Genomic DNA, 57,671 nt, shown 5'->3' with positions numbered 1-57,671 from the left:
TATCTGTTAAGAAGGGAACAAATAAAATGTTCATTCCTTCATCAGCCATTAATCTTGATAACTCTGGAAACTCTACGTCATAACAAATAACCACCCCTATTTTTCCACAATCAGTGTCAAATGTTTGTATGATATCTCCTCCAGTAATTCCCCAGTGAAAAACTTCGTTAGGTGTAATGTGAATTTTGCGATACATTTCATTAGTACCATCTCTTTTGCATAGAAATCCAACATTATATACATGCTCGTTTTCTATAAAGGGCATACTTCCCGTAATGATATTGATATTATACGAAATAGCAAATTCCTGGAATTTTAATTTAACAGCTTCGGTATGTTTCGCGAGTTCTCTAATCGCTTCTGGTTCTGACAAATGGTTAAAGTCGGCCATTAAAGGCGCTGTAAAAAACTCAGGAAATAAAGCAAAATCACTTCCGTAACCAGAAACGGTATCAATAAAAAATTCCGCTTGATCAAAAAGGGCATTTAGGTTAGCTAATGAACGCATTTGCCATTGAATTAAGCCTAATCTAACCACACTTTTTTTAGCGTTTATTAATTTAGGGCTATCATCATAATAGATGTTGTTCCATTCTAGTAGTACGGCATATTCTAAAGACTCTGTATCTCCTTCTAAATAATTTTTTAGGACCCGAATTTCATGGAAGTCATTGCTTAATTGGAAAGACAAAACGGGATCATAGACCTCTTTTTTCTTTACTTTTTCAATATATACTTTTGGGGTAATTTCATTTTTAAATTTTCCGTAATTCGGAATTCTTCCAGCAAAGATGATTGATTTTAAGTTCAGTTGCTCGCACAATTCTTTTCTTACATCATACAATCGTCTTCCTAATCGCAATCCACGATATTGCGGATTGATGAACACATCAATTCCGTATAAAACTTCACCTTCAGGGTTATGAGTAGAAAAAGTAAAATTGCCTGTTACTGCTTTATAGCTTCTGGTTTTAAAAGCAAAATCTTCGGTTACTAATAAAGATAATGCAGAACCTACAACAATTCCGTCTACAACAATAACCAATTGTCCTTCTGGAAATTTTTCTAATAAAAGTTCGATCTGATTTTCCATCCAAAATGACTCTGCCATTTCTGGGTACGATTCAATCATGGATTTTTTTAATTGTTTGTAATCCTCAATTTGTAGATTACGTAATTCTATCGATTTGATATTTGTAGGCATAAAAGGGTTTTATTTTAGGCTAATGTAGTCAAATTCATATCCAATTACAAACGGTTACAAATATTTACAACCGAAAGTAATTGAACACTAACCGAATAAGATTCAACGCTCATCGCATCTTTGCAGTGTCGAAAACAAATAACATTCGACAGAACTTTTAATCTAACAACAATATTTAAATTTTACACGCCATGAATGCATTAAGAAACAAAGTACAGTTGATCGGTCATTTAGGAAATGATCCAGAAATCAAAAATTTCGAAGGAGGAAAAAAATTAGCTAATTTTACCTTGGCTACTAATGAAAGTTATAAAAATGATAAAGGAGAAAAAGTGGAAGAAACGCAGTGGCATCGATTAGTTGCTTGGGGTAGTATTGCCGATATCATTGAGAAGTTTGTTACTAAAGGCAAAGAAATAGCAGTTGAAGGCAAACTTACACACAGAAGTTATGATGACAAAAACGGTGAAAAACGTTATGTTACAGAAGTGGTTGTGTCTGAAGTATTATTATTGGGAAAATAGAATACTTACCGCTTGATAGAATATAAAAATGCCCTCCATTACTAGAGGGCATTTTTTATTATTTTATGCCACGTTTTTGATTAAATCAAATAGCGGACAACGCTTGCAGCGTTTGTCTTCCCCTTTTTGGAATTTTTTACAGCACTTAGTTTTACAAGATGCTGCTTGCTTAATTTTTTTAAGTGCATCCTTCTTATCCTTTTTCTTCTCTTTACCCTTTTCTTTCTTACTCACCTTGTTTGAAATTCAATTGCTCAGCAAAGATATGTTATTTTTATGTATTCTAAATAAACTTTAACTATTTCGGATTGATTGCTATAGAACTGTTGACAGTTAGTTGTTGGATGTCCCTATCAAATAAATACAATCCGCCTTTATCATCACCTATTAAATTAATTTTATCTAAAATAGATTTAGCTTGAGCTTCTTCTTCTATTTGTTCTGCAACATACCATTGCAAAAAGTTATGCGTAGCATAGTCTTTTTCCATCAAAGAAATATGTACCAGCTCATTAATTGATTCCGATACATAAACTTCATGCTTATACAACTCTTCAAACATCTCTTGAAAGGTACTGTAGGTTGTTTTTGGCGCTTTTAATAAAGTTACTTGTGCGTGACCTCCTCTTTCATTGATAAACTTAACTAATTTAAGCATGTGTGCGCGTTCTTCATCAGATTGTGCATACATGAATTTAGAGATACCTTCTAGTCCGTGTGTTTCTGCCCAAGAGGCCATGGATAGATAAGTTTGTGATGATTCGGCTTCGATGCGCACTTGTTCATTAAGAGCTGATGCAATATTTTTTGATAACATAATTTACGGTTTATGGTAAAGTTACAAAAAAAGAGACAACTATTCGTTCATGATTTCTTGAAATAAATCTACAAACTGACCTAAATGCAGCCCATCAATTAACCCGTGATGCACATGTACTGACATAGCCATGGTTTTCATACCGTTGTCGTCGCTAATCATTTTACCAAAAGATATTTTAGGGCAACTATCTGGAAAGCTATAGCTTCTCGCATGAGATAAAGCTGTGAAATTTAACCAAGGTATTGCCGAAAAATGAATCAGGTTTTCATTTTCATCAAAACTGCGCGTAAACAGACCCTGTGTTTTTTGCACCCTATCAATTTCTGCAATTGTAGATTTTTCAAAAATGGAAAATTCCCTATTGTACGGGATAAATGAAAAACCAAAAGAGCCATCTTCTCTTCCAATTGTAGCTGAGCCATCAATCTGGTCATAAATGTAGACTTCATCATTTGAAATCCTATATCTAAAGGATTCTATTTTATTCACTGCAACTAATGTTTTATGCAAATAATAGACAAAAAATGAGCAATTTAATTCTTTGGCTTTGGCATAAGCCTGCGTGCAATCAATTTGAACAGTAGCTCCAAAAAAAGGTTCTTCAAATTTTCTAAAAAAATGAAAATGTTCTTTTCTTGGCCAATTCTCAAGGTCTAATAGTGTTTTCAAAAGTAATATTTTTGTTCAAAATTACCTCAATTCAATCATTTTACCAATTGATGTTAGGGTTAATTTTATAATAAAAAAAGCCCTAAAAGGAATTCCTTTTAGGGCTTTTAAAATATTTAGTTTCGAATTATTTTACTCTGAAAGTAACTCTTCTTACTAATTTTCTAGCAGCATCTGAATCTTTTTCAACTGAAGTATCTTCACCTGCAGCAACAACGTTTAATCTTGAAGCATCAACCTTAGCTTTGATTAAAGTGTTTTTCACATTGTTAGCTCTTGCATTAGATAATTTATCATTGTATGCAGATCTTCCAATTTCGTCAGCGTGACCAATAATGTCTACTGATGCAGTTGGGTTGTTTCTTAAGTATGTTAAGATAAAATCAGTACCTTCAGTAGAAACGTTAGTTGGAGTTGATTTATCAAAATCAAAGTATACAGCAACATAACCACCGTTGATTAAACTTTTGATTAATTCATTGTTATAAACTGTAGAATCATTGTTTTTACCGTAAGTTTTTAATAAATAACTTTCTAATTCATCTGGAACTCTGTTGTTATTTAAGTCGATTGCTCTACCTTTAGAATCTACCATTACACCAGATACAGTGTTAGGTTCAAGATCTAAATAATCAGCAACACCATCTTGATCAGTATCAATCAACATAGTTTCTAAGTTGTCAACTCTTTCAGTAAGAGCTAAAACATCTTTATCTACTAGAGTTACCCAGTCAGCATGTTTTGTGTTTTTACCTAAGTAAATAGATAAACCAACTGTACCATTGAAAAGAACTCCACCAAATCCAGGAGAACCAGCTTGAGCTAAACCATCAAAAGTACGATCTTGTTTAGCGTTTAAGATAGTTGTGAAATCACCTGTTAATGCAATTCTGTCAGATAATTTAATTTGACCAGTTACACCAGCAATAAAGTTACCCATTTTGTCAGTTCCTTCGCTATTATCAGATTCTCCAAAACCTAAACCGAAACCAGCATGACCTAATAAGCCAAGTGTATTAGTCCAAGTTTCAAAATTCATGATTCTACCTAAGTTAGCTACACCTTGTAAGTCTGCTCTGTAGTATTTTGAATCAAAGTTTCTTGAATCATCACCTTGAGTAAAGCTGTTGTAACCGAAATCAGCTTTTAAACCGAATTTGTTGTTAATCATGTAACGAACACCTAAGTCAGCAACATAAGGACTAACTACTGCAGTTCTTGTACCTGCAGACATTGGTCTCATTGGTTTATTAAATCCACCTGCTAATTCAACAGACCATTTGTTGTAATCTGTATTTGCTGTGCTCTTTTCAGCAGTTTCTGTTTGAGCACTCATTGTTGTGAATGCCGAAGCAAAAACAAACGTAAGTATTAATTTTTTCATTGTTTTCTGTTTTAATATTTAATGCGAAAATACAACATAATGTTTAATAAGAAATTTCTATATGTTAATTATATAAGAATTAATTATAATTCTATAAACAGTACAGTATCGTTGGTATTTTGCTATAATTTTAGTGTTTAAATTATTAATAATTCTTTTTTTCTACTTTTAATTAAGAATATTTAGAGTGATAATTATAATTAAGTAAATAATTACACAAAAAAATATCTTAAAAAATCTAAAAATTAGTCAAGTAAGTCTAAAACTGCATTAATTTTATCATAATTTTTAAAGTTTTGATGTGCTATTTTATGATCTATTTTTTCATGTTCCCAAGTAGTGTGAAACGGAATGTGTACTGCATGACCCCCAATTTCTAAAACAGGTAAAATATCCGACTTTAAGGAATTACCAATCATGAAAAATTCTTCAGGTTGTATCTCCAGACGTTTAATTAAATCCAAATAGTCCTTTTCTTTTTTATCAGACATTACTTCAATGTGATGAAAATATTTCCCTAGTCCTGAATTATGTAACTTTCTACGCTGATCTAGTAAATCTCCTTTAGTAGCGACTACTAATTTATATTTGCCGTGCAACGCTTCAAGGGTTTCTTCAACACCATCAAGTAATTCAATTGGTTTTTCAGTTAATTCCTTTCCGTACTGGATGATTTTTCCAATCACTTCTATGGGTATGGTATTGTTTGAAATGTTCATTGCTGCTTCTATCATCGAAAGAATGTACCCTTTAATACCGTAACCATAAGTCTTTAAATTGTCTATTTCGACCTTAAAAAGTTCCTGTGATATACTTTGTTTAGATAGGTAATCACTCATTAGTGAACAAAATTTCTCTTCGGTTTCAGCAAAATAGGTTTCATTTACAAACAAGGTGTCGTCAGCATCAAAGGCTATTACTTTAAAATTTGTCATGGTGATTTGTATTTTTTAGTAGTCTGTTTTTAGATTAGTTAGTTAATTTTTCCCTGAATATATTAGTAGTATAAAACGTAATTCTGATTCCAAGAAGCAAAATCACACCGCCTATAATCATATTAAATGTTATTTGTTCGTCCAGAAAAGCCCAGGCTAAAATGGAAGTTAATACAGTTTGTCCTAATAAACTTAAGGAAACTCTGGTAGGACGCATATGTTGAGTAGCATAGCTTATAGCCAGCCATGCCATTAATTGACAGACTACCGCTTGAATTAGTAAAACAAACCAGCCGCTATTAGAAAAACCGTTGAAGGGTTCATTCATTATTAAGCAAACTATTGCTAGATATAGCGAAGAGGCTAATAAACTAATCATCATAAATGAAAGTACATCTATATGAGTAAGGGCTTTTTTGCTAACTAGTAGATATATGGAGTAGAATATGCCTGATAATACAGCTAGGATAAAGGCGTTGTCAAAATCCAAATCTAGAAAAAACTGGAAGCCAACTAATAGTGCCATTCCAAATAGTGCTACGGTCGTACCAATCCAGAAATTAGTAGCCGGTTTTATTTTTAAAAACAAAAAGGAAATAATCCCAACCCATAACGGAGACAAATTAGTCAATAAAGAAGCCTGAGTAGCACTTGATTCTTGTATGGCAATGTTCCAAACAGCAACATCTGAGGCAAATAAAACGCCACAAAGTATGGCTAGCAAAAGGTATTTTCTTTGGGGTAATTTAAATTTTTTGGTGATGAGTAAGTAAGGCAAAAGCAATGAGAAGGCAATAGCCATTCTGTAAAAAGCCGAAATCAGTCCAGGTGTCAGCCTCAGCTTAACCAAAATGGGGAAAATCGAAATACAAAGTATTCCGAAAGCTATAGCTAATCTTGGTTTTGCATTGGTCATTTTTACTGGCTATTAAAAACACAAATTTCACTAATTCACACATATCGTTGGGTGAAATTAGTGAAATCAGTATTTATATAGGTTATTTTTTTTTAATTTATAGTGTCCCCATTTGCAACACCATCAGTATCTGGATTGACAAAAACCAGTTTCCCATCGGTATTAGTAGACATCAATATCATTCCTTGACTTTCTACGCCACGTAAAGCTCTTGGAGCCAAGTTTACTAAAACAGTTACTCGTTTTCCTACAATGTCTTCTGGTTTAAAACTCTCAGCAATTCCTGAAACAATCGTACGAACATCAATTCCGGTATCTACTTTCAAAACTAACAGTTTGTTCGCTTTTGGCATTTTCTCTGCTTCCAGAATTGTTCCAACACGCAAATCCATTTTGGCAAAATCATCAAACTGAATCGCTTCTTTTTGAGGTTCTGCTTTTTTGTTTTCGGCGATATTAGCGGTTTTGGTCGCTTCTAGTTTGTCAATTTGTTTCTGAATTTCCTCGTCTTCAATTTTGGCAAACAACAATTCCGCTTCTCCTATTTGGTGACCCGCTGGAATCAAATCTGATGTTTCTGAAATCGTACTCCAACTCAACGGACTTTCGATTTTCAATATTCTTGATAATTTTGTTGATGTAAATGGCAAGAACGGTTCGCAAAGTGAACTCAAAGCCGCAGCAATTTGAAGCGCTACATACATTTGTGTTTGTACGCGACCTTCATCAGTTTTTATCATTTTCCAAGGCTCTTCATCGGCCAAATATTTATTTCCTAAACGCGCTACGTTCATCAACTCTCCCAGAGCTTCTCTAAAACGGTAACGCTCTACAGAACTAGAAATCACAGCAGGATAAGCTTTCAATTCTGTCAAAGTTGCTTCGTCTACACCTGATAATGTATTCGGACTTGGAATAACTCCATTGTAGTATTTATTGGTCAAAACCACTACACGGTTAATGAAGTTTCCAAAAATGGCAACCAATTCATTATTATTTCTTGCTTGAAAATCTTTCCAAGTAAAGTCGTTGTCTTTTGTTTCTGGCGCATTCGATGTCAAAGCATAACGCAAAACATCTTGCTGATTTGGAAATTCTTCCAAATATTCGTGCAACCAAACTGCCCAATTTTTAGACGTTGATAATTTATTTCCTTCTAAGTTCAAAAACTCATTTGCAGGAACATTGTCTGGCAAAATATAGCTTCCTTCTGCTTTCAACATCGCGGGAAAAATGATACAGTGAAAAACAATATTGTCTTTCCCTATAAAGTGAACCAACTTAGTGTCTTGATCTTTCCAGTACGGTTCCCAATCTTTTCCTTCGCGCAAAGCCCATTCTTTCGTAGAAGAAATGTAGCCAATTGGCGCATCAAACCACACGTATAATTTTTTTCCTTCGGCACCTTCAACAGGAACATCAATTCCCCAGTCAAGGTCACGCGTAACTGCACGAGGCTCTAGCCCGCCATCAATCCAAGACTTAACTTGTCCGTAAACATTGGGTTTCCAGTCATTTTTATGTCCAACGAGAATCCATTCTTTCAAGAAATCTTCGTAACGATCCAAAGGTAAAAACCAGTGTTTTGTTGATTTCATGATTGGAGTTTCTCCGGTAATTGTCGATTTTGGGTTTATTAAATCCGTTGCGTTCAGTGTAGAACCACATTTTTCGCATTGGTCACCATATGCTTCTTCATTACCACATTTTGGGCAAGTTCCAGTAACAAAACGGTCTGCCAAGAATTGGTCTGCCTTCGCATCATACAATTGTTCGGTAACTTGTTCTATAAAGTCCCCTTTTTCATATAATGTAGTAAAAAATTCCGAAGCGGTATCATGATGAATTTTAGCCGAAGTTCTAGAGTAATTGTCAAAAGAAATTCCAAAATCCGAGAACGATTTACGAATAATTCCATCATATTTATCAATTACTTCCTGAGGAGTAATCCCTTCTTTCTTCGCTTTCATCGAAATCGCTACACCGTGCTCGTCGCTTCCACAAACAAACAAAACGTCTCTACCTTGCAATCTCAAGTAACGGGAATATATGTCTGATGGCACGTAAACACCCGCCAAATGGCCAATGTGAATAGGGCCGTTTGTATAAGGCAATGCCGCTGTAATCGTATATCTTTTTGGATTCTGTATCATGATTCAATTTTATTGGCTGCAAAAATAAGAAATAGAATTTTTATTTGAAGCTGTTTCCCGCTATTCGTTGCAATCTTATTGTTTTTAAAGGAAAAACAATAAGGATTTCCACTGCAAACGAAGTTCACTGAACTCCAATAAAATAGAATTAAGTGAAGTAATCGGGTCTAGGGAAGTAGGAGGGATAATAATGTTTTTTAAAAAACATCCTTGTAAAAATCGATACCTAAATTTATTTTTTCTGCATCATCTTTAACCTGACTAAGAGCATTTATGATTTTTAATTTCAAATTCTCGCAATAATCAACTTCGTTAATTATTGCTGTTATTATTTCTTGTAGTAGGCCTTTTTCTATTAAATTATCAGCAACTGTTACAGCAATATTTTCCATTTCTATGATAAATTTGTTGACAAATACATCCAAACCATTTACTTCTAAAAAGAATGCTCCTATTGCAATTGAAGTGCGTTTGTTGCCATCATTAAAAGCATGGAATTTATTAAACGAGAATATTAAGTGACTAAGTTTTTCTTCAAACGTAGGGTAGTAGTCGTCGTTTTGAATATGATGAAGAGGGCTATCAATATTTCCAAAATTTTTAATTCCAGGATGACCACCAGAAATTTCAATTATTTTGTCATGAATTTTTATCGCGTATTCTGAAGAAAAATAGATTAATTTCATTACTAACGTTCTTTTAGTCTTTTAAATACTTCTTTGTTTTCTTCTAATCTTTTTTCAAGCTCCATGCTTTTATTGCCTAAAAATTTATCAAAATCTTCTGTGCTGACTTCGTTTATATAGTCTTTTAATTTTTCATGTAATGCATCTCTAAAAACCAAATCACGACTAGCCATTAAGCTTCTTGCTTTTTCTTGTAAGGGGTTTACAAATGCCTCCATTATTTTTTCAAATTCAGAAAAAATCAAATGAGTTTCAGATAACGAGAGCTTTTTGTTTAAAGTTTCAGATTTGTTTTTTAAATAGTTAGCAAAGCCATTTTCATAAGCTGAAACTAAATCCAGAACTTCTGAATACATTGTGCCCCTGACACTTTCTTTTGAATTTAGGTTTAGTATCTTTCTATACTCTTTGGCATTTTCCTTAAAAATACTTTTATAAATTTTGTCTGTAAGTTGGCTATATTTAAATTTATTTTCAACAATATAAAAATCTAGTGAATTCGTAAATTCTTTACGGTAATTATGTTCTCTAATAGCACTGGGTAAAAATTCTTCTTCTCTTTGGTTTATGTATTTTGTTTTACCTCCTAATTTTTTATTTAAAACATCAATTACAATGTCTAATATTGAACTTCTTAATTTTTGAGCTTTATCTGAACCAGTTAGAAGCATACCAATATTTAAGAAAGTTTTGTATGTGAATACTGATAATTGGGGTGATTTTGATAAGCTATCTAGTTCACTTTCATTTAATTGAAGGATGTTCACGACATTCATGTCGTGAACATCCTTTTTGTCTTTGGCGTTTTTCACAAAATTAAATACTTTTTCTTTGTATGCTTTTAGCTTAGAACCTGTATATAATTCGTAACCACTAATTTCTAACTCTGCTTTATTATTCTCTAAGATACGATCAATAGTTCGTATATCTACATCAAAATACTGAGCAATTTGTTGCTTGGTAAAGCGATATTTACCATCAAACTTAATTCCATAAAAACCCAGTTCTTCATATATACCTTGGATAGCAATATTATTGTTTAAGATATTCTTTCTATCAAGACTAGAATTAGTTAAATCGTTACTCATTGTTTTTGTGTTTACTTGCAAAGATACTTTTTTATATTCTTCTGCCATAAGTTAATATGTAATACATTGTTTAGTTCATTCTACTAAAGCTGCATTTTAATTCGTTTTTTTATATTTGCAAACACAATCAATGAAGCTTCTATATTATGGCAAAAGGACCCGAAAAAAACACTAAAAATAAGGCTTTGCATACCAAATTGCTAAATCGAAAAAAAGCCAAGCTTCAGGAAGAGAAAAAAGAAAAAGCATTGCGTTTGAAAGCTTTGGTTACAAAAATGAATCAGAAAAAGAATAGTGATGAATCTGATATCAGATAAATCATATTGTATTTCATTTCTGTTTTATTTTACCCGAAATTTGCCCCACACTCCTTAAAAATTAAACAAATGGAATTTGGTAAAATAATTATTTCAGAAACGGCAGCAGCTAGCGAAAACCCAAAAGATGTAATCAATTCTAATATTTCGGTAATTAACTTAATGCGTGAGGAAAAAATTGATGATGATTTGATTCATGAGGATGGAATCATGAGTTATTATTTAGACTATTATAATGCACAGTGCACCGAAGGGAATTTTGCTCAATTTGTTTACAATTCCGGTTGGAATACTGAGCTAAACGAATTAATTGAAGAAGGTTTGGCGTTAATTGGTGCAGAGAAACACTTAGAATTCTTTCAACAACAAAGTAAGAAAGCCAAACTAATGAGCAGCGTAAAGCGCGATAAATTCCTAAAAGGGAAACTAGAAGGCGTAAACCCAACCAGAGATATCTTAAATGCACAGTCATTTGCAGCAATCGACGAAGATTTAGTGACTTTGAACGCTACTTTTTTAAAATCACACCCAGATACTGAGGTGCTTTCTGTTGATGATATGTTTGCAGTCTTGGAAGAGTTTGTTGGTCACGAGATTAAAAGAGCGTAAACTAAGTCAAAAGTCCAATGTCATAAAGTTTTTAAAGTCCTGACTTTATTTGTTTTTTTTGAAGTAATGTTGTCAATGTATATTAAACATTAGGGCATTTGAATCATATATTAGTATTGGACTTGATGACTTTCGACTTTCGACTAATTTTTTGTCCCAATAGTATCAAACATTTCCTTAAATTTGCTTCCATTATATAAAAGAAGATTAATAAAATCAAGCTATGTTACAAATTGCATTTATTAGAGAGAATCAAGAAAAAGTAATCAAGGCTTTGGCAAAAAGAAATATGGATGCCACTAGCGTTGTTGAAGAAGTTGTTCAATTAGATGAACGCCGTCGTGCTACACAAGTAGAGTTAGACAGCATTTTATCTGAATCTAATAAATTGTCCAAAGACATAGGCGAATTGATGAAAGCCGGAGAGAAAGCAAAAGCGGCTATCCTAAAAGAAAAAACAGTTTTATTAAAAGAGAAAAGCAAAGGGCTCGCTGAATCAGCTGATGCATTTGCTACTGAACTTTTAGAAAAATTATATACGTTACCTAACCTTCCTGCAGATATTGTTCCTGCTGGAAAAACACCAGAGGAAAATTTAAATGTATTTGAAGAAGGTGAAGTGCCAGTTTTGCACGAAGGAGCACAACCACACTGGGAATTGGTGAAAAAATACGACATTATCGATTTTGAATTAGGAGTAAAAATCACTGGTGCAGGTTTTCCTGTTTATAAAGGAAAAGGAGCAAGATTGCAACGTGCCTTGATCAATTATTTCCTAGACAAAAACACCGCTGCAGGTTATAATGAAGTGCAAGTTCCGCATATGGTAAACGAAGCTTCGGCTTATGGAACAGGACAATTGCCAGACAAAGAAGGACAAATGTACCATGACAAAACGGATGACTTGTATTTAATTCCTACTGCTGAGGTTCCTGTAACTAATTTGTTTCGCGATGTAATCTTGAGCGAAAATGAATTACCTGTTTTAACTACAGCTTACACACCGTGCTTCCGTAGAGAAGCTGGTTCTTATGGAGCACATGTACGCGGACTGAATCGATTGCACCAATTTGATAAAGTCGAAATTGTACGTGTAGAGCATCCAGACAACTCATACAAAGCTTTGGATGGAATGGTAGAACATATAAAAGACATCCTAAACGAATTGAAATTACCTTACAGAATATTGCGCCTTTGTGGTGGTGACATGGGATTCACATCTTCATTAACCTATGATTTTGAAGTGTTCTCTACCGCGCAAGATCGTTGGTTAGAAATCTCTTCTGTATCTAATTTTGAGACTTTCCAGGCAAATCGTTTGAAATTGCGTTTCAAAGACAAAGATGGAAAAAACCAATTGGCACACACCTTAAACGGAAGTGCATTGGCTTTGCCAAGAGTGCTTGCGGGAATTTTAGAAAATTACCAAACACCAGAAGGAATCGTTATACCAGAAGTATTGCGTCCATACTGTGGGTTTGATATTATAAATTAAGCGACCGCTTAATAACAGATAATGTAAACCATTAAGAGATTTGAGTGCAGCACTTGATTTCTTAATGGTGAGAGAAATAATTTACTAATTTGCGGAGACTACTGCATTGTATAGAAATAATGAAGTACGATTAAAAAACAATTAATGAAAAAACTTTTTCTACATATCACTTTGTTTTTTTCTTTGGTTTGTTTTTCCCAAAACGAGCAATTAGCTAATTATTATTATGAAAAAGGCGATTTTGAAAAAGCCAAAATCAGTTATGAAGAGCTACTATCAACTGTGCCTCAAAACATGCAGTATTTCTTGAGGACAGTAGAATGTTATCAGCAATTGCAACAATATGATCTTGTTGAAAAAGCCATTCAATCCCGACTTAATAAATACAAGCAATCTACCTTATTAGTGGAGTTAGGGTATAATTACCAATTGCAAAAAAATGACGCTAAGGCAACAGGATATTACGACCAGGCCATTGAGCAAATCAAGAAGAATACTCGGGATGTCTATGGTGTTGCTAACGCATTTGAAAAAAAAGTGTTGCTGGAGTATGCGTTGAAATCCTATGAAACAGCTACAGCAATAGAGCCAAACTACAACTTCAATTACCAAAAGGCCTTACTCTATGGACAATTAGGAAACACAGAAATGATGATTGCAACTTTTCTTGATGAAACCTATGCTACACCAGAAAACTCAAATTTAATAAAAGGACAGCTGGCCCGATTTATGGCTGATGAAGCGGATGCTACTTTTAGCGAAAGCGTTAGGAAAGCATTGATTGTTAGAGTGCAAAAAACACAAGATATCTTTTGGAATCGGTATCTGAGTTGGTATTACGTACAACAAAAAGAATTCGGAAAAGCATTTATTCAAGAAAAAGCCATTTACAAACGCAACTCGGAGTCGCTAGCTAATATTGTTGGACTAGCACAGCAAGCCATTGAAGAAGATGATCAAGAAACGGCTACTGATATTCTAGGTTTTATCATCGAAAACACATCAGATTTAGAGCTGCTGATACAGGCGGACACCTATCTTATCAAAATGCGAATCGATAAGGCTACAACTACTGATTATGCTGCAATCAACTCAGCCTTAGAAGCTTTGTTAACTAAATATGAAATAACTCCTTTTACCTTATCTTTGCAATTAGTTCAGGCACATTTTGTCGCTTTTAATCTCAAGAAACCAGAGCAGGCTAGAGCAATTGTCAACAAAGCATTAAGCTTACAGCTGAATGATTATGAGAAGGCTCAAACAAAGATGGAATTAGCTGATATTTTATTATTAGAGGAAAAATTCAATCAAGCCTTGCTTTATTATTCTCAAATAGAAATGGATTTAAAAAATGATGTAGTGGCTCATGAAGCTAGTTTAAAAGCAGCTAAAACTACCTACTTCAAAACTGATTTCCCGTGGGCATTGAAGCAGTTTAAAGAATTAAAATCGGCTAATACGCAGTTGATTGCTAATGATGCGTTAGAATATTTTTTGCTGATCAATGATAATACCGTCGAAGATTCAACACAAGTAGCATTGACAGCCTTTGCCAAAGGCGATTATCTGTTGTATCAAAATAGAAATGATGAAGCTATTACACAGTTTCAATCTGTTTTGCAACAGTTTAAGGATAATCAAATAATTGCGGTTACCTTATTAAGATTAGGAGGCATATATGAGAAAAAAGGACAATATGATTTGGCTTTAAGCCAATATCAAAATATAATAAGCAATCATGCTGACGGAATATATATTGATGAAGCCTTGTACTTTTCGGCAGAAATCTATAATAAAAAACTCAATAATCCCGAAAAGGCAAAAGCACTTTATGAAAAGATTATTTTTAATCATGAAGACAGTATTTATTTTGTGGAAGCAAGAAAAAGTTTTAGAAAGTTAAGAGGAGATAGTAATTTATAATAAAAGGTTCAATGCTGGTTTGTTTAAGCTGTTATGCAGATCAACAACGAATAATTAAACAAGAAGATATGATAATATATAACGTAACAAGCAACGTACACGAAAGTATTCACGACCAATGGATGATCTTCATGCAGCACAAGCATATTCCAGAAATTTTAGCTACTGGAAAATTTGTTTCGGCTAGACTAGTACGTGTTTTAATCGAAGAAGAAATGGGTGGAGTAACCTACTCAGTACAATATACAACAGATAGCAAGGAAACTTTAGAGAGATATTATCAAGAAGATGCGCCTCAATTCCGCGATGAGATTGAAAAGCTTTTTGGAGATAAAGTATTGGCTTTTAGAACTGAGTTACAAGTGATTTCTGAACACTAGAAATAGCATAAATAGTTTAAGGAATAAGTATTGAGTGGATAAACTGGGTACTGCAAGCTTTGAGCTTTAAACAAAAAAAATGGAAAAAGTAAAAGCCAAAAAACACCTCGGGCAACATTTCTTGAAGGACGAAAGCATTGCCAAAGCGATTGCTGATACCATCAATCTGGAAGGATACGAGGATGTATTAGAAATTGGACCCGGAATGGGAGTGCTTACAAAGTACTTGCTAGACAAGCCTATCAATACTTACGTCATCGAGATTGACACGGAGTCTGTTGCTTATTTAGATGAAAATTACCCTAAGCTAAAAGATAAAATTATTTCTAAAGATTTCTTGAGATACGATATCAATGAAGTTTTTCAAGGGAAACAGTTTGCAATCATTGGGAATTTCCCGTACAATATATCTACTCAAATCGTATTTAAAACATTAGAACTGAAACACCAAATTCCAGAGTTTGCTGGAATGTTTCAAAAAGAAGTGGCTGAACGTATTTGTGAGAAAAAAGGAAGTAAAGCCTACGGAATATTATCAGTTTTGGCGCAAGCCTTCTATGATGTAGAATATTTGTTCACTGTTGACGAAAACGTGTTTATCCCGCCACCAAAAGTGAAATCAGGAGTGATGCGCATGCGTAGAAAAGCGGATTACAGTTTGCCTTGCGGCGAAAAGTTATTTTTTACTGTAGTAAAAACTGCTTTTCAACAACGTCGTAAAACGCTACGCAATAGTTTAAAAACATTAAATTTATCTGATGAGTTAAGAGAAGATACCGTTTTTAACTTAAGACCAGAACAACTAAGCGTAGAAGAATTTATTGAACTGACAAAAAAAATAGAGGCCGATGGAATTTAAAATCAGTAAAGACTTAATACTCGAATTAGAGCAATACATTGTTAGCAAGGATGACGCCGGATTAGAGCGTTTACTTGGTGAGATGCACCATGCCGATATAGCCGAGATTCTGGATGAACTAGATTTTGACGAGGCAACTTATATCTTTAAGGTATTAGATTCAGAGAAAACATCTGAAATACTTCTTGAATTAGAAGATGATTTAAGGGAGAATATCCTTAAAAGGCTTTCTGCAAAAGAGATTGCAGAAGAGCTGGATGAATTGAATACGGATGATGCTGCAGATATCATCGCTGAACTTTCACAATCCAAAAAAGAAGAGGTAATCTCTGAGCTGGACGATTTAGAACACGCAAAGGATATTATTGACCTGTTGCGTTATGACGAAGATACGGCTGGTGGTTTAATGGGGAAAGAGCTGGTAAAAGTAAATGAAAACTGGAGCGTTCTTACCTGTGTTAAAGAAATGCGTGCTCAGGCCGAAAATGTTTCTCGCGTGCACTCCATTTATGTAGTGGACGATGAGAACAGATTGAAAGGAAGACTTTCGTTAAAAGATTTATTAACGACTTCTACCAAAACCCAAATCTCAGAAATTTACATTAACAAAGTAACTTTTGTCAATGTGGATGCCGAGGATGTTGAGGTAGCGCGTATCATGCAAAAATATGACCTAGAGGCGATACCTGTTGTAGATGCGATGGGGAGACTAGTAGGACGTATCACCATTGATGATATTATTGATGTGATTAGAGAAGAAGCCGATAAAGATTACCAGTTAGCGGCGGGTATCTCGCAAGACGTCGAGGCAGATGATAGTATCATCGAACTTACAAAAGCACGTCTTCCATGGTTAGTTCTAGCACTTCTAGGAGGATTTATTACCGTTAGAGTACTAGGTTTATTTGAAGGTGCCATGGCCGAACACGGAAATCTATTCTTTTTTACTCCACTAATTGCCGCAATGGCTGGAAATGTTGGAGTACAATCATCTGCGATTATCGTACAAGGTTTGGCTAATAATACCTTGAGCGGATCGTTATTTAGACGATTGATTAAAGAGATTTCGCTTAGTTTATTAAACGGAGGAATCTTAGCGTCTATCTTATTTTTAGGAAGTTACTTTCTGCTTGATGAACCACCTATCATCGGATTTGTAATATGCGCAGCCTTAATGTCAGTAATTATTATTGCCTCATTAATAGGAACCTTTGTACCCTTGTTACTTGATAAATTTGGCGTAGACCCCGCATTAGCTACCGGGCCATTTATTACGACAAGTAATGATATTTGCGGAATCCTAATCTATTTCTCTATTGCGAGAATGATTCTGGGCTTTTAAAATGAAAACAACAATTGAACTATAACAACCAACTAACAACTACTAAAAATGAATATTCACATTATAGGAGGCGGAAATTTAGGCGCTTCTGTTGCGATAGGAATTGCAAAATTCTCAAGCAACCATAAAATAACGGTTACCCGCAGAAATATTAGTAAAATTCAGCATCTAGAATCTTTAGGAATAACAGTTGCTACAGATAATACACATAATATACAACAGGCCGATGTTGTAATTTTGACCGTAAAACCATATCAGGTTGACTTGGTTTTGGCTGAGATTTTACCCGTTCTAAAAAGCAAAATAATTGCCTCGGCAGTTACCGGACTTTCAATTGAAAACTTACAAACTAAAATAGGTCAAGATAACCAAGCCATCCGTATCATGCCAAACATTGCGGCACAGTTTGGAGAATCAGCTACCTGTATTTCTTTTCACGATAACAATGCAGCTCAAGGTCAGCAATTAGTAACACTTTTTGCTGATTTAGGTACTGCTCCCGTAATTGACGAGAAACTGATGGATGCTGCAACCGTGCTAGCTGCCTCAGGAACTGCATTTGCTTTGCGTTACATTCGTGCGTCTATGCAAGCGGGTATTGAGATTGGTTTTGACTGGCAAACAGCTTTAGAAATTTCGGCACAAACCGTTAAAGGAGCTGCCAAAATGCTAATGGAAGAGCAAGTGCATCCGGAGCAATTAATTGACCGTGTAACTACACCACAAGGCTGTACGATTGCAGGATTGAGCGAAATGGAGTCTCATGGCTTTAGCTCATCAATAATTCGCGGGATCAAAGCAGCATTAAAAAAAATAAAAGGATAAATAGAATTTGGGCGTGTCGCTATTAAAAAAAGGGTCTTATAGCAGTACTGTTGATAAGACCCTTTTTTTAATAGCTTCGGGCTATACGCGCTACTTCGGTAGCCAGCTACTATCCCTCACGCAGCCTCGAGTAGAAAATTGCAAATTTGATGAAAAATCGAGTTAATCTTGACGCAACCAATAAAAGAATTTAGCATCTTATCTAAAACTACTTATTATGAAAAATATTATAGTATTAGGAGCCTTCTTGTTTACCTTCTTTAGTTGCTCAACCACCACAGAAACTACTGCAAAAACGCAATCTATTGTAGGTAATTGGGTTTTAGTTCAAATGAGCGGCGGTATCACTGGAAGAACTACCATTCCTGCAACTACAAACGAAATCCAAATCTCAAAATCAGAAATAAAATTTTATGAGAACGGGATTTTAATAGCAACAGAAGCGTACACAATTGAAACTAAAAAGTCGATCCTTGGCGGAGAGAAACCTATGGTGGTTTATAGTTCAGGAAATCCAAGTCAGACAATTGTTTTGGAAGGGGACAAACTGATTTTAAGTGATGAATGTTACGATTGCTATCAAAGAGAATATATTAAAAAATGATGAGGTCAGCCAGATTCAAGTAGTTTTTCTTAGTTAACAGGTTCTGATGCTGGTGGTATACTTGTTACAAAAAGACAAAGGGTATATTTTAGATTGTCAAATTCTAATTTGTAACTTTGGACAACACTAAATAAAACGAGTATGTTGCAGCCAGAAAATATTAAAATACTTCATATCGACAGTAATAATCCTATTCTGTGGGATCAATTGCAAGCACTAGGATTTACTAATCATGAAGATTTTACTTCAACTAAAGAGCAAATTGAAGCCAAAATTCAAGATTACCATGGTGTTGTAATTCGCAGTCGTTTTAAGATTGATAAACAATTCTTAGACAAGGCAATAAATTTACAGTTTATAGCTCGTGTAGGTGCTGGTCTAGAGAGTATAGAATGCGACTATGCTACAAGTAAGGACGTGACGCTAATTGCCGCCCCTGAAGGTAATCGAAATGCTGTTGCAGAGCATTCGCTAGGAATGATTCTTTCCCTTTTCAATAAATTAAATATAGCCGACAAAGAAATTCGTTCGGGACATTGGAATCGTGAGAGTAATCGTGGCCACGAATTGGACGGAAAAACCGTTGGCATCATCGGGTACGGAAACATGGGGAAATCATTTGCCAAAAAACTACGTGGTTTTGATGTGGAAGTACTGTGCTATGACATATTAGAAAATGTGGGCGATGTGAATGCAAAACAAGTATCGTTAGACGAATTTAAGCAAAAAGTTGATGTATTAAGTTTGCATATTCCGTGGACTCCGGAGACCAATAGAATGGTAGATGCCGCTTTTATCAATGGATTTGCGAAGCCATTTTGGATTATCAATACATCTAGAGGCAAAAACATTGTTACAGCTGACTTGGTTGCTGCGATGAAAGCTGGAAAAATAGTAGGTGCTGGGCTAGATGTTTTAGAATATGAAAAATTATCTTTTGAAACCCTTTTTCAAGAAGACAGTACTCCTGAAGCTTTTCAATATTTATTAGACGCACCAAATGTGATTTTGACTCCGCATGTTGCGGGTTGGACTTTTGAGAGCCACGAACGATTGGCACAGGTAATTGTCGATAAAATAAAAGACAAATATTTTGGTGCTACAAGTACTACCGTCGAAGAAAAGCGAGTTACTGGCATTGGCGGTTTTTTCTTTAAGTCTAAAAACTCAAAGGAACTAGTGGCTTGGTACGGCAAACATTTGGGATTAAAAACAGATGCTTATGGTGCTACATTTTGGTGGAAAGACAAAGAAGGAAACGATTGCTCTACCCAATGGTCTCCTTTTGCTGAAGATACCTCTTATTTTGCACCAAGCGAAAAAGAATTCATGCAAAATTTCAGAGTGCATAATTTAGAACAATTGTTAATCACTTTACAGGCTGAAGGAGTAACCGTAGTAGGGGAAATGGAGTCTTATGATTATGGAAAATTTGGATGGATTCTGGATCCAGAGGGAAATAAAATCGAACTTTGGCAGCCTATTGATGCTGCTTTTAAATAAATTTTATATATTTATTTGCTGATAACCAATCCTATAAAGATATAATCATGGAAAATTCAAAATACGAACATTGGAATAATCCACAACCAGTATATGAGAACAATAAAAAGTTAGCAGCAGGCCTATTAGCGATACTGCTGGCACCATTTGGAATTCATAAGTTTCTTTTAGGTTACACCAGTGAAGGTATTATATGGCTTGTTATTAGTTTGTGTACCTGTGGAACGGTGACAGCCATATTAGGACTCATAGAAGGAATTATCTATTTAACGAAATCAGATGAGGAATTTTATCAAACCTATCAAGTGAATAAAAAAGGATGGTTTTAAATATAAAAAAGTCTCGACATTGTCGAGACTTTTTAGTTTTATGAAAGAAGAAAGATTTAGTCTTCTTTTTCCGCTAGTTTGCGTTCTAATTCTGCTTGGAATTCCTCCATTACAGGTTTCATTGTGCTTTCAGGAATATCTGCAATTCTAATGTACATTAGTCCATCGACAGCATTATTGAATAATGGGTCTACATTAAAAGCAACCACTTTTGCATTTTGCTTAATGTATTTCTTGATCAATACGGGCAAGCGCAAAACACCAGGTTCTAATTCATCGATGATTTTGTCAAACTTATTCAAGTCGGCTTCTGTTTCATTAAATATGAAATCTTTGTCAGCATCTTTCAGTTTAACTTTATACGCTTTTTTTGGATGGATGTATTGAGCAATATAAGGGTCGTAATAGTTTGATTTCATAAACTCAATCATCAATGATTTTGAGAAATCAGAAAATTGATTGCTAATACTTACACCACCAAGCAAGTATTTATGCTCTGGGAAACGTAAAGTAGTATGAATAATACCTTTCCATAATAGGAATAATGGCATTGGTTTTTGCTGGTATTCTTTAATGATAAAGGCCCGTCCCATTTCGATAGAATTGTGCATCATATCATGTAATTCGGGCTCAAAACGGAAAAGTTCATTCAAGTAAAAACCTTCAATACCATGTTGAGGATAAATCTCAGAACCCAACCCCATACGATACGCACCAGCTATTTTTTTAGCATCTTCATCCCAAAGGAATAAATGGTGGTAATATTGGTCAAACTTATCTAAGTCAATGGATTCATTAGTTCCTTCCCCTACTTCTCTAAATGTTATTTCGCGCAAGCGTCCTATTTCATGCAATACATTAGGAATGTTTTTTGCTTCGGCAAAAAAGACTTCGTAGTTTTTACTTTGTAATAATCTGCAATCTGTATCGCGCAATGCATTTACTTCGGCAATCATTTTTTCGCCATTTGCAGGATTAGCAATTTCTTTAGGACTTTTTGGTAGCTTTAAATGCGGAGTAGTTAACAACTTACTTTCTTTCTCAAAAGGGTTGGCTAACATGTATGTTTTCCTTCTCAAGAATTCAGAGTAGGAGTCAAGGTCTTTGTGCTCGTTTTGCTCTGTAACAGAGATGGCTTTACCAATTCGAACTTTTATCACACGGTGTTTTTGGCTAAATACTTCAGAAGGAAGTTTAGCTGTGCGCAAGGTGCCACTAATTTTTGAAAGTAAATAAAACAGCCTGCTATTTTTGGCGTGAAAATAAATGGGAACAACAGGAACTTGTGCTTTTCGAATAACTTTGATAGCACCTTCTTCCCATGGTTTATCAACCATCAATTTCCCATCTTTATAGCTTGATACTTCTCCAGCAGGAAACATTCCTAATGGTTTACCATCGCTCAAATGGCGTAAAGTTTCTTTGATACCTACCACACTTGATTTAGCATCCTTATGGTTTTCAAAAGGATTTACCGGCATGATGTACTTTTTCAGGGGTTCAATACGGTGTAAGAGGAAATTAGCAATAATTTTAAAATTAGGTTCTCTTTCAAGCATTAATTTTAAAAGTAGTACGCCATCAATGCCTCCCAGTGGGTGATTTGAAATGGTGATGTAAGCACCATCCTTTGGTAAACGTTTTAAATCCTCTTCAGGAATTTCAAACTTAATTTGTAAATCGTCTATGATTCCATTAAGAAATTCAACGTCTTTTAAATGTTTATTTCTGTCGTAAAATTTATTGAGAGTAGATATTTTGAGTACTTTCATTAACAACCAACCGGAAAAGGTTCCGAAAACCCCATATTTTTCAGCATTTATTGCTTTTGCAACTTCTTTGGCGGTAACTAAACCCATTTATTTTTTATTTTTTGAGCGAAGAACAAAGATAGAAAAAAACTCTATTATCTGACCATTCTACCACTGGATTTTCGGGTATTTGTAGGAGATACTTTTTTATTTTTAGTACTTTTGAAAATCAAAATTGTAAAAAAATGAGAATTATCTCTTATAACGTGAACGGAATTCGTGCTGCGATTTCCAAAGGTTTCATAACATGGTTGCAACAAGCAGATCCCGATGTAATTTGTCTTCAGGAAATTAAGGCTTCTCCAGAGCAAATTCCGTTATTGGATTTTGAGTTGGCAGGATATCCTTATCACTATTGGTTTCCAGCAACTAAAAAAGGGTACAGCGGAGTTGCAATATTATCAAAAGTGAAACCAAATAATGTTGTTTTCGGTACGGGAATTGAGCACATGGATTTTGAAGGGAGAAACATTCGTGTCGATTTTGATGAGGTCTCTGTGATGAGTTTGTATTTGCCTTCTGGGACAAATAGAGAGCGATTAGATCATAAGTTTATGTTTATGGATGACTTTCAAAATTACATCACAGATTTAAAACAAGAGATTCCTAATTTAGTCATTTGCGGGGATTATAATATCTGTCATGAAGCCATTGATATTCATGATCCTATTAGAAATAAAAATGTATCTGGTTTCTTACCAGCTGAGCGTGCTTGGTTAGATGCATTTTTAAACAATGGATTTATTGACAGCTTCCGTTTTTTAAATAAAGAACCCGATAATTATACCTGGTGGACTATGCGAGTTCCTACGGCTAGAGCCAATAATAAAGGCTGGCGTATCGATTATTGTTTAGTGAGCGAACCTCTTAAAGAAAAAATAAAAAGAGCAGTTATTTTACCGGAAGCAAAACATTCTGATCATTGTCCCGTTTTAGTAGAAATAGCATAAGTTTAATTACAATTTAAAATTTAAATATGATAAAAAGAATTTCCTTAGGATTATTAGTGCTCACATTAGCAACTTCTTGTGTGTCTAAGAAAATATATACCGATTTAGAAAATAAGTTTACTGATTTAAAAAAAGAAAACAGAAGTCTGGCAGATGAGAATGCTGATCTTTTGTTAGCCAAAAATCAATTAGAGTTAGATCAAGATGCGCTGAAAAATGAAATGAATAAAGTAAAAGCAGAACGTGATAAGTCACTTGCTGATTATGCTGCTTTGAATACTAAAATGGCTGTGCTTCAAGATTCATACAAAGCATTAGAGAAAAATAGCAATGAAGCCTTGCAAGCCAATATGAGCAAAAATCGTGACTTGCTTGCTGAACTAGATGCTAAAGGAAAAGCCTTAGCTATTGAACAAGAACGATTGAGCAAGAGTGCGCAAAGATTACAAGAGTTAGAGTCTCTAATTGCTGCTAAGGAAGCAGCTATGAAAAAGTTAAAAGAAACGCTTTCTAATGCATTGAATAGTTTTGAAGGTAAAGGTTTAACAGTGGAACAAAAAAACGGAAAAGTGTATGTTTCTATGGAGAACAAATTGCTTTTCAATTCTGGAAGTTGGTCAGTAGGCCCAGAAGGAAAGAAAGCAGTTGTTGAAGTAGGGAAAGTATTAGGAGATAATCCTGATATCTCAGTACTAATTGAAGGCCATACTGACAATGATGGTTTTTCTAGTTCAGGTCCTATTGCTAATAACTGGGATTTATCTACTAAAAGAGCCACAGCTATTGTTGCTATTTTAAGTGAAAATGGCAAAATCAATAAGCAAAATCTTACTGCGGCAGGAAGAGGAGAGTTTTCTCCATTAGCTTCTAATGCAACTGCGGAAGGAAAAGCTAAAAATCGTAGAATCGAAATTATTTTAACACCGAGATTAGATGAAATAGCCGAAATGTTAAATGAGATCAACTAAACAGCTATTAATGAAACGTTAAAAAAGGTTCAAAGATTTTCTTTGAACCTTTTGTCTTATAAAACCTTTGTAACTTTGATCTTTGTAAAACAGAATCTTTAAAAAATGAAATATACTACTTTACCGAATACGGATATAAAAGTCAGCAAGATTTGTCTAGGGACAATGACTTTTGGACAACAAAATACAGAAGCTGAGGGACATGCCCAAATGGATTATGCTTTAGAAAATGGAGTTAACTTTTTTGATACTGCTGAGATGTATTCTATTCCAGCAAATGAAAAAACATACGGAAGTACAGAGAAGATTATAGGAACTTGGTTAAAAAAATCAGGAAATCGCGATAAAATTGTTTTGGCATCTAAAATTGCAGGTCCTAATCCAAATTTTACCTACATGCGTGAGAAAAATGACTTTTCTCCTGCAAGTATTAAATATGCACTAGAGCATAGTTTGCAACGTTTACAAACAGATTATCTTGATTTATACCAGTTGCACTGGCCTGAACGCAAAACAAATTATTTTGGACAACGCGGTTTTATACTACAAGATGATGAGTGGGAAGATAATATTCATGAAGTGCTGACTACCTTAGATGGTTTTATAAAAGAAGGGAAGATCAAACATGTAGGTTTGTCAAATGAGAATGCTTGGGGAATTATGCGTTTTCTAGAAGAAAATAAATACAACAACCTGCCCAGAATCAAAACAATACAAAACCCGTACTCGCTATTAAATCGTCTTTTTGAAACGGATTCTTCCGAAATCTGTGCTCGTGAAAATGTGGGACTGTTAGCGTATTCACCAATGGGATTTGGCGTTTTGTCTGGTAAGTTTTTAACTGGAGAAAGTCATCCAAATGCTCGCATTAACTTGTTTCCACAATATACGAGGTATAGCAGTGAACAATGTACAGAAGCAACGAAACTGTATCAGGAAATTGCGATTATGAATGGGTTGTCTTTAACAGAGTTGGCTTTAGCCTTTATTGAACAACAGCCTTTCTTAACAAGTACTATTATTGGCGCGACAACTATGGATCAATTAAAAGAAAATATTGATACCATTAGCGTAACATTGTCTGAGGATGTTTTAAAAGCAATTGATGGTGTGCAAGCAATAATTCCAAATCCTGCTCCCTAATCTTATGTAGTAGATTGAGAATATAAATCATTATAGAGCCCATAAAACAGTAGACTTGTTTGTGGGCTTTTTGGTTTCTGTAAGTTATGCACTTAAAATTCAAATTCGTCGGTAGCTGCTATGGAATCTAATTTAGTAGAATCTTGCACTTTAATTCTAAGATAGGAGCGTGCAGGACCAGAAATAGTTAAGGGATTAGCTTTGTATAAGGTATCGTCTACCGCTAGTAATCCTCTTCTAAGCATGATGTTTGTCAAGAAACGTTCTTGCTGAGTGGCAAATTCTTTTAATCTTCCCGAATCGTTAAATTGATACATGAATTTTTTAGGACTTGGAATAATTCTAGCGAGATACAAACACTCATTAAAGCTTAATTGTGAAGGCTCTTTTTGAAAATAAAACCGACTCGCTTCTTCTATACCGTATACATTTGGGCCCCATTCGATAATGTTAAAATAAACTTCCAGCATGCGTTCCTTGCTGACAATTCTATTATTTTCTAAGATGTAAACTAATAAAATTTCCTCTAATTTTCTAGAAACAGTTTTTTCTCGAGTTAAGAACACATTTTTAATTAACTGCATGCTAATGGTACTGGCACCGCGAGCAAATTTTTTAGTCTTTATGTTTTTTACGATCGATTGTTTGAAAGCTTCATTGATAAATCCATGATGAGAATAGAAAGATGGATCTTCGGTGGTCAAAACACATTTTTTAAGGTAAGGAGAAATGGCTCCCATAGGAGTATAATTAGGGTTGTTGTTCCCCACAAGAATTGGACGTTGCAATACATTTTTTATAATCGCTCTATAAATAAACTCCCCATTCAGTTTGTTTAAATTAGCCTCTCCATATTTGGTGATTTTTAAGTTATCTTTCTTAATATTACTATTAAATACGAGTTGGTCAGGTTTGTTTTTGTTGAATTTAAAATCAAGCTGATAATCAAATGTTCCTTCGGCAAGCATTCCTTGAAAATGTGTAAACAAACCATCCGGAAGAGAGTTGATGAAGTCTTGCGCTTTCATTTTTGGGATGTTTACTTTGAGCTGGTAAACAGTATCTGATGCGGTATTCAGTTCCAGATAAGGATGGAATTTAATGTTGTTAAACTGTGCAATTGAACTACTGTCGATGGCAATGAAATCTGATCCTAATAGTAAACGATAGTCAAAACGAGCTTTTTTAATTAGGACATCTTTGCTGGCTATTTTAGGATGATTGATTTTCAAATTAGCAATAGAGGTAAAACCATCTATGTGGAGTTTTCCGCCGCTGCGATCAATGTTCTCAATATTTAAGCGTATCGAATCAAAACTAGATATGAGGTTGTAACGTTCGTCAAAATAAGGCACTTTAATAGCGCCGGTATCTCGATTAAAGAAGTGTAGGTCAGCTTTTTTATTTCTAGGATCAGCAAAACCGTTAATTCTCCAGCGTTGTGCAAATGTATTTGTTTGAACATTAATAGCACTTTCCATCTGTGAATTAGCCAAAACCAATTGCTGGATATCAATGGTGGCTTTTTTACCATTATCATCCAGTTTAAACTTCAGGTTCTCAACCTTCATATCCGTGGGAATCAAGTTTAATGTTTTAGAAATGATGCGATAAGCAAAGGCTGCGTAATCTCTTTTTTCAGTAGACACTGTGGATGTGCTATCTTTTTTTAAAAAGGCTGCAAAGTTTTTTACATTCCCTTTCTGTACCAGTTGTACATATCCATTCTTTATTTTTAAGGTTCCTAACTGCACATTACCGGTAAATAATTTCCAAAAGTTGATGCTTGTTTGCATTTTTTGAATGCTAAAAAGGGTATCAGCATTTTTAGGAACTAATGTTATATGGGATAAGCTTATTGCGGTGAGACTTTCGAAATGTGCGTCTTTTACAGTGAATTTGCTATTGTATTTGTGATCTAGTTCAACAGTTGTGTTTTGAATTGCTTTTTTGAGTAGGGAGTCTCTAAAAATGAAAAAACCAATAAATGCCGTAATCAGTAGTAAGCATATTATAGAGAGGCTAATGATTAATTTTTTTTTCCAATTTTTCATTTACATAATGGTTTTTGAAGAAGTCGCTGCGGAAATTTATTTACTGGCAACAGCAACAAATTTAACTCAATAGTGCCAATTATATTTTAATAAGGGCACAATTTATCTTGCATTTTTGCAAATAAAAAACCACAATATTTAAATTGTGGTTTTTAAAAATATAAATTATAAATTCTTAATTAGTGATTGTAGAACTTTTTGACTTTCGCGACAATTTGGTTTGATGTCATACTATCTGCCGCTTCAACTGATTTTAGTTTACTGGAAAAAGCAGACTTCTCAGCGTTGATTTTATGCTGCAATTTAGTTTTTGTTTCTGCCGGACCAAAAATATAAAGCTCATCCGATTCATGCACATTTGAAATAATATCTTTTAAATAACTGTTGGTTTGATTTTTCTTTCTTTCGTCGAATGTTTTTTGGGAATCGATATGTTGATTTCCTAAAAAACTACCCTTATCTCCCTCTTTATCATGATAGACACGATTTTCTAAATCAGATTGAATTTCGGTTATTGATTCCTTTCCATCATTCAAAGTGACAATAATTGCTTTTTTTGAGTCGATCCAAATACCCGTTTGCTTCTTCATATCATTAATTTTTAAAATTTGTACTATAGAGAGTTATTGTATAAATTTACAAAAAATGTATTGAAAATCAGTGATTTATATTTTTTAAAATAGGTTTAACCAAATAACATGCTGGCTACATCTTCAATTTTAGCTACTAGTTGAATTTTAATTCCAGAATTTTTTATAGCAATTTTGTTGTATTTAGATACAAAGATGGTTGAGAAACCTAATTTTTCAGCTTCTTGTATGCGCTGATCTACGCGGTTCACAGGACGTATCTCTCCTGATAAGCCTACTTCGCCCGCAAAGCAAAAGTCCTTATTTACTGGGATATCTTCATTTGACGACAAGATGGCTGCAACTACAGCCAAATCTATCGCTGGATCATCAACGCTGATTCCTCCAGTTACATTTAAGAAGACATCTTTGGCGCCAAGCCTAAATCCGGCTCTTTTTTCAAGTACTGCTAAAATCATGTTTAACCGTTTAGCATTGTATCCCGTAGTACTGCGTTGCGGAGTTCCATAAACGGCAGTACTTACTAATGATTGTATTTCAATCATCAACGGTCGCATTCCTTCTAGGGTGGAAGCAATAGCAGTTCCTGATAATTCTTCATCCTTATGGGAAATTAATATTTCTGAAGGGTTAGAGACTTCTCTAAGGCCGCTTCCTAGCATTTCGTAGATGCCAATTTCGGCAGTTGAACCAAAACGATTTTTAAGGGAACGTAAAATACGGTAGACATGATTGCGATCGCCTTCAAATTGTAAAACAGTATCGACCATGTGTTCTAAAATTTTTGGACCAGCGATAGTACCGTCTTTTGTAATGTGTCCTATTAATATAACGGGAATATTAGTTTCCTTGGCAAATTTTATCAGCTCAGCAGTAGTTTCACGTATTTGTGAAATACTCCCAGCGGTAGATTCGATATAATCAGTATGCAAAGTTTGTATAGAGTCTATAATTACAATTTCAGGCTCTATAGCTTCAATTTGTTTGAAGATATTTTGGGTTTTGGTTTCTGTAAGAATGTAGCAATTGTCACTTGTAGGTGTAATTCTTTCGGCCCGCATTTTTATTTGTTTCTGACTTTCTTCACCAGAGACATACAGTGTTTTGTAGGGTAATTTTAAAGAGATTTGTAATAATAAGGTGCTTTTTCCAATACCCGGTTCCCCACCTAAAAGGGTTAGTGATCCAGGTACAATGCCACCTCCCAGTACACGATTTAATTCGGCATCTGTAGTATCCATTCGGACTTCCTGAGTAGAATCTATTTCGGTTATTTTTAATGGTTTTGGCGCTTTGTTAGAAGTGGTGTTTTCACTTTTCCATGCCACTTTTTCTTGCTTTTGAATAATCTCTTCTGCAATAGTATTCCATTCTTTGCAGGAATTGCATTGTCCTTGCCATTTCGCATATTGTGCTCCGCAACTTTGACAGAAAAAAGTGGTTTTTACTTTGGCCATAGGTAAGCTTACTAATTTATTAAATACTGAAAAAAAAAGACAATAGATGTAACAGCTATTGTCTTTTAGATTGTAATGTTAAAGTTACATTTATTTTTGAACTAATATTTATTACGTTAAAGAATTATCTTTTTCATTTGGAAAAATAATCCAAGGTTTGAACGTTTTTGCTTCTTCAAATTCTAATGAAGCATAAGCAATAATGATAATAATATCGTCTTTTTGAACTTTTCTGGCTGCTGGTCCGTTAAGGGTTATTTCACCAGAATTTCTTTCGCCTTTAATGGCGTATGTGTCAAAGCGTTCGCCATTGTTAATGTTTACAATGGAAACTTTTTCTCCTTCTATAATGTTTGAAGCTTCTAAAAGGCTTTCATCAATAGTAATACTGCCAATATAATTTAAGTCGGCTCCAGTAACTTTTACTCGATGAATTTTTGATTTTAATACTTGAATTTGCATGCTACAAAAGTAAATTAATTTAATGATATGGTGTCAATCAATCGGATATTATTAATAAAAACGGCAATAAATGCACGGTATTTCTTAGTTTCATTTTTGGTTTCACAAGGTAGTAAGGTGGCTTCTTCGGCAATTTGAAAATATTCTAGTTCGAATGCTGAGTTATTACTAAAAGCATTTTCAACCCATGTACTGACTGACTGAACGGTTTCGTTTTCAAATTTTTCTTTAGCGGTTAGTAATGTTTTATATATAAAAGCAGCTTCCTCCTTTTCAACGGAGGAGAGTCGTTCGTTTCTCGAGCTCATGGCAAGTCCATTAGCTTCTCTATATATAGCACAACCTTTTACATTTACAATAAGATTGTTTTTCTCAACCATTTTTTTAACAATTTGTAATTGTTGAAAGTCTTTTTCTCCAAAGTAGGCATTTGTGGGACTAACGATTTCAAATAGTCTTTTCACGATTGTTCCTACTCCATCAAAATGCCCTGGTCTGAATTTTCCTTCCATTTGATGTTCTAAACCATCAAAGTCAAATTTTTGCGAAAGCACATTGCCTTCATAAATATCATCAACCGTGGGTGCATAAATAATAATATTGTTGCTTAAACCTGCAATTTTCTCAACATCTTGTTCTAAAGTTCGAGGGTATTTTAGTAAGTCTTCAGGGTTGTTGAATTGTGTAGGATTAACAAAAATACTGACTACAGTATAGTCGTTTTCTACCAGGGATTGTTCCATTAATGAAAGGTGACCTTGATGTAAAGCACCCATAGTAGGAACAAAACCAATAGTGGAATCAGTAGTTTTAATAGAGGTCAAATAGGCTATTAAAGCTGCTTTTCCATTGAAAATATGCATGGTTGTTTTATTTAAATTATATGCAAACATAATATATTAGTTAATAACTGCATAAAATTTTGTAATTTTGCATGGTTTTTATTACCAATAAATTAAGCAAATTACAATATGAAAGATAAGAGGATATTATACGTATCATCTGAAGTGGTGCCTTATCTGGCTGAAAATGAGGTTTCTTTAATGTCTTATGATGTGCCAAAGATGGTAAACGATCAAGGCGGACAGATCAGAATTTTTATGCCGAGATATGGAAATATTAATGAGAGAAGACACCAATTACATGAAGTAATTAGGCTTTCAGGGATGAATTTGGTAGTGAATGATTTGGATATGCCTTTGATTATCAAAGTAGCGTCTATTCCTAAAGAACGCATTCAGGTTTACTTTATAGATAATGATGAATATTTTAAAAGGAAAGCCACATTTGCAGATGAAGATGGGGTAATGTATCCGGATAATGATGAGCGTGCTATATTCTTTGCAAAAGGAGTGGTAGAAACGGTGAAAAAACTAAACTGGGTGCCTGATATTATTCATGTTCATGGTTGGATGGCTGCTATGCTGCCTATCTATTTAAAGCACTACTATAAAAATGAAGCCTTGTTTTCAGATACAAAGATTGTAACCTCTGTATATAGTCAATCTTTTGAAGGTACTTTAGATGCTGAGATGATTAACAAAATTCAGCTTGATGGTGTTCCTTTGGATGCTATTGCTGATTTAAAAACACCTGATTATGAAAGCATAATTAAGGCAACAATTAATCATTCGGACGCAGTAATTATTGCTTCTGATAGCCTTTCTCCAAGTTTAACAAAATTTATAGAATCTTCAGGAAAACCTTTTTTACCTTTCGTGCCTAAAGATGCTTTCGCAGAAGCGTACAGCAATTTTTACAACAACGAAATTCTATAATTTAAAATTTTAAGCATCAATGTACAATACTTCTTTTTTTAAGAAAATTCTAATAGTTGCGACTGTTCTTTTTTTATATTCTTGTGATAAAGATTACAATTCCATAGGGGATGGATTAATTGGGGACAATCATTTTGATTTTGAGAAATATACCTCAAATGTTTTAGCCTATAATCAAAAAGTAGGACCTGTCCAGTCAAATGGACTTGCAGTGAATGCATTAGGAATTTATGACAATCCTGCTTTTGGAACAACAACAGCTAATTTTGCTACTCAAGTTACATTAGATGCTGTGAACCCTACCATTGGTAAGAATCCAGTTATTGAAAGTGTGGTATTGACAATACCTTATTTTAGTACGTTGAAATCTACGGATAGTAATGGAGATGGGACATATGAGTTAGATTCTATTTACGGTCCTGCCACTGGTAAGATCAAACTAAGTGTTTATGAGTCGGGTTATTTTATGAGAAATTTAGATCCTAATGGTGGATTTCAAGAAACTCAAAAATATTATACCAATCAAAATGCAGATTTTAATAGTGTCAAAATAGGAGCTCGATTAAATAATGCGTTAAGTGTTGCACAAAATGACGAATTTGTGTTTAGTCCTGCCGAGTATAAATCTACGGTTACTACTGATGGAAAGGATGTTGTAACAAGAGTTGCTCCAGGTATGCGACTTGATCTTAATGCAGCGTATTTTAAAACTAAAATTATTGATGCAGCTGCAACTGGGAACTTGGTTACTAATGATGTTTTTAAAAATTATTTTAGAGGATTATACTTTAAGGTCGAAAAATCTGGTAGTAATCCTTCTAACATGGCTTTGCTAGATTTTAAAAAAGGTAAAATAACTATTAAATATAAAGAAGACACCTCAGACAGTGATAATACACGTGTTGATAAATCTATTGTTCTAAGTTTGTCAGGCAATACAGTTAGTTTACTAGAAGATAGTAATCTGACTCCAGCATATACTAATGCTACAGCTGCTGCAAATATTGATAAGACGCTAGGTGATGAGAGACTTTATGTTAAAGGTGGCGAAGGTTCTATGGCTATTTTGGAAGTATTTACTGCTGATCAATTAAAAGCTATTAGAGAAAATGGATGGTTAATTAACGAAGCTAATCTAGTTTTCCATGTTGATGCAGCAGCATTAGGAAGTGCAGAAAAACCTAATCGTATTTACGTATATGACTTGAATAATAATCGACCTTTGATAGATTATTATAATGATGGGACTGCTGGAACAACTGACAAAGATAATAAGCTTGTTTTTAGTGGTATATTAAATAAAACAAAAACCGATGATAACACCTATAAAGTAAGAATAACAAATCACGTTAGAAGTTTGATTAAAAATGCTGACTCTACAAATGTTAAGTTAGGTGTTGTTATTACAGAAGATATAAATACCACAAATTCATATAAACTAAGAACGAGTAATAGTACTATATCTCAGTTGCCTCAAGCAGCTGTTATGAGTCCGTTGGGTACTGTTTTTTACGGAAGTAAAGCAACAGTAGCTGAGGATAAAAGATTGAAACTAGAGATTTATTATACAAAAGCTAATTAATTAATATATGTGTGGAATTGTTGGATATATAGGTTATAGAGAAGCTTATCCTATCGTTATAAAAGGGTTGAAAAGGCTTGAATACAGAGGATATGATAGTGCTGGTGTAATGGTGTACGATGGAGATGACATCAAGCTTTGTAAAACTAAGGGCAAGGTTGCTGATTTAGAAGAGAAAGCTTCTGGTGAAAGCGCGATGAAAGGTGCTATAGGTATAGGTCATACGCGTTGGGCAACGCATGGGGTGCCAAATGATGTGAATTCGCATCCACATCTTTCTAATTCTGGAGATTTAGTAATTATCCATAACGGAATTATTGAAAATTACGCACCGTTAAAAGAAGAATTGCAAAAAAGAGGATATGTTTTTCACTCTGATACTGACACTGAGGTTTTAGTTAATCTTATAGAAGAAGTTCAGAAAAATGAAGGAATAAAATTAGGAAAAGCTGTTCAAATCGCTTTGAATCAAGTTGTAGGAGCTTATGCTATTGCTGTATTTGATAAAAAAAATCCAGATGAAATAGTAGCTGCACGTTTAGGAAGTCCTTTAGCTATTGGTATTGGAGAAGGGGAATATTTTATTGCTTCTGATGCCTCACCGTTTATTGAATATACTTCTAATGCAGTGTATTTAGAAGATGGTGAAATGGCTAATATAAGTTTACGTAAAGCAATGAAAGTTAGGAAAATTAAAGATGACTCTTTAGTGGATCCCTACATTCAAGAATTACAAATGAATTTAGAACAGATTGAAAAAGGGGGTTATGATCACTTTATGTTAAAAGAGATTTATGAACAACCTAGTGTTATAAAAGACACTTATAGAGGACGACTACATGCTAATGAAGGAATTATTCAGATGGCAGGTGTTGAGGATAATCTAGAGAAATTTTTAAATGCAGATCGAATTATAATAGTTGCTTGTGGTACTTCTTGGCACGCAGGTTTAGTCGCTGAATATATTTTTGAGGAATTTGCTAGAATTTCTGTTGAAGTGGAGTATGCATCAGAATTTAGATATAGAAACCCAATTATTAACAGTAAAGATGTTGTTATTGCTATTTCTCAATCAGGAGAAACAGCAGATACCATGGCTGCGATTAAATTAGCTAAAGAAAGTGGTGCGTTTGTTTTTGGAGTTTGTAATGTCGTAGGGTCTTCTATATCGAGAGAAACTCATGCTGGAGCATATACACATGCCGGACCAGAGATTGGTGTAGCTTCAACGAAGGCTTTTACTACGCAAATAACCGTGTTAACTATGATTGCTTTGCGTTTGGCAAAAGCCAAAGGTACGTTGTCGCATTCTGATTTTCATATGTATTTGCAAGAGTTAGAGTTGATTCCAGAAAAGGTAAAAGAGGCGTTAGATACTAATGATACAGCAAAAGAAATAGCTGCTACTTTTAGTGAGGCACCTAACTGTTTGTATTTAGGAAGAGGTTACAATTTCCCTGTAGCTTTAGAAGGAGCTTTAAAATTAAAAGAAATATCATATATACATGCTGAAGGTTATCCTGCAGCAGAGATGAAACACGGCCCGATTGCTTTGATTGATGAGCACATGCCTGTTGTTGTAATTGCGCCTAAACAAGGTCATTACGATAAAATTGTGAGTAATATTCAGGAGATAAAATCCAGAAGTGGAAGAATTATTGCTGTGGTGACTAAAGGAGATACTGAAGTACGTAAATTAGCAGACTATGTTATTGAAATTCCAGAAACTTCGGATGCATTGTCACCGTTAATCACAACTATACCGTTGCAATTATTGTCTTACCATATTGCTGTTTTAAGAGGATGTAATGTAGATCAGCCTCGAAATTTAGCGAAGTCGGTTACGGTTGAATAACAATTAGTTACTTATATATTTTAAAAGCGAGATACATTATCTCGCTTTTTTTATACATTATAATGAAATTTATAATTTTTGTGATAAATTCAATTTTTAGTCTATTTTAGTATGTACGCATAGTAATTTGCAATAAATTAACACAAATGCACATTAATATATAAAAATCATATTGTTGTATTTATGTTAAAATGAACTAAATATGTTGGCATATATTTATTTATTTATCTTGTTTTTTAATAATATCAAAATTATTTGTACTTTGGCGATATAAATCATTAAAATATAACCAAATGAGAATTTATTTACTTTTGTTGTCATTGTTTTTTTGCAGCATATCCTTTGCTCAAAATTCAATTTCTGGTACGGTAGCAGATAGTGGTGGCCAACCTGTGATTGGTGCGAATGTTAAAATTATTGGCGATGTAGCTGGAAGTGTTACTGATGCCGATGGAAAATTTGTCTTGTCTTCGTCCAAAAAACCACCCTATGTTATCGAAATTTCAAGTGTAGGATTTGTTTCTAAAAAAGTAAATATTGTATCACTAAATCAAAAAGTATCTGTTACCCTAAGTGATGAAGACAATTTACTTAATGAAATTGTTGTGTCTGCTTCTCGAACTCCAGAAAGGGTTTTAGAATCTCCGGTTACTATTGAGAGAATGGGTATTGCGGATATTAAAAAAACAGCTTCTGCTACCTTTTATGATGGATTGGAAAATTTGAAAGAGGTTCAAATGAACACAAGTAGTTTGTCATTTAAATCGATAAATACTCGTGGTTTTGCAACTGTAGCCAATACACGATTCATGCAATTGGTGGATGGTATGGATAACTCGTCACCATTACTGAATTTCGTACTAGGGAACATGATCGGAGTGTCTGAAATAGACGTTCAAAGTGTAGAGTTATTGCCGGGAGCATCTTCCGCGTTATATGGTGCAAATGCCTTCAATGGAATATTGTTTATGAATAGTAAAAGTCCATTTACAAGTCAAGGTATTACAGCTTATGCAAAATATGGACAAACGAGCCAAAAAGCAGCTGGCTCTAATGACTTTGTAGACTACGGAATTAGAATGGCTCATGCTTTTAGTCCTAAATTAGCGGCAAAGGCAAATTTCACCTATATGCATGGTACTGATTGGTATGCCACTAATTATGATGATAAAACAGTTGTTGGCAGAGACAGGAACCATGTTAATTATGATGGTATCAATGTGTATGGTGATGAAGTTACAACTAATCTAAAAGGTGTTGGTCAGTCACTTGCGGCGCTAAATATTATACCAGCATCAGCAGTTAATTTATTGCCTAATTATAATGTAAGTAGAACTGGTTATAATGAAGTTGATTTAACAGATAATAAAGCAAGTAATACTAAAATTGACTTTTCACTCCATTACAAACCATTTGCGGATGATTTAGAAGTTATTTGGCAAAGTAAATTTGGTTGGGGAAATGCAGTTTATCAAGGTGCTAATAGGTATTATTTGAATGACTTTTTTATGCAACAACATAAGTTAGAAATAAAAGGGAAAAACTTTTTTGTAAGAGGGTATACTACTAACGAAGATGGTGGAAAGTCATATGATATGCTTTTTACAGGTATCAATATAAATAGAGTGTGGAAAGATGATAAAACTTGGTTTGGGCAATATGCAGGTGCATATGTGGGTGCTACACTAGCAGGTCAAACGCCGGAAAATGCGCATATAATTGCAAGGAGTACTGCGGATACTGGAAGATTAATTCCAGGAACTGCAGCTTTTAGATCTGCTTTTAATAAAGTAACAAATGAGGCTAGTGTATTAACGGGTTCAAAATTAGTGGATAATTCTAAAATTTATCATTCTGATGCTAATTACAATTTTAAAGATCTTATCGAATTTGCTGAAATTCAAATTGGAGGTTCTTATAGAGCGTATCAATTAAATTCGCATGGTAGAATTTATACTGATAAAGATGGGCCTATAAACTACGATGAATACGGAGCTTATACGCAAGTAACTAAGAAATTTATAGACGACCGTTTGAAATTCACAGGGTCAGTACGTTATGATAAAGCGCAAAATTTTGACGGTAATATTTCACCAAGAGTTTCGCTGGTGTATTCTGGAGGCGAAAGCAGAAGACATAATTTTAGAGGATCTTTTCAAACAGGTTTTAGAAATCCATCAACACAAGATCAATATATTGGTTTTAATGTAGGTAGTGCTTTATTGCTAGGATCAGCTCCAGATAATTTAACAAGATTCTCTGAGGTTAGAGGGAATGATATTGATGGAAGTGGTACTATTTCTGCTTTTGGTCAAGCTGTACTTGGTTCAAATACAGTTGTTTTAAATGGTTTAAATGCTTATAATAATTCTTATACAGCAACATCTGTAGGTCAGTTTAGTGCAACAGGTAATGCTAGTTTGTTAAGAAAAACAAATGTTGATTATGTAAAGCCAGAGCAAGTTAAGGCATTTGAATTAGGGTATCGTTCATTTATAAGAGACGTGTCAATAGATATTAACGGATATTATAATATTTACAATGACTTTATTGGTAACTTAAATGTGATCGCACCTTATTATGGAACAACTCAAGATGCTCCGAATCCTACGCCAAACCCGGCAGATCCAGGATTCCAGACATTAGCAGCATTGCAAGGTGGTGATTATAGGGTGTATCAGTTATATACTAATACTGATGTAGAGATTAAATCACTTGGTTTTGGTCTTGGTCTTTCAAAAAAAGTATATAGAGACTTTGAAGTAGGTGTTAACTATAATTATGCTGAATTTAAATTTGACCAAGAAAAGGATCCAAGTTTTGAAGCTGGTTTTAACACTCCTAAGCATAGAGTGAAAGCGTCATTTGGTAACGAGAAATTGTTTGAAAACTTTGGCTTTAATATAAGTGGAAGATGGAGCAGTGAATATTTATGGCAATCAACAATGGTTGACGGTATGATAGATGCGGCTACTGTAATTGATGCGCAAATTAATTACAATATTCCAAAACTAAAATCTACATTAAAACTAGGGGCTTCAAATATTGGAGGAAAAGAATATGCGCAAGTTTTAGGGGCAGGTTTAATAGGGCAGCAGTATTTTGCATCATGGACCATTAATCCTTAAGAAAGAGACAGTCATTAATAAATAAAACAAATAACAATGATAAAAAATTTAAAATGGTTGCTATTGGTTTCCTTGACCTTCGTAGCATGTAATAGTGATGATGAAGTAGTAGTTATTTCAAATTCATCAGATGGATTGCCATTAACGGCGGGATCCGCTGATTTTTCAAAATATGTTGCATTAGGAAACTCGTTAACAGCGGGTTATTCGGATAACGCTTTGTTTGTTGAAGGTCAAAAAGTATCTTATACCAATATTATGGCTGGACAGTTTGCAACCGTGGGTGGTGGAGATTTTAAAATTCCGTTCATGTCAGATAATATAGGTGGTTTTAAAATAAACGGTTCTGTAGCAGCTGGGGCAAGATTAGCTTCAACTGGAGGCGGAGCACCGGTTGCAGTATCGGGTACTCCTTCAACAGAGATTTTGACATCAATTGCTGCTGCGGGTCCTTATAATAATTGTGGGGTTCCAGGTGCTAAGAGTTTTCATTTATTGTCTTCAACTTATGGTAGTCCAGTTGGTATTGCTAATGGAACTGCTAATCCATACTATGTTCGATTTGCGCCTCAAAGTACTCCTACTTCGGTGGTAAAATACGCATCAGATCAAAAGCCAACATTCTTTTCACTTTGGATAGGCAATAATGATGTTTTGGGTTATGCAACAACGGGAGGAGATGGAACAAATCCTATTACACCTTCAGCGGGTGTAGCTGGTGTTGGTTTTGATGCCACATATGATGCCTTGGTTAATACCTTAACTTCAGGTGGGGCAAAAGGAGTTGTAGCAAATATTCCATATGTAAATACGGTTCCGTTCTTTACTTATATTGCGACAAATCCAGTACCTTTAAATGCTACACAGGTTGCACAACTGAATCCTTTGTTTGGAGCTCTAAATAGTATTTTAGCAGCAGCTTCACAGCCAGCTCGTTTCCAAACACTAACAGCAAGTTCGACAAATCCACTTTTAATAGCGGATGAAATGTTGGCTTATGACGCTACTACATTATTTACAAATGCATTGCAGGGAGCTCCGTTTAATTATCCACAAGCTACAGCGGCTTTTTTAGGAAATTTATACGGTAAAGCGCGTCATGCTACTAATACAGCAACAGCTAGAGATTATATATTATTATCAGCAGGTGGAACAATTGGGGCTACGCAACCAGGTTATCCCGCGACCAATAACACTATTGGAGTTACTTTCCCTATGGAGGATAAGGCAACTTTAACAGCAAGTGAAGTGGCTTTAGTTAAGACGGCAACAGATGCTTATAATGCAAAAATTAAAGCAGTAGCAACGGCTAAGGGGCTAGCTTTTGTAGATGCTAATGCTTTAATGTCTCAAGTTGCAACTGGTGGATTTTCAGCTAATGGTTTTACAGTATCGGGCGCATTTATTACAGGTGGAGGTTTTTCAACAGATGGTGTGCATCCTTCTCCTAGAGGTTATGCAATGCTTGCTAACAAATTTATTCAAGCCATTAATTTGCAATATGGTTCTAATATAAAAGGAGTCGATTTAGGAAATTATAGAATTTTATTCCCAAAGTCACTTTAAGTGTTATAACAAAGTTATATAAAACCATCCCAATTTTGGGATGGTTTTAAGTTTTTATCCAATTGATTTTCAGGTTTGACATTTGAAAAAGGGATAATTAGTCTGCAATTTATTTTTTATCTAAAAAATATTGATTTTTTATTTTAAAAAATTATCTTTGCACTCTGAAAAAAGCATCTAATCGATAAATTTCGATTGGTACTATTTCATAAACCTAAATAGCTATTTAATAAATACATAAGTAATGTCAAAAGTAATAGGAAAAGTTGCGCAAATCATTGGTCCAGTAGTTGATGTAGTTTTCAACGGTAAAGATGTTGAACTTCCAAAAATTTATGATTCACTAGAAATCACAAAAAAAGATGGTACTTTATTAGTACTTGAAGTGCAATCTCACATTGGTGAAAACACCGTTCGTACCATTTCGATGGACTCAACAGATGGTTTGAGTAGAGGTTATGAAGTAGTTGGAACAGGGAATCCTATCCAAATGCCTATTGGTCCTGACGTATATGGTCGTTTGTTTAACGTAATCGGTGATGCAATTGATGGTTTAGGAGAATTACCTAAAACAGGTGAAAATGGAATGTCAATTCACCGTCAAGCACCAAAATTTGAAGATTTATCAACTTCTTCTGAAGTTTTATTCACTGGTATTAAAGTAATTGATTTAATTGAGCCTTACTCAAAAGGGGGTAAAATTGGATTATTTGGTGGAGCAGGTGTTGGTAAAACAGTTTTAATTCAAGAGTTGATTAACAATATTGCAAAAGGTCACGGTGGACTTTCAGTATTCGCAGGAGTAGGGGAAAGAACACGTGAAGGAAATGACTTACTTCGTGAGATGTTAGAGTCAGGGATTATAAAATATGGTGAAGAATTCATGCACTCTATGGAAAATGGAGGATGGGATTTAACTAAAGTTGATATGCCAGGAATGAGAGAGTCTAAAGCTACTTTCGTTTTCGGACAAATGAATGAGCCACCAGGAGCTCGTGCTCGTGTGGCACTTTCTGGATTGTCTATTGCTGAATATTTCCGTGATGGAGCAGGAACTGATCAAGGTAAAGATGTATTATTCTTCGTGGATAATATCTTCCGTTTTACTCAAGCAGGTTCTGAGGTATCGGCTCTTTTAGGTCGTATGCCATCTGCAGTAGGATACCAACCAACATTAGCTACAGAAATGGGAGCGATGCAAGAACGTATCACATCTACTAACAAAGGATCAATTACATCTGTACAAGCGGTTTACGTACCTGCGGATGATTTAACTGACCCGGCACCAGCAACAACGTTTGCTCACCTTGATGCAACAACTGTATTGTCTCGTAAGATTGCTGAGCTAGGTATTTATCCAGCGGTTGACCCGTTAGATTCTACTTCTCGTATCTTAACACCACAAATTCTAGGTGATGAGCATTATGACTGTGCACAAAGAGTTAAAGAAATTCTTCAAAAATACAAGCAATTGCAAGATATTATTGCGATTCTAGGTATGGAAGAATTATCAGAAGAAGATAAATTAGCAGTTTCTAGAGCACGTCGTGTGCAACGTTTCTTATCTCAGCCTTTCCACGTAGCTGAACAGTTTACAGGATTAAAAGGTGTTTTAGTAGACATCAAAGATACCATCAAAGGATTTAATATGATTATTGACGGTGAATTAGATCACTTACCAGAATCAGCATTTAACCTTAAAGGTACTATCGAAGAAGCTATCGAAGCTGGAGAAAAAATGTTAGCAGAAGCTTAAAAAATAGTTTAAGGTTTAAAGTTTAAGGTTCACAAGCAACTTTAAACTTTAAGCTTTTAAACCTTTAACTACAAAAATATGTTATTAGAAATAGTATCACCAGAGGCCTCTTTATTTAAAGCAGAAGTTACTTCAGTAGCTGTACCAGGTGTTAATGGTAGCTTTCAAATTTTAAATAATCACGCGCCTATTGTTTCAATACTTGAAAAAGGAATCGTGAGTATTTCAGCTCCATCTTTCCAGTTAAGTAAAGAAGCATCAGCAATCTTTACAAAGATTAATGATCAAAATTATACGCTAGCGATCTCTTCTGGAACGTTAGAAATGAAAGACAATAAAGTGATTATTTTAGCAGACTAAAACTATTCACCAAATTATATATTAAAAGCCAGGCAATTTTGTTTGGCTTTTTTTTGTTTAGGAGCTATTCCAGCTATTCATTACAATCTTTTACTTTTTAAAGAAAAAAGTAAAAGGATTTTCATTACTATCTGGGCTAAAACATAATGGCTATTATTATATTAATTAATAACTTTGAAGATATGAAATTACCTGAAAATCTTCTTAAAAAGCTTCATATTCGCCACAGCGAAAATGCACTTAGAAAATTGCCTGATACAAATGATTTAATTGATTTTAGTTCGAACGATTATATAGGATTTTCTCAGTCAAAAGCAATTTTTAATCAAACGCATCAGTTCCTTATTGACAATCAGTTTTTTCAAAATGGTGCTACAGGTTCTCGGCTTATTTCAGGGAATCATCCTTTATATAAAATAACAGAAGATTACCTTGCTCAGTTTCATAACGGAGAAGCTGCTTTACTATTTAACTCGGGTTATGATGCTAATGTCGGTTTCTTTAGTAGTGTTCCACAAAAAGGTGATTTGATATTGTACGATGAACTTTGTCATGCTTCCATTAGAGATGGAATTAAACTTTCTAATGCAAAAGCATATAAGTTTGCCCACAATGATTTTGAAGAGCTTGAAGCGCTTATTATACGTCATAGCGTTGAGAATATCTATATCGTTACTGAAAGTGTTTTCTCTATGGATGGGGACACCCCCAATCTAGAAGAGTTAATTGCAGTTTCTAAAAAGCATAGTTGTTATTTAGTAGTTGATGAAGCCCATGCTCTTGGTGTTTATGGAGATAAAGGTGAAGGCTTAGTCCAGATGCTCAATTTACAAGATGCTGTTTTTGCCCGAATCATGACTTTTGGTAAAGGCTTAGGATGTCATGGTGCGGCTATATTAGGTTCAATTGATTTAAAACAGTATTTAGTCAATTTTGCTCGCAGCTTTATTTACACAACGGGAATGTCGCCGCATTCTGTAGCTACAATTTTGATAGCATATCAATCATTAGATGCTAGCACTGATAACTTAGTTCAATTGAGATCGAACATCGTTCATTTCAACCAACAAAAAATATTGCTGGGTTTAAAACCAATGTTCGTGCAATCTAAATCAGCGATACAGTCAGCAATAATTCCTGGAAATCAAAAAGTGAAAGCAATAGCTCAAAAATTTCAAGATAGTGGTTTTAATGTTAAAGCTATTTTATCGCCCACAGTTCCCGAAGGACAAGAGCGCTTACGATTTTGTCTACACAGCTACAATTCGAAGGAAGAAATTTCAGGAGTTTTGTCAATGTTGAGTACTTTTGTCTTTTCGCCCACAGATTATACTGATCTCAGGGATTAAAACAGATTTATAATGAGTGAGTTACTACATAAATAAATTACTGAAGACATAATAAGAATATATTTCGACATTTATAACCAATTAGGATATGGATTTTTGGAGAAGATTTATCAAAATGCGATGTTTTTTGAATTAAAGAAGCAAGGATACAATGTTAAAGCTCAAACTCCTATAAAAGTATATTTAAATGGACAATTACTAGGAGAGTATTATAAGGATTTATTAGTTGAAGATAAAGTCATAGTAGAACTGAAAGCTTGTGACCTCCTCATAAATCCGCATGTAGCGCATCTGATGAATTATTTAAAAGTAACTGAAATAGAAGTGGGTCTTTTATTGAATTTTGGAGAAAAGGCTGAATTTAAGCGTATAATATATACCAACGATAGAAAAAAGAATTTAAAAAATCAGTGATAATCTGATGAATCAGTATTATCCGTGGTCTAATAATTATGAAAATATTTGTAACAGGAATAGGAACTGATGTAGGTAAGACAATTGCTTCATCAATTATAACTGAATCTCTTCAGGCAGATTACTGGAAACCCATCCAAGCGGGAGATTTAGATAACTCTGATAGTCATAAAATAGAACGCTATATCAGTAATGATAAAACCGTTATTCACCCTAATACCTATAAATTAAACACACCAGCGAGCCCACACGTAGCTGCTGAAATCGACGGAATTACTATTGATGTCACTACAATTGTTGCGCCTGAAACCGAAAATCATTTGGTTATAGAAGGCGCAGGAGGTTTGTTTGTTCCTCTGAATAATCAGGATACAATTATTGATTTGATTCAGCCTGATTACAAAGTGATTGTTGTTTCTAGACATTATTTGGGAAGTATTAATCATACTTTATTAACAATCGAGGCGCTTCAAAATCGAAAAATTGAGAAAGCAGGAATTATTTTCAGCGGCGAAGAAAACAAAGCGACCGAATCAATTATTTTATCTAAATCAGCTATTAAATTTATCGGACGTATTGAACAAGAACCTTATTTTGATCAAAATGTAATCAAGGATTATGCTGACCAATTTAGAGAAAATTTGTTAAGTCTATAAACAATATGCATTTTGCTCTTCGCGTGTGGCGGGCTGTTTATCTCTGCGTATATTTGCGGAACAATTTATTTTATCATGACATTATCAGAAAGAGACCAACAATATCTTTGGCATCCCTATACTCAACATAAAACAGCTGCGCTTCCTATCGCCATTAAAAGAGGGGAAGGGGCTTTGCTCTGGGACGAGAACGATAAAGAATACATTGATGCCATTGCGTCCTGGTGGGTGAATCCTTATGGACATAGTAATAAGTTTATTGCCGATGCTATTTATAAGCAATTAACGACTTTAGAGCACGTTCTTTTTGGCGGTTTTACACATGAGCCAGCAATTGTTTTGAGTGAGAAATTAATCGAAATTTTACCAAGCAATCAGCAGAAAATATTTTTTTCTGACAACGGTTCCACTGCGGTAGAAGTTGCGATTAAAGTGGCCTTACAATTTTTCTTTAATAAAGGAGAAAAGCGCACCACAATTATTGCTTTCGAAAATGCCTTTCATGGCGATACTTTTGCAGCAATGGCTGCAAGCGGAATTTCATTTTATACACAAGCCTTTGAAGGGATGTTTATTGATGTGGTACGTATCCCTGCTCCCATTAAAGGGCATGAGCAAGAAAGTTATGATGCGTTGAAAACTCAAATTAAAAACAATAATTGTGCTGGTTTTATCTTTGAGCCTTTGGTGCAAGGTGCAGCTGGAATGGTAATGCACGAGCCAGAAGCCTTAGGTAAATTAATCGAAATTTGCAGAGAAAACCAAGTGCTAACTATCGCTGATGAAGTGATGACTGGTTTTGGTAAAACAGGTAAAAATTTTGCGATGGATTATGTAAATGTTTTGCCAGATATGATGTGCTTGTCAAAAGCGCTTACTGGTGGGACTATTCCAATGGCGATTACAACATTTACAAACGAAATCTTTGATGCTTTTTACGACGAAGATATAAACAAAGCCTTATTTCACGGACATACATTTACTGCTAATCCTACAGGTTGTGCCGCGGCATTAGCGAGTTTAGAATTATTAAATACTCCTGAAATGCAAGCCAACTTAGTTCGTGTAAATGAAAATCACTTGGCTTTTCAAGCCAAAATTAAAGAACACAATAAGGTAAAAACTACTCGAGTGCTAGGAACTATTTTTGCTCTAGAAATAAAGACTGAAGGTGCGGCAAGCTACTACGGAAGCTTAAGAAATAAACTATATGATTTCTTTATTGAAAATGGTGTGATATTAAGACCGGTAGGGAATATAGTTTACATTTTACCCCCATACATCATTACAGATAGTCAATTGCAAAAAATATATCAGGTAGTCGAAGATGCGCTTGAAATAGTTTAATTTTGTAGCTAATCCTGCTATACATTGCAATCTTTATACTCTCCTTAAAGACAGGAGAGTACAAAGGATTTTCATTACTATCAGGGCTAAAAAACAGGTGGCTTATTCGCAATAAACTACTGATTACAATACATTTAAAAACACACCTTGTCACAAATTATATCTATTACTGCACTTGCTTCTATATCTCCACTGGGAAATGATCCGCAACTTATTTGGGAGAATTACCTTAATGATCAACATTGCTTTGTTCAAAAAAATATTGATAAAGCGCCTACATTTGTAGCTCCGCTGGATGCACATTCAGTTTCAAAAATTGAATTGTTGAAACTTTCTGATCATAAATATAAATTTCTGGACAATTCAGTTCTGTACGCTATGGAAGCTGCACGTTCAGCAATGAAGCAAGCAGGTTGGGGTGCGAAAGATGTATTCGGAATTAATATTGGTTCTTCTCGTGGAGCCACTGATTTATTCGAAAAACACTATCAAGAATACTTAGCAACTGGTAAAGCGCAAACCTTAGCTTCGCCTACAACTACCTTGGGGAACATTTCTTCTTGGATCGCTCACGATTTACAAAGTTCTGGTCCTGAAATTTCACATTCTATCACTTGTTCTACGGCCTTGCACGCTGTTTTAAATGGAGTAGTATGGCTAAAATCTGGGATGGTTGATAAATTTATGGTCGGAGGAAGTGAGGCGCCCCTAACCAATTTTACCATTGCACAAATGCGCGCTTTAAAAATTTATTCAAGATCTGAAGAAGAATACCCCAACAGAGCGTTAGACTTGGATAAATCCCAGAATAGTATGATACTTGGTGAAGGTGCAGCAGTTTGTTGTTTAGAAAAGGGGAAAAAAGATAATGCTTTGGCTTTTATTGAAGGTATAGGCTATGCAACAGAAATATTAGAGCATAACATATCTATATCAGCAGAGGCTATTTGCTTTCAAAAATCAATGAAAATGGCATTAAAAGACACAAAATTATCTGATGTTGATGTCATTGTGATGCACGCCCCAGGAACTATCAAAGGAGATTTAACAGAGTACAAAGCAATCCAAAAAGTTTTTGGCGAGAGCATGCCTTTACTGACGACAAACAAATGGAAAATAGGACATACTTTTGGAGCTTCTGGCTTGTTAAGTTTAGAGTTGGCCATCCTCATGATGCAGCACAATAAATTTATAGGAGTTCCTTTTGCGAAAGCACAAAAACAAGAAAGACCTATAAAAAAAGTTTTGGTGAATGCAGTTGGTTTTGGTGGTAATGCAGTGAGTGTATTGTTGAGTTTATAATAATAGGCTTGTTTACTATTTCCTATTTCTTAAATATAAATCTGCCATCTGTGTTAGAAGGCAGAAAGAGTATCTATTTTATTTGAAAAGATTCCCACTATCCGCGTTCCATTTAATGATGACAATTAAATCTAGTCCATTCCTCTAGTAACCTCTAATTCTTTTACTTTCTCGTATACCAAATTACTTTCAAAACCTTTCCGTAGCAAGTTATCGCAAAATTTTTTCCTTTTTTTTAAGTTGTTGGATTCTTTAATATGGATCCATGTTCGTTCGGCTAGATTTTCAAAAGTTTCAATGTATTCTTCAGGAGTAATTTCTTTTAGGGCTGTATTAATAAGACGCTGATTAATTTTTCTGAACTTTAGTTCATTCGTTATTCTAATATTTCCCCAATGTTTGATTCGGTGCTTTCCTCTAGCAAAACTACAGGCAAAACGTTCTTCATTCAGGAAATTTTCTGTAATAAGATGAGCAATAATATGATTAATTTCATCAGCATCCATTTGCATGCTTTTTAATTTTGATTCTACTTCTTCATGACAACGTTCCTGATACGCACAATAGTGTTCTATTTTTTTTGTTGCGTCTTTTACTGAATATATATTATTCATTAGCTTTTGTTTTTGGTTTAAATTCAATAATTACAATTGCAAATGTTTTCATTTTAAAAATAAGAGATTACATATGATTAAGTTAATAATCAATTAAAGTGATAATTGGTTAAAAATGAGGCGATTAATCGGATATATATATTGTTTTTGGACGGATATAATGACTTTTTAACGTTTTATTTTTATGTTAAGGTTTAATCGTTTTATCTTTATATAACCTCAACTGCTTTGAAAATTAATTTCATAACCTACATGTTTTATATTATTAATTCAATATAAAAAGTGATGGTAAAATTACTACTTAAATCAAAAATTATTGTCATCTCACTGTTGTTTTCTATTATTTGTGAAAAAACAAAAGCGCAATGTTCGATCCTTTCTTCAGTCAATGCAAGTGCTTTAGTTTGCGGAAGCATTCCGCTTACCAGTTGTAATGGACAGCTAATTATAGGGGATGGTGTAAATGGAGTAGTGCTAAATATGAACACTGCACTGGATCTTACTTGTTTAGGCACAGTGCAGCTTATTATTAAAAACAATGCTTCAATCAATTTTTCTGCAGGAAATAATCGTTTATATCTAGCCACTGGTTCATCTCTCTTTTTTGAAGGTAATGGAAAGTTAAACGGAGCTGGTTGTAATGCATCTGAACGCATTTTTATTGGGACTAACTTGTTAGCAAGCTGCGATGGTAACGGGGGAGCTTCTGTCAGTTTTTCAGACATTATAAGTCTGGGAGGCACGGGGTATGCAGTTTCAAATACTCCAGTTTGTATTGGTAATTCTATTGTTCTTTCTGCGGTTCCTCCGCCTAAAGGGGGGGCTTATACTTTTTCTTGGTCAGGTCCAGGACTTACCCCAACTCCTTTCACTAGTAATCCTTTATACACTTTGACCGCATCGGCAGCAAACGCTGGTTATTATCAAGTAGCAATGAAATCTCCTATAGTGGCTAATCCAATGGTTGCGCAAACCTTAGTGAGTGTTAATACAGGAGTTACTACCATCGCGCCAACGGTAATAGTAGAGCAGCCTAGTTGCACTGCTAACACAGGTAAAATTAGTATAACAAACCCTATGGGAATTGGAATGACCTACAGCATAGATGGTGTTTCATATACAAATACAACTGGAATTTTTAATTCGCTACCGGTAGGGAACTATTCAGTAACTGCAAAGAATTCTTCAGGATGCATATCTCCGTCGGTAAATGTGAACTTGGCTGTACCTACAACGGTTTGGGATGGAGTTTCATGGTCAAATGGACTTCCTACTGATCAGAAAGATATTATATTTAATGGAGATTCTCCATTAACTTTGGATGTAGAGGGATGTTCCTGTCAAGTGAATTCTGGAGCGGTTACGGTAAGTACGGGACGTACTATGACAATTACCAACGGAGTAACCGTATCTGGTGGTTCTCTTACTTTTGAAGATAAAGCGAGCTTAGTACAAGTAAATGATGCTGCTTTAAACGTGGGGAGTATTATATATAAAAGGGTAACTCCAGCTGTATCTAACACAGATTATACTTATTGGTCTTGTCCAGTTACTGGTGTTACATTAGGAGCGCTGTCTCCAAATACACTTTCTGGAAAGATGTACTCCTTCAACGCTTTCGCCAGTTCACCGGACTGGCAGCAAGAATCTTCAGCAACAATAATGGCAGTTGGTAAAGGTTATATTGTAAGAGGACCAGAATATATTGCTCCATTGCCGCCATTTCCCGCACCATTCCTAGCCACATTTTCTGGTGTGCCTAACAATGGAAATTTATCAGTACCAATTGGGCCTACAGGAACTTCAAACTTAATAGGGAACCCATATCCTTCTGCATTAGATGCGGATACTTTTTTAACGTTTAACAATACTATTCTAGGCGGTACGATTTATTTTTGGACTCATAATACGCCAATCCAATTAGCAACAGATATTACTGATGGCAGTGCTGGTTCTGGATCCTACGCTTACACTTCAAATGACTACGCTTCATACAACTTGACTGGTGGAGTGGGTATTGGTACGGCAGCTAGTACTACTAGTTTAAATCCGAATCTTATTCCTTCTGGTAAAATAGGTTCAGGTCAATCTTTTTTTACAACAAGTATTTCTACTGGTAAACTAGTAACATTCAACAATTCTATGCGAGTAGGTGTGGGTCTAGTCACAGGGGATAACTCTCAGTTTTTTAAAAGTACTGTAAAGGCTAAGAAAGAAAAAGGAGCTGAAAAAAACAGAATTTGGTTGAACTTGTCCAATTCACAAGGAGCATTCAAGCAAACATTGATTGGTTATGTTTCAGGAGCGACTAATGATTTTGATAATGGATATGATGGTTTTACCTATAATGGAAATCCCTACTTAGATTTTTACAGCCTTAATAAAGATCAAAACTTAGTTATTCAAGGAAGAGCATTGCCTTTTATAGATTCAGATACAATCGCTTTAGGTTATCGATCTGCTATTTCTGGAGATTTTAAAATAAGTATTGATAAAGTGGATGGTTTTTTTAAAGGAAAATCTATATACTTAATGGACCATACAACAAATAGTATGCATGATCTGCAAGCGTCAGATTTCATTTTTAAAACGGAAAAAGGCACATATAATAATCGTTTCACTTTAAAGTACACCAAAAAAGATGGAGAAAAAGACGATGTAGATACTGCAGAAAACACCCTTGTAATTTCTTCTAAAAATAATGCAATTAAAATAAAATCATTAAGTAATGACATAGAAGAAGTGAAAATTTATGACTTGTTAGGTAGGCAAATTTATAAGAGCGGTAAGATAAATGACAAAGAATTTATTATTCAAGACGTCTTGTCTAATGGTATTCTTATTTTGCTCAAGGCCAATTTATCGGATGGGAAAATCATCACAAAAAAAGTAATCCATTAAATGTAAAATTTTAATACCTTTTAAAATTAACTCCTTCTCTATACGCTTATCGGAGGAATTGTTCTTAACATACCATTCCAAAAATTGTACGTGAAAGATTAAATTTTAACATTTTTTTATCTAAAAACACTACGAAATATGTGTTTTAACGATAAATTGTGCCGTTTGACCGACTTTGTTGATTTGTATGTTCTTTATAATCTATTTTCACGCGAGGATGAACTATTAAATAGAAATTAAAATCCTAAAATGATTTGCCACGGATCAAAAATTCACCTATGAAACAATTTTACTTTAAGAATATCTTTCTTTCAAAAACATATAATCTATTTCTTTTTCTTTTCTTTATTCTGTATGTAACGAATAGTATGGGTCAGACTACTCTAGTTCAATATAACTTTGATAATTCTTCTAATCCATTAGCTCCAAATATTAATAATACCGCTAGTGCTTCTACTTTTAGTCAAAATAGAGTTGGTAATAACATGTACTATAATTATAATGGTTGCGGAGGGAGTACTTCATCAACTTACGTTAGAAATGCCTGGAATGCTGATGACTATTATCGAATTGCAGTCAATACTACTGGATTTGCCAATTTGAGTTTTTCTTATTGTAATGGTGCACAAAATAGTAATATAAAAAATTTTGATATACGTTACAGCATAGATAATGGCACAACGATCACTCCTGTGTCAGGCTCCGCCTATGTTCCTAAAACGAGTGTAGAAATAAAAACTGTCGCATTACCTTCTGTCATTAATAATCAAGGAAACGTTTTTATTTATATTTATAAAACGGATAAAAGTGGTGCTGATGGAACATATTTATTAGTTGATAATATTACATTAGAAGGTTCAAAAATTCCAAGTATTTCGAGTTTTAGTCCTTCAAGTGGTTGTGCTAATTCAACTCCAGTAAAAATAACAGGGACAAATTTTATGGGAGCCACCGCAGTAACATTTGGTGGGACTCCTGCCGCTTCTTTCATTATAAATTCACCAACTCAAATTACAGCTACACCCGCGGCAGGAACAACAGGAACGATTAAAGTGACAACACCAGGTGGCACTGCAACAAGCACAAGTTCATTTACGGTAAGTCCATTAAGTACTGTCGGTGTAAGTATTGCCGCAAACCCTTCACTACCAGTTTGCAGTGGTACACCTGTAACCAATACAGCCACACCAACTAATGGTGGACCCTCACCTGCTTATCAATGGAAGCTAAACGGCACCAATGTGGGTACAAATAGCCCTACATATTCCTATACTCCCGTAAACGGAGATCAGCTATCTGTTGTTTTAACTTCTAATGATGCCTGTGCTTCTGGTTCACTCACACAACCAATTCTTAATTTTTCTTGGAATGACCCGACAAAGGCAATTACAGATTCTGATTATGGAATGGATGCACTTTCAGGTTCTGGCCAATATGTTACAGGAGCTGATGGAAAACTTAGTCTTGCGCCTATAACTTCACCTAAAACTGATATAAATTTAACTTTTGATGGAACAGCACCAGAATTTAATAGTGAAGGCATCGATTACAGTGTAAAATATGTAAGAAATGAAACTACAAGTGAATTATTTAGTCGGGGAAACTCACTGATTATCACAGGTGGTTCAAATTTTAGTGTTTCTTACCGCGTGAGTGACGGTGCTGGGTCTTTTACAACGGTTACTAGCGGAAATTTTCCAATTCCAAGTGATAATACTTTCCATAATTATCGTTTCAGGTATGACCCTTCAGATGGTTATGGTCGTTTATATGTTGATGGCGCACAGGTGTGGATTTCGCCCACTTCAACGTTGGGAAAACCAATGTACTGGACCAATGCCGGCAATATAGTTGTGGGAAGATTAACAGACGCATCGGGGAATCGTTCTCCCACTTTGAATAGTCTTTTAATGAATGCTGTATATATAAGGAGTGCTGCATCACAAATGACAATGATGGTTAGTCCAGTTATTTCTAATAATGGGATTAGTTCATCTCAAAATATCTGTGCATCTACGTCTCCATCACCTTTAATAGGATCAACACCAAGCGGGGGAAGTGGTAGTTATGTTTATTTATGGGAAAGTAGTATAACAAGTGAAACTTCAGGTTTTAGTACGGCTTCAGGAACTAGTAATTTGATTGGATATACAGCAGGAGCTTTAACTAAGACCACATGGTATAGAAGAACAGTAACTTCTGGTGGCTGTTTCAATACTTCAACTCCGATTAAAATTACGGTAAATGCATTGCCAACAGTTGTTGTCAATGGTCCTCTTGAAATTACTTGCATTAATGCTACTGCAGCTTTAAGTGGAGCTGGTTCTCAAGGTTCAGCTGTTACTTATTCTTGGTCAACCACTAACGGCGCTTTCTCTGGCGCAACGAATACTATTAATGCTACAGCAACTACTGCAGGTACTTATACCTTAACTGTAACCAACACGGCAACTGGATGTTCTGCGGCAAAAATAGTTTCTGTTACAAAAAACATCCCCATTAACAAATGGAGCGGAGGTAGTTGGAGCATTATTGGTGGTCCTTCTCTCGAACAAGATTTAGTATTTGAGGAAAATTTTAATTCTATAACTGATGATGCTGATGGAGTTGTAGAAGGCTGTTCTTGTCTCGTAAATGTAGGGAAAGCTGTTGAGTTTAAACTTGGACACAGTTTGATAATTAGAAATAATGTTAAGGTAAACGGTATATTAACCTTTGAAAATAATGCAAGTTTGGTTCAAATAAACGACACTCCAGCTATTCCAAACTCAGGTACTATAACTTATAAAAGGCAAACCACAATTATAGATAAATTTGATTATACTTATTGGTCTTCTCCTGTTAAAAATCAATTATTACTTAAAGTCTCTCCAAATACATTAGGTGATAAATTTTATTCTTTCAATGCCAATGGAAATAATTGGAATAATGAGGATGCTTATAATAACAAAATGGTTCCTGCAAAAGGATATATTATTAGAGGTCCTCAAAACTTTTATGCTCCCAATCCACCTACAGGAATTCATGAAGCTTCTTTTATTGGTGAACCAAATAATGGGGGAATTTCAATACCAGTTGGAAACGCAGGCACCTATAATTTGATTGGTAACCCGTACCCATCTGCAATTGATGCCGAGTTATTTATAAAGCAGAATAGTTCAGTGTTAAATGGAACCTTATATTTTTGGACGCACAAGACTCATATTGGTATAGGAGTATCAAATCCGGGAAGTGGTGTCTATGCATATTCATCTGATGATTATGCTCCTTTGAATTTAACTGGCGCCGTAAGTACAACTGTAGGAACCATCTTAAACGCTATAAATAATAGTAACCCAACCGCTACAATATCCGCAGGACAATCTTTCTTTGCTAGTAGTAAAGCAGCAGGTAATGCAGTTTTTAATAACAGTATGAGAGTAGGTGGTGGGTTACTGGGTATTAATAATTCACAGTTTTTTAAAACTAAGTCAAATGCTAAACTAGAAACTAAAATTGAAAAAAACAGAGTCTGGTTAAACTTAACGAATTCGGAAGGCGCCTTTAAGCAAACTTTAATAGGGTACATCACTGGAGCTACAAATGAATATGATAGTGCTTACGATGGAAAAAGCTTCAATGCGAATGCTTTCGTTAATTTTTACAGTTTGCAAGAAAATCTAAAATTAGCAATCCAAGGTAAAGCATTACCATTTGATGAAAATGATATCGTTCCACTAGGGTATAAAACAACAATTGCTGGCGAATTTAAAATTGCTATAGAACAAACAGATGGTTTACTTTCTAATAAGAAAATATTTTTGGAAGATAAATTGATGGGTAAAATTCAGGACCTTAGTGAGGGTGCATACCTTTTCACTACCGAAATTGGTACTTTTGATGATCGTTTTATCCTGAGCTACACTAATAAAACATTAGGCACTGATGATTATGAAGTTGTAGAAAACGGAGTGGTAATTACTTCCAAGCATAAAGAAATTAAAATTACCTCGTCTGAAAATGCTATTGCGAAGATATTTGTCTACGATTTATCAGGAAGGCAGATTTATTTAAATTCAAAAATTGATAAAAGAGAGTTTATTATTAATAATTTGAATTCAAGTGATCAAGTTTTAATCATTAAAGTTATATTGGACAACAAAAAAGTTATGACACAGAAAATTATATTCTAAATATCAAAGTAAATTTCCTATTTAAGACCCCATTATGCTTTTGCATAATGGGGTTTTTCTTTTTTTCATATGGACAATCATTTAATGCTAGGTTTCAATTTGGATATAAAGAAGCAATTATATGGGTATTTGGGGTCTGTTTATAATGCATTGTTAAGCAAGGAATTATTATTTGTATTTGTGTAAAAATCACTAAAAGTGGGTATTGTGGGCATAGAAAAATAGAAATACTTTTATCAGTGAAAGCCTACTATTGTCCAAGCAAGTAAGTGCTAGGGTATAGCGTGAGAAAGGCAAGATGTTTCGAATTAAAAGTGTAATTGTTTTAGTATGAATTTTATACCATTTCAATATGAATGCAAAACTTAGTTGTTATTTGATTTTGATGTGTTTGTTTTTTTCGGGCGCCATTATGGCTCAACAAGGAGTTTTAGATCCAACCTTTAATACTATTGACGACGGACTTCAAGGTGATGGTTTTGATGGCATCGTTAGAACCATAGCTTTACAATCTGATGGTGATCTCATTGTAGGTGGTGATTATCTTTTTTTTAATGGGATTTCGCTTCCTTATTTAAGTAGATTAAAGCCCGACGGTACTGTCGATTCTGCATTCAACATGGGTACGGGACCGAATGGTAAAGTTTACTGCTCATTACTACAGCCTGATGGTAAAATTATTGTTGGAGGATCTTTTACTTCTTTTAATGGTGCAGCAGCAGGAAGAATACTTAGGCTCAACAGTAATGGGTCTAGAGATGCCTCTTTTAATCCTGGCTTGGGTGTTGTTAATAATATTGTATACGCTGCGGCGCAGCAAGCTGATGGTAAGACAATTCTTGTAGGTAGCTTTACTAAATATAATACAACCAATACAAATAGGGTGGTGCGAATTTTACCTGATGGTACGCTTGATAGTAGTTTTTCAATTGGTACTGGGCCAAATGGTTTAGTAGGTGAGGTCAAAGTCCAAGCGGATGGTAAAATTATAGTGGCTGGATCATTCGATACTTTTAACGGAATTAGTTGTAATAAGATAGTTAGATTAAATTCTGATGGAACCATTGATTCCACTTTTAATATCGGTACTGGTTTTAATGATAATGTTACTGCTTTAGCAATACAGGCGGATGGTAAAATTCTAGCTGGTGGCGTATTTACAATGTATAAAGGGGTTACTGCGAACAGAATAATACGTCTTAATAATGATGGGTCTTTAGATTCTAGTTTTATTGTTGGAAGTGGCTTCTCGGATAATGGGATAAATGTAATCAAGGTAACTTCGGGCAGAAATATTATGATTGGAGGATCATTTAATCAAAAATATAATGGTACAGATGTAAACAGATTAGTATTGTTAGATCCTAATGGAGTATTAGTGCCCACTTTCGATATTGGATCCGGTCCTTCTAGTGCGGCAATTTATACTTTAGAAAATGCTGCTGATGGTTCTTGGTTTGTGGGTGGTTCTTTTTCGATTTTCGAATCACAAAACCAAGGTAGGTTAGCAAAAATTGATGCAGATGGCCTACTAGATACAGCTTATCTCACTCCGGGAGTTGGTTTTGATAATACTGTATTTAAGGTACTTCCATTACCAGATTCCAAGACCATGGCATTTGGAAGTTTTACGCGCTTTAATGGTGTTAACTCTCCAAGAATTGCTCGGCTGTTCGAAGACGGAACGCTAGATGCTGCATTTAATCGTTCAGGCAGTGGCGCTAACAATATTGTTAGAACGGCATTAATTCAAAAGGATAATAAAATAGTTATTGCGGGAAGTTTCACTACATATAATGGCGTCAATAGTAATAGAATTACTAGAATATTAGATGATGGTACTATTGATGCAGGATTTACCATTGGAATTGGCGCTAACAATCAAATTTATGCGCTAGGATTACAGCAAGATGGTAAAATAATTGTTGTGGGTAACTTTACTTTATATAATGGAAGTACAGCCAATAGGGTTCTTAGACTGTTGCAGACAGGTGCGTTAGATACTAGTTTTAATGTAGGGTCTGGTGCAGATGGTATAGTTGAAGCCATATTAATACAGCCTGATGGAAAAATAGTAGTTGGAGGGCGTTTCTCTAACTTTAATGGGAATAGTTGCAATAGAATAACACGATTAAATAGTGACGGGAGCGTCGATACTAGTTTTTCAGTTGGAGTTGGATTTGATAAAAATGTGTATGCTTTAGCTATGCAATCTGATAATAAATTAATTGTTGGGGGAATATTTTTAACTTATGGAAACGTTTCTGCCAAGAGAATTTTAAGATTAAATACAAATGGAACTCTTGATGCTACCTTTACCATGGGAACTGGGCTGAGCAATGGAGAAGTTCGCTCCCTTTTAGTCCAACCAGATAACCGAATCCTATTAGGAGGTACTTTCTCGGGTAATTATAATGGAAATCCTGTCAAGAGGATGGCACGTTTGTTAAATAATGGTCTTTATGACCCTACATTTTCTGTAACTTTAAATAGCACATTATACAGTAGTTGTTTTTCATCTACTAATAAAGTGGTGATTGGTGGCAATTTTAATTCAGTTTCGGGGGTCTCAAAACATCGTGTAGCTCGTATAAAGTTATGCAGCAATAGCTCCGTTTGGGACGGCTCTGTTTGGGATAATGGATTTCCTTCAGCAGATAAGACAATAGTTTTTAATAGTGATTTTTCAAATCTAAGAACATACGAGGCTTGCTCATGCGTAATAAATTCTGGTAAAACGGTTACTGTACCTGAGGATAATTCTTTGTCTTTATCTTTTGATTATTCGGGCACAGGTATTTTAGTTCTTGAGAATAATGCGTCGTTATTTCAATTAGATGACGAAATTATCAATACCGGAACTATTCAAATGAAGCGAAAAACTACTCCCA

46 protein-coding genes and 1 pseudogene (2 of these 47 running past the window's edge) are annotated in these 57,671 nt (G+C 34.7%); 30 read left to right on the top strand and 17 right to left on the bottom strand.

The window, feature by feature from the left end; all coding sequences use genetic code 11:
• On the bottom strand, positions 1-1,204 hold the 5' portion of the coding sequence (locus tag ACEN2K_RS00750; RefSeq protein WP_441757397.1) for a GNAT family N-acetyltransferase. Its footprint begins 320 nt before the window's first position; 1,204 of the gene's 1,524 nt are visible here — the first part of the coding sequence; its start codon is at positions 1,202-1,204; its stop codon lies beyond the left edge, outside the window.
• A 191-nt stretch (positions 1,205-1,395) separates the two neighbouring features.
• On the opposite strand from ACEN2K_RS00750, the gene ACEN2K_RS00745 reads away from it, so the two are divergent.
• Entirely contained in the window at positions 1,396-1,728 is a 333-nt protein-coding gene (locus ACEN2K_RS00745; protein ID WP_441757396.1) for a single-stranded DNA-binding protein, read from the top strand.
• A gap of 63 nt (positions 1,729-1,791) precedes the next feature.
• On the opposite strand, the gene ACEN2K_RS00740 is transcribed toward ACEN2K_RS00745, so the two are convergent.
• The 9 genes from ACEN2K_RS00740 to ACEN2K_RS00700 form a co-directional block, all read right to left on the bottom strand.
• Positions 1,792-1,962, bottom strand: coding sequence for a hypothetical protein (locus ACEN2K_RS00740; RefSeq protein WP_441757395.1), 171 nt, complete (start codon positions 1,960-1,962; stop codon positions 1,792-1,794).
• A gap of 64 nt (positions 1,963-2,026) precedes the next feature.
• Positions 2,027-2,545 carry a ferritin gene (locus ACEN2K_RS00735; protein WP_441757394.1) on the bottom strand — a complete coding sequence of 173 codons (519 nt, stop codon included), beginning with the start codon at positions 2,543-2,545 and terminating at the stop codon, positions 2,027-2,029.
• A gap of 39 nt (positions 2,546-2,584) precedes the next feature.
• Positions 2,585-3,217: a CatA-like O-acetyltransferase gene (locus tag ACEN2K_RS00730; protein WP_441757393.1), complete on the bottom strand. Its 633-nt coding sequence runs from the start codon at positions 3,215-3,217 to the stop codon at positions 2,585-2,587.
• 127 nt (positions 3,218-3,344) lie between these two features.
• The gene (locus ACEN2K_RS00725) at positions 3,345-4,601 is read right to left on the bottom strand and encodes an OmpA family protein (protein WP_441757392.1); all 1,257 of its coding nucleotides are present in this window, start codon (positions 4,599-4,601) and stop codon (positions 3,345-3,347) included.
• Between the two features lie 245 nt (positions 4,602-4,846).
• The gene (locus ACEN2K_RS00720; RefSeq protein WP_441757391.1) at positions 4,847-5,536 is read right to left on the bottom strand and encodes an HAD family hydrolase; all 690 of its coding nucleotides are present in this window, start codon (positions 5,534-5,536) and stop codon (positions 4,847-4,849) included.
• Positions 5,537-5,570: 34 nt separating this feature from the next.
• Positions 5,571-6,452, bottom strand: a complete 882-nt coding sequence (locus ACEN2K_RS00715) for a DMT family transporter (protein ID WP_441757390.1) — start codon at positions 6,450-6,452, stop codon at positions 5,571-5,573.
• 92 nt (positions 6,453-6,544) lie between these two features.
• Entirely contained in the window at positions 6,545-8,605 is a 2,061-nt protein-coding gene (metG, locus tag ACEN2K_RS00710; protein WP_441757389.1) for a methionine--tRNA ligase, read from the bottom strand.
• Between the two features lie 197 nt (positions 8,606-8,802).
• The gene (locus ACEN2K_RS00705) at positions 8,803-9,291 is read right to left on the bottom strand and encodes a type II toxin-antitoxin system death-on-curing family toxin (RefSeq protein WP_441757388.1); all 489 of its coding nucleotides are present in this window, start codon (positions 9,289-9,291) and stop codon (positions 8,803-8,805) included.
• Positions 9,292-9,293: 2 nt separating this feature from the next.
• Positions 9,294-10,427 carry a DNA-binding protein gene (locus ACEN2K_RS00700; protein WP_441757387.1) on the bottom strand — a complete coding sequence of 378 codons (1,134 nt, stop codon included), beginning with the start codon at positions 10,425-10,427 and terminating at the stop codon, positions 9,294-9,296.
• A 98-nt stretch (positions 10,428-10,525) separates the two neighbouring features.
• Here ACEN2K_RS00700 and ACEN2K_RS00695 point away from each other — a divergent pair, with 98 nt between their 5' ends.
• From ACEN2K_RS00695 to ACEN2K_RS00645, 11 genes and pseudogenes are all read left to right on the top strand, one after another.
• Complete coding sequence (locus tag ACEN2K_RS00695; RefSeq protein WP_441757386.1) at positions 10,526-10,696, top strand: hypothetical protein; 171 nt, start codon at positions 10,526-10,528, stop codon at positions 10,694-10,696.
• Positions 10,697-10,765: 69 nt separating this feature from the next.
• The gene (locus tag ACEN2K_RS00690) at positions 10,766-11,305 is read left to right on the top strand and encodes a DMP19 family protein (RefSeq protein WP_441757385.1); all 540 of its coding nucleotides are present in this window, start codon (positions 10,766-10,768) and stop codon (positions 11,303-11,305) included.
• Positions 11,306-11,528: 223 nt separating this feature from the next.
• Positions 11,529-12,800: a serine--tRNA ligase gene (serS, locus tag ACEN2K_RS00685; protein WP_441757384.1), complete on the top strand. Its 1,272-nt coding sequence runs from the start codon at positions 11,529-11,531 to the stop codon at positions 12,798-12,800.
• Positions 12,801-12,944: 144 nt separating this feature from the next.
• Positions 12,945-14,723 (top strand): tetratricopeptide repeat protein, encoded by a 1,779-nt coding sequence (locus tag ACEN2K_RS00680; RefSeq protein ID WP_441757383.1) that lies wholly within the window; start codon positions 12,945-12,947, stop codon positions 14,721-14,723.
• A 68-nt stretch (positions 14,724-14,791) separates the two neighbouring features.
• Positions 14,792-15,103: a DUF4286 family protein gene (locus ACEN2K_RS00675; protein ID WP_441757382.1), complete on the top strand. Its 312-nt coding sequence runs from the start codon at positions 14,792-14,794 to the stop codon at positions 15,101-15,103.
• Positions 15,104-15,182: 79 nt separating this feature from the next.
• Entirely contained in the window at positions 15,183-15,962 is a 780-nt protein-coding gene (gene rsmA, locus ACEN2K_RS00670; RefSeq protein WP_441757381.1) for a 16S rRNA (adenine(1518)-N(6)/adenine(1519)-N(6))-dimethyltransferase RsmA, read from the top strand.
• The gene (mgtE, locus tag ACEN2K_RS00665) at positions 15,952-17,304 is read left to right on the top strand and encodes a magnesium transporter (protein WP_441757380.1); all 1,353 of its coding nucleotides are present in this window, start codon (positions 15,952-15,954) and stop codon (positions 17,302-17,304) included. The genes rsmA and mgtE overlap by 11 nt, the downstream gene beginning before the upstream one ends.
• 48 nt (positions 17,305-17,352) lie before the next feature.
• Complete coding sequence (gene proC, locus ACEN2K_RS00660; RefSeq protein ID WP_441757379.1) at positions 17,353-18,129, top strand: pyrroline-5-carboxylate reductase; 777 nt, start codon at positions 17,353-17,355, stop codon at positions 18,127-18,129.
• Positions 18,130-18,346: 217 nt separating this feature from the next.
• Entirely contained in the window at positions 18,347-18,733 is a 387-nt protein-coding gene (locus ACEN2K_RS00655; RefSeq protein WP_441757378.1) for a hypothetical protein, read from the top strand.
• A gap of 141 nt (positions 18,734-18,874) precedes the next feature.
• Positions 18,875-19,825 (top strand): annotated as a pseudogene (locus ACEN2K_RS00650) (2-hydroxyacid dehydrogenase); the annotation flags it as partial.
• 458 nt (positions 19,826-20,283) lie between these two features.
• Positions 20,284-20,565 (top strand): TM2 domain-containing protein, encoded by a 282-nt coding sequence (locus ACEN2K_RS00645; RefSeq protein ID WP_441757377.1) that lies wholly within the window; start codon positions 20,284-20,286, stop codon positions 20,563-20,565.
• A 56-nt stretch (positions 20,566-20,621) separates the two neighbouring features.
• On the opposite strand, the gene ACEN2K_RS00640 is transcribed toward ACEN2K_RS00645, so the two are convergent.
• A complete protein-coding gene (locus ACEN2K_RS00640; protein ID WP_441757376.1) occupies positions 20,622-22,424 on the bottom strand; it encodes a GNAT family N-acyltransferase in 1,803 nt (600 codons plus the stop codon).
• Positions 22,425-22,561: 137 nt separating this feature from the next.
• Between ACEN2K_RS00640 and ACEN2K_RS00635 the strand changes: the two genes are divergently transcribed.
• The 3 genes from ACEN2K_RS00635 to ACEN2K_RS00625 all read left to right on the top strand — a co-directional run bounded on the left by ACEN2K_RS00635 (position 22,562) and on the right by ACEN2K_RS00625 (position 25,437).
• Entirely contained in the window at positions 22,562-23,326 is a 765-nt protein-coding gene (locus tag ACEN2K_RS00635; protein ID WP_441757375.1) for an exodeoxyribonuclease III, read from the top strand.
• 26 nt (positions 23,327-23,352) lie between these two features.
• Entirely contained in the window at positions 23,353-24,294 is a 942-nt protein-coding gene (locus tag ACEN2K_RS00630) for an OmpA family protein (RefSeq protein WP_441757374.1), read from the top strand.
• A 105-nt stretch (positions 24,295-24,399) separates the two neighbouring features.
• Positions 24,400-25,437 (top strand): aldo/keto reductase, encoded by a 1,038-nt coding sequence (locus ACEN2K_RS00625; RefSeq protein WP_441757373.1) that lies wholly within the window; start codon positions 24,400-24,402, stop codon positions 25,435-25,437.
• A gap of 92 nt (positions 25,438-25,529) precedes the next feature.
• Here ACEN2K_RS00625 and ACEN2K_RS00620 read toward each other — a convergent pair whose 3' ends face one another.
• The 5 genes from ACEN2K_RS00620 to panC all read right to left on the bottom strand — a co-directional run bounded on the left by ACEN2K_RS00620 (position 25,530) and on the right by panC (position 30,893).
• Positions 25,530-27,491, bottom strand: coding sequence for a transglycosylase domain-containing protein (locus ACEN2K_RS00620; protein ID WP_441757372.1), 1,962 nt, complete (start codon positions 27,489-27,491; stop codon positions 25,530-25,532).
• 179 nt (positions 27,492-27,670) lie between these two features.
• On the bottom strand, positions 27,671-28,081 hold the full coding sequence (locus tag ACEN2K_RS00615) for a hypothetical protein (RefSeq protein ID WP_441757371.1): 411 nt from the start codon (positions 28,079-28,081) through the stop codon (positions 27,671-27,673).
• Positions 28,082-28,176: 95 nt separating this feature from the next.
• Complete coding sequence (gene radA / locus ACEN2K_RS00610; RefSeq protein WP_441757370.1) at positions 28,177-29,538, bottom strand: DNA repair protein RadA; 1,362 nt, start codon at positions 29,536-29,538, stop codon at positions 28,177-28,179.
• A gap of 111 nt (positions 29,539-29,649) precedes the next feature.
• Positions 29,650-30,000, bottom strand: a complete 351-nt coding sequence (panD, locus tag ACEN2K_RS00605) for an aspartate 1-decarboxylase (protein WP_441757369.1) — start codon at positions 29,998-30,000, stop codon at positions 29,650-29,652.
• 14 nt (positions 30,001-30,014) lie between these two features.
• Positions 30,015-30,893 (bottom strand): pantoate--beta-alanine ligase, encoded by an 879-nt coding sequence (gene panC / locus ACEN2K_RS00600; RefSeq protein ID WP_441757368.1) that lies wholly within the window; start codon positions 30,891-30,893, stop codon positions 30,015-30,017.
• Positions 30,894-30,971: 78 nt separating this feature from the next.
• On the opposite strand from panC, the gene ACEN2K_RS00595 reads away from it, so the two are divergent.
• From ACEN2K_RS00595 to ACEN2K_RS00540, 12 genes are all read left to right on the top strand, one after another.
• Positions 30,972-31,778 (top strand): glycogen/starch synthase, encoded by an 807-nt coding sequence (locus ACEN2K_RS00595; RefSeq protein ID WP_441757367.1) that lies wholly within the window; start codon positions 30,972-30,974, stop codon positions 31,776-31,778.
• Positions 31,779-31,797: 19 nt separating this feature from the next.
• Positions 31,798-33,360, top strand: a complete 1,563-nt coding sequence (locus ACEN2K_RS00590; protein ID WP_441757366.1) for a DUF4270 domain-containing protein — start codon at positions 31,798-31,800, stop codon at positions 33,358-33,360.
• Between the two features lie 7 nt (positions 33,361-33,367).
• Positions 33,368-35,215 (top strand): glutamine--fructose-6-phosphate transaminase (isomerizing), encoded by a 1,848-nt coding sequence (gene glmS / locus ACEN2K_RS00585; protein WP_441757365.1) that lies wholly within the window; start codon positions 33,368-33,370, stop codon positions 35,213-35,215.
• A 293-nt stretch (positions 35,216-35,508) separates the two neighbouring features.
• Positions 35,509-38,343, top strand: a complete 2,835-nt coding sequence (locus ACEN2K_RS00580) for a TonB-dependent receptor domain-containing protein (protein ID WP_441757364.1) — start codon at positions 35,509-35,511, stop codon at positions 38,341-38,343.
• Between the two features lie 36 nt (positions 38,344-38,379).
• Entirely contained in the window at positions 38,380-39,909 is a 1,530-nt protein-coding gene (locus tag ACEN2K_RS00575; protein WP_441757363.1) for a G-D-S-L family lipolytic protein, read from the top strand.
• 244 nt (positions 39,910-40,153) lie between these two features.
• Positions 40,154-41,665: a F0F1 ATP synthase subunit beta gene (gene atpD, locus ACEN2K_RS00570; protein WP_441757362.1), complete on the top strand. Its 1,512-nt coding sequence runs from the start codon at positions 40,154-40,156 to the stop codon at positions 41,663-41,665.
• Between the two features lie 78 nt (positions 41,666-41,743).
• A complete protein-coding gene (locus ACEN2K_RS00565) occupies positions 41,744-42,025 on the top strand; it encodes a FoF1 ATP synthase subunit delta/epsilon (protein WP_441757361.1) in 282 nt (93 codons plus the stop codon).
• A gap of 182 nt (positions 42,026-42,207) precedes the next feature.
• Positions 42,208-43,374 (top strand): aminotransferase class I/II-fold pyridoxal phosphate-dependent enzyme, encoded by a 1,167-nt coding sequence (locus ACEN2K_RS00560; RefSeq protein WP_441757934.1) that lies wholly within the window; start codon positions 42,208-42,210, stop codon positions 43,372-43,374.
• Between the two features lie 36 nt (positions 43,375-43,410).
• A complete protein-coding gene (locus ACEN2K_RS00555) occupies positions 43,411-43,788 on the top strand; it encodes a GxxExxY protein (protein ID WP_441757933.1) in 378 nt (125 codons plus the stop codon).
• A 38-nt stretch (positions 43,789-43,826) separates the two neighbouring features.
• Positions 43,827-44,444: a dethiobiotin synthase gene (gene bioD, locus ACEN2K_RS00550; RefSeq protein ID WP_441757360.1), complete on the top strand. Its 618-nt coding sequence runs from the start codon at positions 43,827-43,829 to the stop codon at positions 44,442-44,444.
• A 75-nt stretch (positions 44,445-44,519) separates the two neighbouring features.
• Positions 44,520-45,791, top strand: coding sequence for an adenosylmethionine--8-amino-7-oxononanoate transaminase (gene bioA, locus ACEN2K_RS00545; protein WP_441757359.1), 1,272 nt, complete (start codon positions 44,520-44,522; stop codon positions 45,789-45,791).
• Between the two features lie 147 nt (positions 45,792-45,938).
• The gene (locus ACEN2K_RS00540; RefSeq protein ID WP_441757358.1) at positions 45,939-47,093 is read left to right on the top strand and encodes a beta-ketoacyl synthase N-terminal-like domain-containing protein; all 1,155 of its coding nucleotides are present in this window, start codon (positions 45,939-45,941) and stop codon (positions 47,091-47,093) included.
• Between the two features lie 131 nt (positions 47,094-47,224).
• Here the strand turns inward: ACEN2K_RS00540 and ACEN2K_RS00535 are convergent, their stop codons facing one another.
• Complete coding sequence (locus tag ACEN2K_RS00535; protein ID WP_441757357.1) at positions 47,225-47,707, bottom strand: regulatory protein RecX; 483 nt, start codon at positions 47,705-47,707, stop codon at positions 47,225-47,227.
• Between the two features lie 285 nt (positions 47,708-47,992).
• Here ACEN2K_RS00535 and ACEN2K_RS00530 point away from each other — a divergent pair, with 285 nt between their 5' ends.
• The 3 genes from ACEN2K_RS00530 to ACEN2K_RS00520 form a co-directional block, all read left to right on the top strand.
• Complete coding sequence (locus ACEN2K_RS00530) at positions 47,993-50,608, top strand: T9SS sorting signal type C domain-containing protein (protein ID WP_441757356.1); 2,616 nt, start codon at positions 47,993-47,995, stop codon at positions 50,606-50,608.
• Between the two features lie 278 nt (positions 50,609-50,886).
• Positions 50,887-54,780, top strand: coding sequence for a T9SS sorting signal type C domain-containing protein (locus tag ACEN2K_RS00525; RefSeq protein WP_441757355.1), 3,894 nt, complete (start codon positions 50,887-50,889; stop codon positions 54,778-54,780).
• Positions 54,781-55,132: 352 nt separating this feature from the next.
• Positions 55,133-57,671, top strand: the 5' portion of a protein-coding gene (locus ACEN2K_RS00520) for a T9SS sorting signal type C domain-containing protein (RefSeq protein ID WP_441757354.1). It continues 1,319 nt past the right edge of the window; the window shows 2,539 of its 3,858 coding nt (coding positions 1-2,539); the start codon lies at positions 55,133-55,135; its stop codon lies off the right edge, out of view.

Source organism: Flavobacterium sp. W21_SRS_FM3 (assembly GCF_052113625.1).
Lineage (GTDB): Bacteria > Bacteroidota > Bacteroidia > Flavobacteriales > Flavobacteriaceae > Flavobacterium.
The sequence above is the reverse complement of the archived record's forward strand: the minus strand, read 5'-3'. Positions and strand labels throughout refer to the sequence as shown.

What these genes read in the sequence shown, in the direction of transcription:
- ACEN2K_RS00745 (WP_441757396.1), top strand. Translation starts at nt 1,396, where the DNA reads ATGAATGCATTAAGAAACAAAGTACAGTTGATCGGTCATTTAGGAAAT.
- ACEN2K_RS00735 (WP_441757394.1), bottom strand. Translation starts at nt 2,545, where the DNA reads ATGTTATCAAAAAATATTGCATCAGCTCTTAATGAACAAGTGCGCATC.
- ACEN2K_RS00725 (WP_441757392.1), bottom strand. Translation starts at nt 4,601, where the DNA reads ATGAAAAAATTAATACTTACGTTTGTTTTTGCTTCGGCATTCACAACA.
- ACEN2K_RS00720 (WP_441757391.1), bottom strand. Translation starts at nt 5,536, where the DNA reads ATGACAAATTTTAAAGTAATAGCCTTTGATGCTGACGACACCTTGTTT.
- ACEN2K_RS00715 (WP_441757390.1), bottom strand. Translation starts at nt 6,452, where the DNA reads ATGACCAATGCAAAACCAAGATTAGCTATAGCTTTCGGAATACTTTGT.
- metG (WP_441757389.1), bottom strand. Translation starts at nt 8,605, where the DNA reads ATGATACAGAATCCAAAAAGATATACGATTACAGCGGCATTGCCTTAT.
- ACEN2K_RS00705 (WP_441757388.1), bottom strand. Translation starts at nt 9,291, where the DNA reads ATGAAATTAATCTATTTTTCTTCAGAATACGCGATAAAAATTCATGAC.
- ACEN2K_RS00700 (WP_441757387.1), bottom strand. Translation starts at nt 10,427, where the DNA reads ATGGCAGAAGAATATAAAAAAGTATCTTTGCAAGTAAACACAAAAACA.
- ACEN2K_RS00695 (WP_441757386.1), top strand. Translation starts at nt 10,526, where the DNA reads ATGGCAAAAGGACCCGAAAAAAACACTAAAAATAAGGCTTTGCATACC.
- ACEN2K_RS00690 (WP_441757385.1), top strand. Translation starts at nt 10,766, where the DNA reads ATGGAATTTGGTAAAATAATTATTTCAGAAACGGCAGCAGCTAGCGAA.
- serS (WP_441757384.1), top strand. Translation starts at nt 11,529, where the DNA reads ATGTTACAAATTGCATTTATTAGAGAGAATCAAGAAAAAGTAATCAAG.
- ACEN2K_RS00680 (WP_441757383.1), top strand. Translation starts at nt 12,945, where the DNA reads ATGAAAAAACTTTTTCTACATATCACTTTGTTTTTTTCTTTGGTTTGT.
- ACEN2K_RS00675 (WP_441757382.1), top strand. Translation starts at nt 14,792, where the DNA reads ATGATAATATATAACGTAACAAGCAACGTACACGAAAGTATTCACGAC.
- rsmA (WP_441757381.1), top strand. Translation starts at nt 15,183, where the DNA reads ATGGAAAAAGTAAAAGCCAAAAAACACCTCGGGCAACATTTCTTGAAG.
- mgtE (WP_441757380.1), top strand. Translation starts at nt 15,952, where the DNA reads ATGGAATTTAAAATCAGTAAAGACTTAATACTCGAATTAGAGCAATAC.
- proC (WP_441757379.1), top strand. Translation starts at nt 17,353, where the DNA reads ATGAATATTCACATTATAGGAGGCGGAAATTTAGGCGCTTCTGTTGCG.
- ACEN2K_RS00655 (WP_441757378.1), top strand. Translation starts at nt 18,347, where the DNA reads ATGAAAAATATTATAGTATTAGGAGCCTTCTTGTTTACCTTCTTTAGT.
- ACEN2K_RS00645 (WP_441757377.1), top strand. Translation starts at nt 20,284, where the DNA reads ATGGAAAATTCAAAATACGAACATTGGAATAATCCACAACCAGTATAT.
- ACEN2K_RS00640 (WP_441757376.1), bottom strand. Translation starts at nt 22,424, where the DNA reads ATGGGTTTAGTTACCGCCAAAGAAGTTGCAAAAGCAATAAATGCTGAA.
- ACEN2K_RS00635 (WP_441757375.1), top strand. Translation starts at nt 22,562, where the DNA reads ATGAGAATTATCTCTTATAACGTGAACGGAATTCGTGCTGCGATTTCC.
- ACEN2K_RS00630 (WP_441757374.1), top strand. Translation starts at nt 23,353, where the DNA reads ATGATAAAAAGAATTTCCTTAGGATTATTAGTGCTCACATTAGCAACT.
- ACEN2K_RS00625 (WP_441757373.1), top strand. Translation starts at nt 24,400, where the DNA reads ATGAAATATACTACTTTACCGAATACGGATATAAAAGTCAGCAAGATT.
- ACEN2K_RS00620 (WP_441757372.1), bottom strand. Translation starts at nt 27,491, where the DNA reads ATGAAAAATTGGAAAAAAAAATTAATCATTAGCCTCTCTATAATATGC.
- ACEN2K_RS00615 (WP_441757371.1), bottom strand. Translation starts at nt 28,081, where the DNA reads ATGAAGAAGCAAACGGGTATTTGGATCGACTCAAAAAAAGCAATTATT.
- radA (WP_441757370.1), bottom strand. Translation starts at nt 29,538, where the DNA reads ATGGCCAAAGTAAAAACCACTTTTTTCTGTCAAAGTTGCGGAGCACAA.
- panD (WP_441757369.1), bottom strand. Translation starts at nt 30,000, where the DNA reads ATGCAAATTCAAGTATTAAAATCAAAAATTCATCGAGTAAAAGTTACT.
- panC (WP_441757368.1), bottom strand. Translation starts at nt 30,893, where the DNA reads ATGTTTGCATATAATTTAAATAAAACAACCATGCATATTTTCAATGGA.
- ACEN2K_RS00595 (WP_441757367.1), top strand. Translation starts at nt 30,972, where the DNA reads ATGAAAGATAAGAGGATATTATACGTATCATCTGAAGTGGTGCCTTAT.
- ACEN2K_RS00590 (WP_441757366.1), top strand. Translation starts at nt 31,798, where the DNA reads ATGTACAATACTTCTTTTTTTAAGAAAATTCTAATAGTTGCGACTGTT.
- glmS (WP_441757365.1), top strand. Translation starts at nt 33,368, where the DNA reads ATGTGTGGAATTGTTGGATATATAGGTTATAGAGAAGCTTATCCTATC.
- ACEN2K_RS00580 (WP_441757364.1), top strand. Translation starts at nt 35,509, where the DNA reads ATGAGAATTTATTTACTTTTGTTGTCATTGTTTTTTTGCAGCATATCC.
- ACEN2K_RS00575 (WP_441757363.1), top strand. Translation starts at nt 38,380, where the DNA reads ATGATAAAAAATTTAAAATGGTTGCTATTGGTTTCCTTGACCTTCGTA.
- atpD (WP_441757362.1), top strand. Translation starts at nt 40,154, where the DNA reads ATGTCAAAAGTAATAGGAAAAGTTGCGCAAATCATTGGTCCAGTAGTT.
- ACEN2K_RS00565 (WP_441757361.1), top strand. Translation starts at nt 41,744, where the DNA reads ATGTTATTAGAAATAGTATCACCAGAGGCCTCTTTATTTAAAGCAGAA.
- ACEN2K_RS00560 (WP_441757934.1), top strand. Translation starts at nt 42,208, where the DNA reads ATGAAATTACCTGAAAATCTTCTTAAAAAGCTTCATATTCGCCACAGC.
- bioD (WP_441757360.1), top strand. Translation starts at nt 43,827, where the DNA reads ATGAAAATATTTGTAACAGGAATAGGAACTGATGTAGGTAAGACAATT.
- bioA (WP_441757359.1), top strand. Translation starts at nt 44,520, where the DNA reads ATGACATTATCAGAAAGAGACCAACAATATCTTTGGCATCCCTATACT.
- ACEN2K_RS00535 (WP_441757357.1), bottom strand. Translation starts at nt 47,707, where the DNA reads ATGAATAATATATATTCAGTAAAAGACGCAACAAAAAAAATAGAACAC.
- ACEN2K_RS00530 (WP_441757356.1), top strand. Translation starts at nt 47,993, where the DNA reads ATGGTAAAATTACTACTTAAATCAAAAATTATTGTCATCTCACTGTTG.
- ACEN2K_RS00525 (WP_441757355.1), top strand. Translation starts at nt 50,887, where the DNA reads ATGAAACAATTTTACTTTAAGAATATCTTTCTTTCAAAAACATATAAT.